Source organism: Aquimarina litoralis, assembly GCF_019295435.1.
GTDB classification, from domain to species: Bacteria; Bacteroidota; Bacteroidia; order Flavobacteriales; family Flavobacteriaceae; genus Aquimarina; species Aquimarina litoralis_A.
The window spans coordinates 1-57,671 of sequence record NZ_WEKL01000024.1 but is presented as its reverse complement, the minus strand read 5'-3'; the positions used below and the strand labels follow the sequence as shown (position 1 = coordinate 57,671).

General features: G+C 32.3%; 57 protein-coding genes and 1 tRNA gene (1 of these 58 running past the window's edge). 39 read left to right on the top strand and 19 right to left on the bottom strand.

The genetic code is table 11. From position 1 onward, the window contains the following. The 6 genes from GBO31_RS13940 to GBO31_RS13915 form a co-directional block, all read right to left on the bottom strand. A protein-coding gene (locus GBO31_RS13940) for a YebC/PmpR family DNA-binding transcriptional regulator (protein WP_219008969.1) crosses the window boundary here: on the bottom strand, positions 1 to 506 show its 5' portion. 220 nt of this gene lie to the left of the window's left edge; only the first 506 of its 726 coding nucleotides appear in the window; its start codon is at positions 504 to 506; the stop codon falls past the left edge of the window. Positions 507 to 586: 80 nt separating this feature from the next. After that, positions 587 to 871 carry a 4a-hydroxytetrahydrobiopterin dehydratase gene (locus GBO31_RS13935; protein ID WP_219008968.1) on the bottom strand — a complete coding sequence of 95 codons (285 nt, stop codon included), beginning with the start codon at positions 869 to 871 and terminating at the stop codon, positions 587 to 589. A 14-nt stretch (positions 872 to 885) separates the two neighbouring features. Beyond that, positions 886 to 3,048 (bottom strand): glycoside hydrolase family 9 protein, encoded by a 2,163-nt coding sequence (locus GBO31_RS13930; protein ID WP_219008967.1) that lies wholly within the window; start codon positions 3,046 to 3,048, stop codon positions 886 to 888. A 153-nt stretch (positions 3,049 to 3,201) separates the two neighbouring features. Continuing rightward, positions 3,202 to 4,194, bottom strand: coding sequence for a septum formation inhibitor Maf (locus GBO31_RS13925; protein ID WP_246615874.1), 993 nt, complete (start codon positions 4,192 to 4,194; stop codon positions 3,202 to 3,204). Positions 4,195 to 4,335: 141 nt separating this feature from the next. Then, positions 4,336 to 4,923: a Maf-like protein gene (locus GBO31_RS13920; RefSeq protein WP_219008966.1), complete on the bottom strand. Its 588-nt coding sequence runs from the start codon at positions 4,921 to 4,923 to the stop codon at positions 4,336 to 4,338. 8 nt (positions 4,924 to 4,931) lie between these two features. Continuing rightward, complete coding sequence (locus tag GBO31_RS13915) at positions 4,932 to 5,816, bottom strand: geranylgeranylglycerol-phosphate geranylgeranyltransferase (protein ID WP_219008965.1); 885 nt, start codon at positions 5,814 to 5,816, stop codon at positions 4,932 to 4,934. Positions 5,817 to 6,015: 199 nt separating this feature from the next. Between GBO31_RS13915 and GBO31_RS13910 the strand changes: the two genes are divergently transcribed. From GBO31_RS13910 to GBO31_RS13880, 7 genes are all read left to right on the top strand, one after another. Then, positions 6,016 to 7,203, top strand: a complete 1,188-nt coding sequence (locus GBO31_RS13910) for a S41 family peptidase (RefSeq protein ID WP_219008964.1) — start codon at positions 6,016 to 6,018, stop codon at positions 7,201 to 7,203. Then, on the top strand, positions 7,203 to 8,600 hold the full coding sequence (locus GBO31_RS13905; protein ID WP_219008963.1) for a sensor histidine kinase: 1,398 nt from the start codon (positions 7,203 to 7,205) through the stop codon (positions 8,598 to 8,600). Before GBO31_RS13910 ends, GBO31_RS13905 begins: the two co-directional genes overlap by 1 nt. Before the next feature lies 1 nt (position 8,601). Continuing rightward, on the top strand, positions 8,602 to 9,282 hold the full coding sequence (locus tag GBO31_RS13900; RefSeq protein ID WP_219008962.1) for a response regulator transcription factor: 681 nt from the start codon (positions 8,602 to 8,604) through the stop codon (positions 9,280 to 9,282). Between the two features lie 58 nt (positions 9,283 to 9,340). Continuing rightward, positions 9,341 to 10,552: a serine hydrolase domain-containing protein gene (locus GBO31_RS13895; RefSeq protein WP_219008961.1), complete on the top strand. Its 1,212-nt coding sequence runs from the start codon at positions 9,341 to 9,343 to the stop codon at positions 10,550 to 10,552. A gap of 85 nt (positions 10,553 to 10,637) precedes the next feature. Then, positions 10,638 to 11,087, top strand: coding sequence for a hypothetical protein (locus GBO31_RS13890; RefSeq protein ID WP_219008960.1), 450 nt, complete (start codon positions 10,638 to 10,640; stop codon positions 11,085 to 11,087). A gap of 59 nt (positions 11,088 to 11,146) precedes the next feature. Then, on the top strand, positions 11,147 to 11,566 hold the full coding sequence (locus GBO31_RS13885) for a hypothetical protein (protein ID WP_219008959.1): 420 nt from the start codon (positions 11,147 to 11,149) through the stop codon (positions 11,564 to 11,566). 74 nt (positions 11,567 to 11,640) lie between these two features. Beyond that, positions 11,641 to 13,332 (top strand): M1 family aminopeptidase, encoded by a 1,692-nt coding sequence (locus GBO31_RS13880; protein WP_219008958.1) that lies wholly within the window; start codon positions 11,641 to 11,643, stop codon positions 13,330 to 13,332. 254 nt (positions 13,333 to 13,586) lie between these two features. Here GBO31_RS13880 and GBO31_RS13875 read toward each other — a convergent pair whose 3' ends face one another. Both GBO31_RS13875 and rlmH read right to left on the bottom strand, forming a co-directional pair. Continuing rightward, positions 13,587 to 15,416, bottom strand: coding sequence for a hypothetical protein (locus tag GBO31_RS13875; protein ID WP_219008957.1), 1,830 nt, complete (start codon positions 15,414 to 15,416; stop codon positions 13,587 to 13,589). A gap of 332 nt (positions 15,417 to 15,748) precedes the next feature. Continuing rightward, complete coding sequence (rlmH, locus tag GBO31_RS13870) at positions 15,749 to 16,222, bottom strand: 23S rRNA (pseudouridine(1915)-N(3))-methyltransferase RlmH (RefSeq protein WP_219008956.1); 474 nt, start codon at positions 16,220 to 16,222, stop codon at positions 15,749 to 15,751. A gap of 84 nt (positions 16,223 to 16,306) precedes the next feature. On the opposite strand from rlmH, the gene nadC reads away from it, so the two are divergent. From nadC to priA, 7 genes are all read left to right on the top strand, one after another. Beyond that, on the top strand, positions 16,307 to 17,164 hold the full coding sequence (nadC, locus tag GBO31_RS13865) for a carboxylating nicotinate-nucleotide diphosphorylase (protein WP_219008955.1): 858 nt from the start codon (positions 16,307 to 16,309) through the stop codon (positions 17,162 to 17,164). Between the two features lie 3 nt (positions 17,165 to 17,167). Continuing rightward, a complete protein-coding gene (locus tag GBO31_RS13860) occupies positions 17,168 to 18,085 on the top strand; it encodes a YihY/virulence factor BrkB family protein (RefSeq protein ID WP_219008954.1) in 918 nt (305 codons plus the stop codon). A 36-nt stretch (positions 18,086 to 18,121) separates the two neighbouring features. Continuing rightward, positions 18,122 to 18,685: a chalcone isomerase family protein gene (locus GBO31_RS13855; protein WP_219008953.1), complete on the top strand. Its 564-nt coding sequence runs from the start codon at positions 18,122 to 18,124 to the stop codon at positions 18,683 to 18,685. 145 nt (positions 18,686 to 18,830) lie between these two features. Continuing rightward, positions 18,831 to 19,394 carry a chalcone isomerase family protein gene (locus GBO31_RS13850; protein ID WP_219008952.1) on the top strand — a complete coding sequence of 188 codons (564 nt, stop codon included), beginning with the start codon at positions 18,831 to 18,833 and terminating at the stop codon, positions 19,392 to 19,394. A gap of 104 nt (positions 19,395 to 19,498) precedes the next feature. Next, entirely contained in the window at positions 19,499 to 19,927 is a 429-nt protein-coding gene (locus GBO31_RS13845) for a DUF2147 domain-containing protein (protein ID WP_219008951.1), read from the top strand. 107 nt (positions 19,928 to 20,034) lie between these two features. Beyond that, positions 20,035 to 20,601, top strand: a complete 567-nt coding sequence (locus GBO31_RS13840) for a chalcone isomerase family protein (protein ID WP_219008950.1) — start codon at positions 20,035 to 20,037, stop codon at positions 20,599 to 20,601. Positions 20,602 to 20,706: 105 nt separating this feature from the next. Then, positions 20,707 to 23,160 (top strand): replication restart helicase PriA, encoded by a 2,454-nt coding sequence (priA, locus tag GBO31_RS13835; RefSeq protein ID WP_219008986.1) that lies wholly within the window; start codon positions 20,707 to 20,709, stop codon positions 23,158 to 23,160. A gap of 62 nt (positions 23,161 to 23,222) precedes the next feature. Here the strand turns inward: priA and GBO31_RS13830 are convergent, their stop codons facing one another. After that, the gene (locus tag GBO31_RS13830) at positions 23,223 to 23,936 is read right to left on the bottom strand and encodes a LytR/AlgR family response regulator transcription factor (RefSeq protein ID WP_219008949.1); all 714 of its coding nucleotides are present in this window, start codon (positions 23,934 to 23,936) and stop codon (positions 23,223 to 23,225) included. A gap of 161 nt (positions 23,937 to 24,097) precedes the next feature. Here GBO31_RS13830 and rpsF point away from each other — a divergent pair, with 161 nt between their 5' ends. The 5 genes from rpsF to GBO31_RS13805 all read left to right on the top strand — a co-directional run bounded on the left by rpsF (position 24,098) and on the right by GBO31_RS13805 (position 29,089). Further along, entirely contained in the window at positions 24,098 to 24,436 is a 339-nt protein-coding gene (rpsF, locus tag GBO31_RS13825) for a 30S ribosomal protein S6 (RefSeq protein WP_027391118.1), read from the top strand. Further along, complete coding sequence (gene rpsR, locus GBO31_RS13820) at positions 24,436 to 24,735, top strand: 30S ribosomal protein S18 (protein WP_170837001.1); 300 nt, start codon at positions 24,436 to 24,438, stop codon at positions 24,733 to 24,735. Before rpsF ends, rpsR begins: the two co-directional genes overlap by 1 nt. A gap of 16 nt (positions 24,736 to 24,751) precedes the next feature. Continuing rightward, positions 24,752 to 25,204 carry a 50S ribosomal protein L9 gene (rplI, locus tag GBO31_RS13815; RefSeq protein ID WP_219008948.1) on the top strand — a complete coding sequence of 151 codons (453 nt, stop codon included), beginning with the start codon at positions 24,752 to 24,754 and terminating at the stop codon, positions 25,202 to 25,204. 106 nt (positions 25,205 to 25,310) lie between these two features. After that, on the top strand, positions 25,311 to 28,514 hold the full coding sequence (locus tag GBO31_RS13810) for a TonB-dependent receptor (protein ID WP_219008947.1): 3,204 nt from the start codon (positions 25,311 to 25,313) through the stop codon (positions 28,512 to 28,514). A 95-nt stretch (positions 28,515 to 28,609) separates the two neighbouring features. Beyond that, positions 28,610 to 29,089 carry a DUF6495 family protein gene (locus GBO31_RS13805; protein WP_219008946.1) on the top strand — a complete coding sequence of 160 codons (480 nt, stop codon included), beginning with the start codon at positions 28,610 to 28,612 and terminating at the stop codon, positions 29,087 to 29,089. A gap of 547 nt (positions 29,090 to 29,636) precedes the next feature. On the opposite strand, the gene GBO31_RS13800 is transcribed toward GBO31_RS13805, so the two are convergent. Continuing rightward, positions 29,637 to 30,878: an ABC transporter permease gene (locus GBO31_RS13800; RefSeq protein ID WP_219008945.1), complete on the bottom strand. Its 1,242-nt coding sequence runs from the start codon at positions 30,876 to 30,878 to the stop codon at positions 29,637 to 29,639. Positions 30,879 to 31,095: 217 nt separating this feature from the next. Here GBO31_RS13800 and hisS point away from each other — a divergent pair, with 217 nt between their 5' ends. Continuing rightward, a complete protein-coding gene (hisS, locus tag GBO31_RS13795; RefSeq protein ID WP_219008944.1) occupies positions 31,096 to 32,466 on the top strand; it encodes a histidine--tRNA ligase in 1,371 nt (456 codons plus the stop codon). Positions 32,467 to 32,534: 68 nt separating this feature from the next. After that, positions 32,535 to 33,005: a hypothetical protein gene (locus GBO31_RS13790; RefSeq protein WP_219008943.1), complete on the top strand. Its 471-nt coding sequence runs from the start codon at positions 32,535 to 32,537 to the stop codon at positions 33,003 to 33,005. Between the two features lie 157 nt (positions 33,006 to 33,162). Here the strand turns inward: GBO31_RS13790 and GBO31_RS13785 are convergent, their stop codons facing one another. Together GBO31_RS13785 and GBO31_RS13780 are read right to left on the bottom strand one after the other, a co-directional pair. Next, the gene (locus tag GBO31_RS13785) at positions 33,163 to 33,414 is read right to left on the bottom strand and encodes a GIY-YIG nuclease family protein (RefSeq protein ID WP_219008942.1); all 252 of its coding nucleotides are present in this window, start codon (positions 33,412 to 33,414) and stop codon (positions 33,163 to 33,165) included. A gap of 43 nt (positions 33,415 to 33,457) precedes the next feature. Next, positions 33,458 to 33,531: transfer RNA gene (locus tag GBO31_RS13780), tRNA-Met, on the bottom strand. Positions 33,532 to 33,675: 144 nt separating this feature from the next. Here GBO31_RS13780 and GBO31_RS13775 point away from each other — a divergent pair. Together GBO31_RS13775 and GBO31_RS13770 are read left to right on the top strand one after the other, a co-directional pair. Beyond that, entirely contained in the window at positions 33,676 to 34,068 is a 393-nt protein-coding gene (locus tag GBO31_RS13775; RefSeq protein ID WP_219008941.1) for an START-like domain-containing protein, read from the top strand. A 65-nt stretch (positions 34,069 to 34,133) separates the two neighbouring features. After that, on the top strand, positions 34,134 to 34,982 hold the full coding sequence (locus tag GBO31_RS13770; protein ID WP_219008940.1) for an aminotransferase class IV: 849 nt from the start codon (positions 34,134 to 34,136) through the stop codon (positions 34,980 to 34,982). Here the strand turns inward: GBO31_RS13770 and GBO31_RS13765 are convergent, their stop codons facing one another. The 5 genes from GBO31_RS13765 to GBO31_RS13745 all read right to left on the bottom strand — a co-directional run bounded on the left by GBO31_RS13765 (position 34,983) and on the right by GBO31_RS13745 (position 39,545). Then, a complete protein-coding gene (locus GBO31_RS13765) occupies positions 34,983 to 35,543 on the bottom strand; it encodes a YqgE/AlgH family protein (protein WP_219008939.1) in 561 nt (186 codons plus the stop codon). Between the two features lie 130 nt (positions 35,544 to 35,673). Continuing rightward, entirely contained in the window at positions 35,674 to 35,946 is a 273-nt protein-coding gene (locus GBO31_RS13760) for an HU family DNA-binding protein (protein WP_027391128.1), read from the bottom strand. Positions 35,947 to 36,132: 186 nt separating this feature from the next. Continuing rightward, positions 36,133 to 37,080 (bottom strand): methionyl-tRNA formyltransferase, encoded by a 948-nt coding sequence (fmt, locus tag GBO31_RS13755; RefSeq protein ID WP_219008938.1) that lies wholly within the window; start codon positions 37,078 to 37,080, stop codon positions 36,133 to 36,135. 4 nt (positions 37,081 to 37,084) lie between these two features. Beyond that, positions 37,085 to 38,977, bottom strand: coding sequence for a RecQ family ATP-dependent DNA helicase (locus GBO31_RS13750; protein ID WP_219008937.1), 1,893 nt, complete (start codon positions 38,975 to 38,977; stop codon positions 37,085 to 37,087). Positions 38,978 to 38,987: 10 nt separating this feature from the next. Continuing rightward, the gene (locus tag GBO31_RS13745) at positions 38,988 to 39,545 is read right to left on the bottom strand and encodes an AAA family ATPase (RefSeq protein ID WP_219008936.1); all 558 of its coding nucleotides are present in this window, start codon (positions 39,543 to 39,545) and stop codon (positions 38,988 to 38,990) included. A gap of 181 nt (positions 39,546 to 39,726) precedes the next feature. On the opposite strand from GBO31_RS13745, the gene GBO31_RS13740 reads away from it, so the two are divergent. The 7 genes from GBO31_RS13740 to murA all read left to right on the top strand — a co-directional run bounded on the left by GBO31_RS13740 (position 39,727) and on the right by murA (position 46,546). Then, a complete protein-coding gene (locus GBO31_RS13740; RefSeq protein ID WP_219008935.1) occupies positions 39,727 to 40,188 on the top strand; it encodes a (2Fe-2S)-binding protein in 462 nt (153 codons plus the stop codon). 19 nt (positions 40,189 to 40,207) lie between these two features. Continuing rightward, on the top strand, positions 40,208 to 42,361 hold the full coding sequence (locus GBO31_RS13735) for a xanthine dehydrogenase family protein molybdopterin-binding subunit (RefSeq protein WP_219008934.1): 2,154 nt from the start codon (positions 40,208 to 40,210) through the stop codon (positions 42,359 to 42,361). 3 nt (positions 42,362 to 42,364) lie between these two features. Beyond that, positions 42,365 to 43,435, top strand: coding sequence for an XdhC family protein (locus GBO31_RS13730; RefSeq protein WP_219008933.1), 1,071 nt, complete (start codon positions 42,365 to 42,367; stop codon positions 43,433 to 43,435). Beyond that, positions 43,428 to 44,030, top strand: a complete 603-nt coding sequence (locus GBO31_RS13725) for a nucleotidyltransferase family protein (RefSeq protein WP_343211314.1) — start codon at positions 43,428 to 43,430, stop codon at positions 44,028 to 44,030. Before GBO31_RS13730 ends, GBO31_RS13725 begins: the two co-directional genes overlap by 8 nt. Positions 44,031 to 44,090: 60 nt before the next feature. Further along, the gene (locus tag GBO31_RS13720; protein ID WP_219008931.1) at positions 44,091 to 44,384 is read left to right on the top strand and encodes a DUF493 family protein; all 294 of its coding nucleotides are present in this window, start codon (positions 44,091 to 44,093) and stop codon (positions 44,382 to 44,384) included. A gap of 158 nt (positions 44,385 to 44,542) precedes the next feature. Beyond that, the gene (locus GBO31_RS13715; RefSeq protein ID WP_219008985.1) at positions 44,543 to 45,199 is read left to right on the top strand and encodes a DUF4290 domain-containing protein; all 657 of its coding nucleotides are present in this window, start codon (positions 44,543 to 44,545) and stop codon (positions 45,197 to 45,199) included. Between the two features lie 30 nt (positions 45,200 to 45,229). Then, positions 45,230 to 46,546, top strand: a complete 1,317-nt coding sequence (gene murA / locus GBO31_RS13710; RefSeq protein WP_219008930.1) for a UDP-N-acetylglucosamine 1-carboxyvinyltransferase — start codon at positions 45,230 to 45,232, stop codon at positions 46,544 to 46,546. 68 nt (positions 46,547 to 46,614) lie between these two features. Here the strand turns inward: murA and GBO31_RS13705 are convergent, their stop codons facing one another. Then, the gene (locus GBO31_RS13705) at positions 46,615 to 47,925 is read right to left on the bottom strand and encodes a DEAD/DEAH box helicase (protein WP_219008929.1); all 1,311 of its coding nucleotides are present in this window, start codon (positions 47,923 to 47,925) and stop codon (positions 46,615 to 46,617) included. A 273-nt stretch (positions 47,926 to 48,198) separates the two neighbouring features. Here GBO31_RS13705 and GBO31_RS13700 point away from each other — a divergent pair, with 273 nt between their 5' ends. Beyond that, positions 48,199 to 49,347 carry a response regulator gene (locus GBO31_RS13700; RefSeq protein ID WP_219008928.1) on the top strand — a complete coding sequence of 383 codons (1,149 nt, stop codon included), beginning with the start codon at positions 48,199 to 48,201 and terminating at the stop codon, positions 49,345 to 49,347. 23 nt (positions 49,348 to 49,370) lie between these two features. Here the strand turns inward: GBO31_RS13700 and GBO31_RS13695 are convergent, their stop codons facing one another. Further along, positions 49,371 to 49,691, bottom strand: a complete 321-nt coding sequence (locus tag GBO31_RS13695) for an Hpt domain-containing protein (protein WP_219008927.1) — start codon at positions 49,689 to 49,691, stop codon at positions 49,371 to 49,373. A 681-nt stretch (positions 49,692 to 50,372) separates the two neighbouring features. Between GBO31_RS13695 and GBO31_RS13690 the strand changes: the two genes are divergently transcribed. The 8 genes from GBO31_RS13690 to GBO31_RS13655 form a co-directional block, all read left to right on the top strand. Then, positions 50,373 to 50,945 carry a Crp/Fnr family transcriptional regulator gene (locus tag GBO31_RS13690; protein ID WP_219008926.1) on the top strand — a complete coding sequence of 191 codons (573 nt, stop codon included), beginning with the start codon at positions 50,373 to 50,375 and terminating at the stop codon, positions 50,943 to 50,945. Between the two features lie 137 nt (positions 50,946 to 51,082). Beyond that, positions 51,083 to 52,897, top strand: a complete 1,815-nt coding sequence (locus tag GBO31_RS13685; RefSeq protein WP_219008925.1) for an acyl-CoA dehydrogenase — start codon at positions 51,083 to 51,085, stop codon at positions 52,895 to 52,897. A gap of 44 nt (positions 52,898 to 52,941) precedes the next feature. Continuing rightward, complete coding sequence (locus GBO31_RS13680; RefSeq protein ID WP_219008924.1) at positions 52,942 to 53,718, top strand: SDR family NAD(P)-dependent oxidoreductase; 777 nt, start codon at positions 52,942 to 52,944, stop codon at positions 53,716 to 53,718. Between the two features lie 47 nt (positions 53,719 to 53,765). After that, the gene (locus GBO31_RS13675) at positions 53,766 to 54,983 is read left to right on the top strand and encodes an acyl-CoA dehydrogenase family protein (RefSeq protein ID WP_219008923.1); all 1,218 of its coding nucleotides are present in this window, start codon (positions 53,766 to 53,768) and stop codon (positions 54,981 to 54,983) included. Between the two features lie 69 nt (positions 54,984 to 55,052). Beyond that, complete coding sequence (locus GBO31_RS13670) at positions 55,053 to 56,105, top strand: phosphotransferase family protein (RefSeq protein ID WP_246615873.1); 1,053 nt, start codon at positions 55,053 to 55,055, stop codon at positions 56,103 to 56,105. Positions 56,106 to 56,116: 11 nt separating this feature from the next. After that, on the top strand, positions 56,117 to 56,752 hold the full coding sequence (locus GBO31_RS13665; RefSeq protein ID WP_219008921.1) for a transglutaminase-like domain-containing protein: 636 nt from the start codon (positions 56,117 to 56,119) through the stop codon (positions 56,750 to 56,752). Between the two features lie 11 nt (positions 56,753 to 56,763). Then, positions 56,764 to 57,156: a hypothetical protein gene (locus tag GBO31_RS13660; protein ID WP_219008920.1), complete on the top strand. Its 393-nt coding sequence runs from the start codon at positions 56,764 to 56,766 to the stop codon at positions 57,154 to 57,156. 25 nt (positions 57,157 to 57,181) lie between these two features. After that, a partial coding sequence (locus tag GBO31_RS13655) for an SDR family NAD(P)-dependent oxidoreductase (RefSeq protein WP_219008919.1) occupies positions 57,182 to 57,671 on the top strand: 490 nt, incomplete at its 3' end.

Genomic DNA, 57,671 nt, shown 5'->3' with positions numbered 1-57,671 from the left:
AGGATTCCATCTTCATCCTGAAACACTTCTTCGGCCCCAAAATCAATAAATTCAAGTTCTAATTCTTCTGGATCCAAGCCTTCTCCATTAATTCTAAAGTTACAAGTATGGTCAAACATAAATTCCACAGAACCTGATGTTCCTAAATTTCCATCACATTTGTTAAAATAAGATCTGATGTTAGCAACAGTTCTGTTATTGTTATCCGTAGCTGTTTCTACTAAAATAGCAATTCCATGTGGAGCATATCCTTCAAACAAAACTTCTTTATAATCGCCTTGACTTTTATCGGAAGCTCTTTTGATAGCACGTTCGATATTGTCTTTAGGCATGTTTACAGACTTAGCATTCTGTATAACCGCTCTTAAACGTGAGTTAGAATCGGGATCTGGTCCTCCTTCTTTCACAGCCATTACAATGTCTTTACCAATTCTTGTAAACGCCTTAGCCATTGCCGACCAACGTTTCATTTTACGTGCCTTTCTGAACTCAAAAGCTCTTCCCATAATCTAAATTTAAAATCTAAATACAAACATAAGTAGAAACCAAAAGTTTCACAAGTGCATCTGTACTTCTATAACATATTTTATTCTTCCTCAACAATTCCATCAATAGCCTTAGCTAACTGAAAGTCTTTTTCTGTAATACCGTCAGCATCATGAGTGGATAAGGAGATATTAACAACGTTATATACATTGGACCAATCTGGATGATGATTTAGAGCTTCAGCTTCGAATGCAATTCTAGACATTGCAGAAAAAGCATCTTTAAAATTTTCAAATTCAAAAGAAGTATGAAGCGCATTGTCTTCATATTCCCATCCATCCATGGTTTTAAGGCGATCTATAATTTCAGTTTCTGAAAGTTTCATTTGGTATAATTGTTTTATTGAATAATAAATTTTTGACTAAAACTTTTATTAGCGTTTTCGGCCTTCAATATATACATTCCTTGATTTAATTTGGACACATTAATACTATTTTTCATGCTAGTTTCAATTAATTTTTTTCCAATCATAGAAGATATAGTGACTGTGTAATCTGTAGTGTTTATATGCTCAGGAAGTCTAATTCTGATGGTGTTTTTAGCAGGATTAGGATATAGCACTAGTTGATTGGTGTCTATATTAGGAGTGTTAACAGATAATGAATTATCAGATTCTGAAACAAACTTTGATAATAACCTAATATATGCTATTTGATATCCACAACTATTTTCTGATATCGACCATGAATTTAAGGGCCAGTTATTATTAAAATCTAAATAAGATTTTTGATCAGGTTGTCCTAACGGAGGAGATACTGAAATAGAATTACATAGTGCATCGTTTGCTGCACTTCCGCAACTACTATTGCAGCATTGATCTTTGTCATAACTTGGATTAGGTCCTCCAGGAACAAAACCTGGTGCAGGTCCATATAATGAAACATTGGTTTCATCCCAATCTGTTCCATCTTGAAACCAGGTGTGATATATTTGATTAGCACAGCGATCACCACCATATGAATACATATTGGTTAAATAAACCATATTTAATGGGTTTACACCATGTAAATAATGGATATAGTTTTCTGCAGCTTTTTCTGCATCATCTTCTCTAGCATTATTGAGTTCGTACTGTTTGATACTATAAAAAGTCAGGCCCTTTTTTGCTTTTGTATTGTTACTTCCCCATGTATATGTATCTAAATGAGCCATATATGGATCTACCTTATTATCGAAAGACATAAAGTTGATAGCATTTGAATTCATAGAACTATTATAGGTGTCAACAATATTGTCTACTACATTTGTAGAAACTCCAGGAATTGTAGTGTAGTAGAGTAAAGTTTCTTGCTCTCTTGCTTCAAAAGGGAAGACAAAATTCCAAGCAATCATGTGGGTTTCTGTATAGTTATTTTCAAAAAATGTCTTGTAACTTTCTTGATTGGTAGTTTCATATAAGTGCGCAGCGGCTCTTAGTCTATACATAGCTCTTCCGTAATCATCTACTTCTTGTTGTCCTGCACCAATTCCTTGTGATCCGTTGGCAGCATCATTATTTCGCCAAACTACATTGGGATTTGCGGTGGCCCAATTCCACGCATTTATGGAAGCTTGTTCAAGAGTATTTGCATATGTAGTCATTCCTAATGATGCAAATATTTTAGCTCCATATGCAAATGTACTCGCAGAATTCCAAGTACTACTTGTATTTACTGCACCATAAAGACTTTGTCCTGTGGCTGAAGAAGGAGGACTTGCATGGCTCTCAGAAACAACTGAAATCATACTTCCATTACTGTTTTGTAGTTTTAGTAAATGGTCCATTCCCCATTTCGCCTCATCTACTATGTCAGGAATTCCGTTTCCAGATTCTGGTATGTTGTAGTTATCTTTCCAAACATCGGGATATTCTTCGTAAGCTAATAACATTTCATAAATGTAATTCGAAGTCCAATTAGTATACTTATTATAGTCACCAGCATCATACCAACCACCGCTTACATCTTTTTCTGTTGAAGCATCGTTCGGAGCATCATAGCTTCTACATTCAGTATCCTGAAGAGTTCCCATATGGCTGGCGCCATCTGTCCAATTGGGTTCTGCATAAGGAGTCTCTTTTGCAAATCCTACTCGTTGATAGTAGAAAGTTCTTACCGCTTGTTTTAAGATCTCATTATAGATATCTTCACGTATTTCAAATTCAAAAGAACGAAGGTTATTCGCTATATCTAAAACATAATATGTTCCCGAAGTGGTGTAGTTACTAAAATCAAACCACCAGATTTTATCTCCTGATGAGGTGTCTTCAGCACCAGCATTCCAAGCTATAGCGGTTCCTGTAAATACTTGTTGATCATTAGATGCATTTACTAATGCATAATTATTTCCTGGAGTAAAAGATTCACTAGCATCAAAACCTGTTTGAGGGTCTCTGATAACCGCGATTTTATCAGAACTGGGTCTGTAACCAAATTGGTCAATTACAATAAAGTCAGATAATGATTGCGCCCAAATTTCATTTATGCATATAAAACACCATATGCATACTAGTAGCTTTTTCATAATTAAGTAGATTTGTTAAGTTTAATTCTTTGGTTATAGCAATTTCTTAATAAAAGCTTAGTTTTCCTAATATGGCTTAACAAATATCACTTATTAAATTTTGTTTGGTGTTTTGATTTTCAGTGTTTTATGAGGTTAGGTATAGTGTGTGGGCTATTTTAAATCCAGAGAATCTCTAAGAACTTCATCTCTATTACTATTCTTTCCCCAATAAGCTGATTTAATACTTTTTAATTTGGTTGCTTTTGTAATTAATTCTTTAGCATTGGGACCGAATCCACTTGAAAAAGTTTCTGTCCAGCTTTCTATTTCGTAGGGAAATGAAGAAGAAAAGGTAAAGCTTATTTTTCGCTTCAATTCAGGATAATCTATTGTATAGGTACTAAGATCATTTTCTTTTTTTAATGCTGTTTTAGCAGTATATGCTTTAATTTCTTTATGCTTTAGGCGGCAATATTCTAGAGAAGGAATAATTTTCACATCTCCTTGAGGTAGATTTTCTGGATTGATTCTAATTTTTGTCCATAGTTCATTTTCTAGAATATCTTTATCTAACTTAAAGTTCTGATCTGCTTCTCCCTGAAAATAGGAATGAGAGATTATTTCATAATTTTCTCTATTATTAATTTGTGCATATACATGACCACACCATTCTTGCATAGAACTAGATACTTTGATCGCATGTTTAGTATCTGATACAGGATAGAAAGTACTTTGCATGATAGAATATGGATAAATACCAGTATTGAATTTTTTTGTAGCATTCAATTTTAGAACTGGTACATTGTCTTTGTTTTGATAGTCGGCTTTTACCTGCTCTTTAGGAAGGAAATCTTCAGTTACATATACTAGAACAGCTTTTCCTTCTCTGATTTCTCCATATCGAGCTTGTTCTAAAGTATAGGAGGTGATTTCTGCTTTTCCTGCATACCAGTATTTTTTAAAATCTTCAGATAATTCTTTAGTAATCATCATGTCAGATGCTACTTCGGTAGTAGTATTGTTTTCTACTGTATTGTTTTTTTCATCAGCTTTGATATTGCTACAGGCGATAATGATTAAAACTCCCAGTGCTCCAAATATTAATAAAGACTTTTTCATTTGTGCAATTTTATTGTTTTTTATTTGTCTAATGGAATTTGCCATCGAACAGTTTTATGTGAATTAACCAGTTATTATGGCTTATTTCATAGCGGTAATTTTGAATTTGTTGATTTATAAGGATATATTAAGAAATATATAAGAAGTCCTTAGGTGATTAATCAGCAAAACTAAATTACGACAAAGCTATGATTCGGCAAGTTCTATTAACGTTTCATAAACAAGTTGAACTGGTAGTCCCATAACATTGTAGTAGCTTCCTTCTATATGAATTATTCCAATATAACCTATCCATTCTTGTATACCATATGCGCCCGCTTTATCTAAAGGAGAAAAGGTTTCTACATAATAGTCAATCTCATCTTTAGATAACTCTTTAAAACTAACTTTTGTAGATTGGTTGATTACTTTAACTGTATTTACAGTTTTAAAACATACTGATGTAATTACTTCATGAGTTTTTCCCGATAAAGATGCAATCATTTTTTTAGCGTCATCCAAATTTTTGGGTTTACCCAAAGCTTTACCTTCATGCCAAACGATAGTATCACTGGTTACTAATATGTCATTTGACTTTAATTCTGTAAATTCTTTTGCTTTTAATTGGGCTAAATAGTCGGATATTTCAATACCTTTTAGATGATCAGGATATACTTCATTTACCTCTTTAATTTGTATTGTGAAATCAAGATCAAGATCTTTGAAAAACTGTTGTCTTCTAGGTGAACCAGATGCTAAAATAAGTCGATGATTCTTCAATACAGTTTTTAACATAGTATAACTTATTTCAGTATAAATTGATATAATAGCATAGATAATGAAGTAGCAAATAATACCAGTTTCAAGATGAGACTTAGAACCTTATAGTCTTTATTATTTTCTGCACTCCAACTTCTAAACATAAAGTATAATAAAGGCGCTACTAATACAACAAGAACCAGTACAACCGCAGTAGAATTACTAAATAAGTACGTATATACATAATAAATAATCAAACCAATAGGTATGATGGTAAGACCACTTATAAGTTTGGCTGTTCTATCTTTTCCTAAAGTAATGGGAATTGTCTGTAACCCATCATTATGATCTCTATCTACTGTCAAACAATCTTTAACAATTTCTCTAAGTGTGATCATAATAAATGCGAATATGGCGTAATCCACAATGATCAAGAAAATAACTTTTTGAGAAGCCTTATTTTGCTCCGTTATCGCAGGGAGTAAATCAAAGATAGCCACAGAAATTAAACCTAAAGCCATCATGATTCCCATAATCATATTTTTAAGAACAATAATTTCTTTCAAGTAAGTGGTATAAATATAAAATACACCAGAAACTACAATAAATAAAGCTGCCAATTTTGGCCAACCGATGATATTAGATAGGTAAAAACCAATTCCAACTGCAATTACATTGAAAATTATAAAAAGACGATTTGCGGTTTTTTCTGATATGGAAATTGTTGTATCCTCTTTGTTTTCAATATACAGCATAACATTTAGCGCTGCTACTAATGAAGTTGTAGCGATGATTAATAATGTAATTCCAAATCCGTTTAATGTAATATCGATATCAAAAGGTTCAAAAAGCCCATATTTAATACATAATTGCGCTAGTGCTATAAGAAGAAGATTATCAAATTTAATCAGCTTTAGATAAGATTGCATAAGGGATCCTTTGGTTTTGTCGCAAATGTAAGAATTAATCTTTTTTATAAGCGTATTAACCTAAACTCTTAAGAGCTATGTTTTATAGGGTTTTATCTATTTATTAACGTTAACGGTGGGTTAACGGTCGCCAATTCTTCGATTTCTTTAGTGTTGTTCTATACTTTTGATACCATCAACAATCAAAAAACGAATAGTAATGCTAAGAATCATCATCATTTTAGGAATCGTATCAAGCTCCTTCGCTCAGACGAAGTATCAAAAAGATTTTGATTACTATTGGAAAACAGTAGATCAATATTTTGCATACTTCGATGTTCAAAAAACTAATTGGGATAATGTGAGAAGGATTTATCAACCTTCTGTAGATACTATACAAAATGATGATGATTTTATTCGGTTACTAGAAAAGACTAATAATGAGTTGTATAATGGTCATATTAGTTTGAATAGAAATTTACCGTCTTCGAGCAGAATGATTCCTTCAGGGACTGATATTTGGGTTTCATATGAGAATAATAAATTTATAGTGACTGGTTTAAGAGATGGTTTTTCGGCACAAAATTCAGGCATAAAATTAGGGATGCAAGTAACTGGTTATAATGGAAGTAGTATTTCAGAAGGTATTAAAAAGTTCTTGCCTAAAAGTGTTTCAGTATATACTAAGGAAATGTATGAATATGCAGCTAATGTATTGTTAGCGGGTACACATGATACAAGTAGAAGTATTAATGTTAATAGCTCATTAACATTCGATTTGAAAGAAGAAACTAAGTTGAATCCCAAACAATTGGTGACTTCAAAAGTAATTGGCAACAACATTGGATATATAAGAATTAATAATTCGTTGGGAAATAATAGTACCATCGAAGCTTTTGATAATGCATTCAAACTGGTAGAAAATACAAATGGTATTATACTAGACCTTAGAGATACACCAGGAGGTGGAAATACAACGGTTGCAAGAGCGATTATGGGAAGGTTTATTACTCAAGAAGCAGCCTATCAAAGACATAGTTTTCCATACGAAGAGAAGTTATATGGTGTTAAAAGAAAAACCATAGAATTAGTTTCTCCAAGAGGGAACATCTATAGCAAGCCGCTTGTTGTTCTTTGCGGAAGATGGACAGGTAGTATGGGAGAAGGAATGACTATTGGATTTGATGGATTAAATAGAACAGAAACCGTGGGAACAGAGATGGCGGATTTATTAGGTGCTGTCTATAATTATACATTAGCAGAAACAAAAATTGGTTTTCAAATTCCTGTAGAAAAACTGTTTCATATTAATGGAACACCAAGAGAAGATTTTAAACCAAAACATTATATCTTAGATACCAAAGATCAATTGCAAAAAGCAGTTGAAATTATAAACGCATCTTTATAATGAAGAATAAAATAAACATATTAATTACAACTTCGATAATTGCTTTAGTAGCTTTAAGTGCCATTCAAGGATATTTAATTTACAATACCTACCAACTTAAAAAGGACGTTTTTATAAAAGAAACAAAAAAGGCTATTAGCAATATCGATAATACCAAAGAGATGGACTCTCTTGCAGAGCAGTGGTATACTTATTTAAGTGAAGACTTGGTAGAATACAAGAAAAATAAAATTCAGAAAAAAGAAGCACTTAATAAGTTTGGACCTAAAACAGATTCACTAAATRATCTTTTTAGAGCGTATTATGCAAAAGAGATTGCTAGTCGTAACCTTCAATATGATATTCAGTATAAGAAAGAAATCAAAAGTATTGTGATTTATGAAGAAGAAAAATTGGACACTATTTTTTCGGCGGGAGAAGGAGAGAATCCATACACTTTTGGAGAAAAATTTTCGAAAGAGGATGAAGTACTTATGAGTAATGCAAGGTGGTTTACAGACTTCGAATACGAAGATGATGCAAATGATGGAGGTATCAAAGTATCTTTGGATTTAGAGGTTCGTACCAAAGACTATATCAATATCATAGGTTGGAAACGCATCGTATTTGGTCAGATGGCTTCTTTATTCGTGTTTTCTGTCTTATTAATACTTTTTGTCATTATACTCTTATTTTACTCTATAAGAAATCTAATAAACCAAAAGAAGTTGGCAGAAATTAAGACTGATTTTATCAATAACATAACACACGAGTTAAAAACTCCAATGGCAACTTTAGGAATAGCCTCAAAAACACTAAGAAAAGCAGAAATACAAGCTTCTCCAGAGGCTTTCTCTAATACCTTGGATATTTTAGATAGACAAAACAATAGATTACAAAAATTAGTAGATCAGGTAGTTACAAATAGCCTTGGCTCTGAAGAAATCATACTTAAAAAAGAAGAGGTGTTAGATGATCTATATTTTAAAAATGTATTAAAAGATTTTGAGCTATCCGTGCAAGATAAAGATGTTACCATTACTTCTAAAATTGAATTTAGAGAGGTACATCTACATATTGACAAGTTCATGTTTACCACAGCATTATTAAATATTTTGGATAATGCAGTAAAATATGGAAAAGAAAAAGTAGAAATTGTTTTTAGAACATACCTCAAAGATGATATGTACGAAATATCTATTCATGATAATGGAATTGGTATTTCTCCTAAAGAACAACGAAGAATTTTTGAAAAATTTTATAGGATTACTGAAGGAGATGTACACGATGTGAAAGGATTAGGTTTGGGATTGTTTTTTACGAATCAAATTGTAAGAGCACATCAAGGAAATATAAGTTTAGAAAGCAAATTAGATTTAGGAACAACATTTACCATAAACATACCAATACATTTATAAGATGAAGCATATATTATTAGCAGAAGATGACTTTGATTTCGGAAGTATTTTAAAACAATACTTAGAGCTTCATGGATATAAAGTGAAATGGGCAAAAGATGGAAAAGAAGCTTTAGAAATATTTACTCAAGAGCAATTTGATATTTGTGTTTTTGATGTAATGATGCCTAAAATGGATGGTTTTACATTGGCTGAAAAAGTTATTGAAATACAACCTGAAACACCTTTTGTTTTTTTAACAGCCAAAAAAATGAAAGAAGACAAAATACGTGGGTTAAAGCTTGGAGCAGATGATTATATCGTAAAACCCTTTGAAGCAGATATCCTAGTGTTACGACTTCAAAATATATTAAAAAGATCACAGCGAATAGAAATAATAAGAGAAGAGGTATTCCCAATTGGAAATTACCAGTTTGATGCAACCAATCATTGCTTAAAATTAAACGATGAAAAGCAGAAACTGACCGAAAAAGAAACGATTTTAATTCAATATCTCTATGATCATAAAAATACTATGATCAAACGAGAAAATTTACTGAAGGATGTTTGGGGAAATGATGATTTCTTTTCGGGAAGAAGTATGGATGTATTCATCAGTAGATTAAGAAAGTATTTTAAAAAAGACGAAAAAATAAAAATAGAAAGTGTAAGGGGAGTAGGACTTACATTTCAAATAGAATAAATAGATTTCATCAATCATCAATCATCAATCATCAATCATCAATCAAAAAACGAAAATCATGAAAATATTACAAGTATTACTATTTTGTTGCATATCAATTTGCGCACATGCTCAAGTCAAAAATAATCAATTAGACGAAAAATTGAATGCCATCTATAAAACTAGTAAAATAACTGGTTTTGGGGTTTCTATATTTACATCAGACCAAATATTATATCAAAAAGGATTTGGTTATGCAGATAAAGAAACTAAAAAAGTGTATTCAGAGAATACCGTTCAAAATATCGGTTCGGTTTCTAAAACTTTTATAGGTATTGCTTTAATGAAAGCTATCGAAGAAGGAAAGCTGACAGTTGACACCCCTATTAATAAGATATTACCTTTGGATATACATCATCCTCGATACCCTCAAACTCCAATTTTGGTAAAACATTTGGCTACACATACCTCTTCAATTCTAGATGCTGATGCTTATGAAAAAAGTTATGTGTTGGAAGAAAAAGTTGCTCTAAGCCAAGAAAATTACACAAAAAAAGAGTTGAAAGAACTGAAAGCTTTAAAATCAAATCAAACATACAGTTTGGAAGCATTTCTTAAAAATTATTTAACTCTCGATGGGGAATGGTATGAAAAGAAAAACTTTTCTAAACATCAACCAGGAAAAAGATTTGAATATTCAAATGTAGGGTCGGCACTATTGGCTTATGTAATAGAAATAGCGACAGGAGTTTCATTTCCAGAATACACACAACAACATATTTTAGATCCGCTAAGTATGAAAGACTCTGGATGGTCTTATGAATCAGTCGATCCAAGTAAATATGCATCCGTATATACAGAAGCAGGGAATAAGATTCCAAGATACCATTTATGCACCTATCCCGATGGAGGGTTTAGAAGTAGTATTAAGGATTTATCGAAATATTTACAAGGTTTAATGAAAGGCTACTATGGAGAAGATGCAATTCTTAATACTTCATCTTTTCAGCAAATGATGTCTCCTCAATTAACAAAAGACCAGCTCAATACCAAAAAGGAAACAAAAGATAATTACGGGTTCTTTTGGGAAGTTACCACAGCAGGAAAGATGGGACATAATGGATCAGATCCTGGAATTCTTACGCTTATGTATTTTAATAAAAAAGACAAAATAGGAGCGATATTCTTTATGAATACTGGTTTGGAAGAAGATCAGGATATTCTAAAATCAGTAAGAAGCATTTGGAAAGAAGTAAAACAGTATAAATCCGAGTATTCCAAAAGCTTGTAAGTTTCTATAAGCATGAATATATAAATCAATCATTAACATAGTTGAGATTTCGTATTGGCGATTTCTCTTCATAAAAACGAACAATATGAAAACAATAGCTTTATGTATTGCAAGTCTTGTATTCGGCTTGCTTACAACACACGCACAAACCACCGAAAGTACATCTAAATCATCCTCAGAATTTTCTATAACCTATGATTCTGATGCAGAAAACAAAAAGTTCTACAGATCATTTGTTGTTTTGGATATGGATGATAACTACCGAATTAAGGTAAAGTTTATGAAGCACATGAAGTCAAAAGTGAAATCATATTTAGTTGATCAATTTGGAGAGCAAAATATGACGGTAAAGGATAATACTTATTATTGGGTTAAAGGAAATGAAGATGAAGAAGTATATGAGGTAAAACTAAAGGGTAATAAATTGAGAATCAATGTAGACAAAGAATTAGCTTCTGATAAACTGATGAAAAGATTTATCCTAATTGGCAAAGAATTGAAAGAAATTACATCACAATCAAATAATAATTCATAGTTAAAAATCAATCAACAATCGACCGTTTCATACGGATCATTAATCAAAAAACAAGTATTATGAAAACAATCATTTTTATGTTATGCATTGCATTGTCTACACCAGTAGTAAATGCGCAAACAAGTTCAAACACCAAAGTAACCGTAAATTATTCTAGTGATGATACGAGTGAAAAAGGCTATAAAATTAATATTTCTGTTTCCAATACAGATGATACTTATACGCTAAAAGCAAGTTTTCCATCTCATAAAACGGAAAGCGTTAAAAAGTTTCTTAAGCGACATTTGGATACCAAAATGTCTAAAAGTTATGGTACCTATACCTGGAACTATAATGTGAAAGGAGAAGAAGGATATAAAGTAAAACTTAGAAAGGGTAAGTTGTCTGTTTTTCTAGATAAAGATGCCATATCTATTGATTTGGTTGAGGATTTAATAGATGCTTTTGGAGATTTAAGAGATCTCATAAAAGACGAATAATAAGAAGTTAAAATTAAATTGTAACAGGAACAGATAGTAAATAGTCATTTAAGTAATCAATCAATATATCAATCATGAAAAAAACACTTTTTTTACTATTTGTTTCTGTTATTTTATATGCTTGTTCTAACAGACAAAAAGATATTGTATCCTATACAATTTCACCATTTCAAGTAGATAGTATTCCATCGATTAAAGTTCTTATGGAGTTTGAAGCCGATAAGGGGCGAACTACCAAACTAAGGTTTCAAGATGAAGCTTGGGGAGAAAAAGATTTACATAACAGTATTCATCATATGAATTTGGTAAATATAAAAGGAACAGTGACTAAAAATAGAGATAGTAACTGGATAGAGATCAATCATACTAAGGGTATCGATAAAATTCAATTTGAATATGTGCTTAAACAAGATGTAGAAGGTGATCTGGCTGCTCAAAATAGATATCGTCCAATGATTAACAATAATTACTTTCATATTTTTTCTCATAATATGTTTATGCTTCCAGATCATATTGTTTTAGAAAAAGATTCCAAGTTCGATGTTGTAATGAATTGGAATGATTTTCCAGAAGACTATATGATTCATAATAGCTTCGGAAGTAATGAAAAGCACCAAGATATTATTGATGTTAACGAAGAAGAGTTTCATTCTGCAATATTTGTTGGAGGAGATTTTAGAACGCATATAAATACTATAAATAATAATGAATTGATATTTGCAACAAGAGGTGATTGGATTCCTTTTGATGAGGTAGCAGTATCTGATTTATTACATAAAACAGTAAAGGCACAACGGAATTTTTGGAAAGATCATTCTCAAAAATATTTTACGGTAACAATGATTCCATTTCCACTTAATCAAGGAAGTAGTTTTGGCGGTACTGGATTAACAAATTCATTTGCAACTTCGGTTTCTAATAATAATCAGACATCTATTAAACAATTAAGTTATTTATTTAATCATGAGTTGATGCATAATTGGATAGGGCATAAAATCAAGAATGAAAACGAAGAAGAAGAGTATTGGTTTAGCGAGGGTTTCACAGACTATTACACACAAAAAAATATTGCTAAAAACAAAATTCTTGAAGCAGATGAAGGAGATTTTATTAATGAAATGAATATCACCATTAAGAATCTATATGCTTCTCCGGTTGCTACAGTCCCAAATAGTGAAATTACTTATGATAACTTTTGGTCTGATCGTAATTACGAAAAACTCCCATATTATAGAGGTTCGGTATTAGCTTTTCTTTTAGATCTAAAAATAAAAAAAGAGTCAAATAATCAATATAGTTTGGACGATGTTATGAGAGATCTTTTGGAGCAATCTAAAAATAAAGAGGTGAAATTAAATTCCAAAATTTTTATTCATACTGTAAATAAATATTTACCTCAGACTATTGATGTTTTTTTTCATGACCATATCGAAAAGGGAAAGTTATTTGACTTAATATCTATTTTTAATGATTTTGGATTGATATATACTCCCAAAGCAAAAGTGTTTGAGCAAGGATTTTCTTATGATCAGAAAACCAATATCGTTACAAATGTTATTGAAAATTCTGCTGCTTACAAAGCAGGTTTGCGGACTAATGATATTTTAAAATCCTGGAGTATTTATTATGGTAATATTGAAAAGGAAGTAGCGCTTAAAGTTGATAGAAACGGTAGTGAATCTCAAATTTCATTTTTACCAGTAAAGGAAATAGAGCTTCCACAATTATTGGTTAATCCTCAAAATATTGAAGTTATAAATTTATGATTATCGATGATGATAAGGCTCATTTCTTAGTATAGTAAATCTTCAATACAATTGCGCTCCAACAGACAATCGTATCATTGATACGTAAAATCAATTGATATTTTGAGTGTTGTTCTAGGTTTTTATAGATGTATATATTCCTTTCAAGAACTAAAAGAAGTGGTAAAGGAATAAATAAAACAACATTTATAAAGAAAACCCCTTTCATGTTTTGATGAAAGGGATTTCTATGGTGTAGCAAAAACTAAAACTTATTATTGAGTTTTGGTAATAGTATATTCAGTTATTTCTTGAATCATGGCTCCAGGATTAGTAGTTTGATTATTTGGTTGCACAAACCTAAACGTTACCTTAAAACCTATGGGTAAACATTTAGTGGTTCCCTTTGTAGGGATTCTATTAAGTTTTCTTAATAAAGAGTTTTTTGTAATTGTTTTTTCTAATGAAGTTTTGAGACGGTTGGTACCAATAGTTATTTTTCCTTTGTTTTTAATGTTTTTGACAGTAGCGTACAAAGAAGCAAATTGATTTATAGCTTTTTCTGCGGCTGTGGTCACACCAGCTGCTCCATAATTCTTAAATTCGATCATCTCTTCACAGTTTGCTATGGCATCAGGTGTACTGCCAGTTTTTGGACCATTGTTTTTATCATTTAAGATAATAACTTCTTCATAGTCATTATTGATCCCATCATTAGTAACCATACTTTCAAAAGCATCGTTTATATTGTTTTGTGTTCCTAACGGATCTGGATAGGTACCAGGAGGTTTAAGACCGTTACTCGCTGTATATGAGTACCACATTACAAATTTTTCATTGTTAGCACCATAAAACCGAACGGATAAACGATTAAAAGAAACTACTCTGGCTTGTACTTCTTCCATTTTTTCTTTTGCTGCTTTTAATCGATCTTCCATTGTTTTTCCTGCAGCATTTGTTTGACTGTATATACCGGCTTTTTGGCTAGTAGTTAGCGGTGTTAAACTATTACCGCTATAGGCTCTAATGTTTCCTGCTGTATTACGAGTTATACATTGATGATAGCTGTCTTCAATATTTGCAGCATTTTCTGGATGAGTAGCCTTAAGAGCAATACTATAGTAGCAATCTAGTTTACGTAAAAAACTATTGTCAATATTCCCTGCTTGCTCATCTAACTTTTGTCCTAGTGTAGGTAGTATTTCGTATACTTTTTTAAGAGTTTCAAGTAAAATAACTGTTGGAGCGCCTTCCGCCACAGTTGAAGCATACTCTTCAATGCTTGTTAATTTGATAGCATCAACTTTTGATCGAACAGCAGTATGTAGATCTGGTATAGCTCCTAAACGTTCATGATCTGTAATAGCTGTTGTATGTATAAGATGGTCAATATTATTTGTTTTATTAATGAATTGAGCATGATGCCATTTCTGATGTTCTTTTTCGTTGAAAGTTGATGACGGAATAAAGTCGTAAACTCCACTTACAAACATCTGTTCAAGTGTCACAGAATGATGATTGTAAAAATTAATTGAATTCCATATAGGTATACTAGCTTGAGGAGAATCACTAAAAGGTGATTTTGATCTAACCTGGCCTGCATAAGTACGTGTTGCAGGAATAGTATGTTTGCCATTTAAGATAAAACTAGTGGTAGATTCGGGGAAATTTATGTTTGGCTCTACCACATGGATCTTATAGGTTCTAGCTGGTAAAGTGGTCATTTGAGGGTCCAAAGCAGAGTTATATAGGTCATTATTAGTTGCATGTAGTACTGTTGTCTGTACTAGTTGAGATAAATGATTAGCATCCTCACGGTATAATCTAGTGTCTTTTTTTATTGCCCATGATTTTGCAGTAAAATCTAATCTTATATAATCAGTTGCGGAAGAACTAGTAAATAAATAAACTTTTTGTGATCGTCCTGTAAAATCTGAATTTTCAAAAAATTCTGCCACCAGTTCTTTATTATTAGAATTATTTTTAGCAAGATTATGATTTGTAATTTCTTCATTAATTGCTTCAATCATCTGATCATCATCAGTAGAACAACCAATCGTTAAAAAAAGTAGTAAAAGCGTTAAAAATTTGAAATGCCTCATCATTAAAAAAATTATGTGTTGATATTTGTTTTTAATTGTTTTAGCCGCGGCTAATTATTGATGAGGCAAATGTATAAGTGTTTGATTAAAAGCTTTTTATTTACGCGTTTGCAAAAAGTGTATTGCGTATTTATATTAGGTGGACAAGAGGTGTATAACAGGTTATAAAGGTGTGCAAAAGGTGTATAGTGCTATTTTTTTGTCAAATTACAACTGGATTTGCTGATTTTTGGGATAAGAAATTTGGAAAGATAAAACTTTAAGATTCTTATATTATTTCCGAGCTTATTATATGAGAACTGGGAAGAGCGCTTTGTTATTCTATTTAATAAATTTCACCGATGATGATAAGGTTCATTTCTTAGTATAGTAAAACCTCTGTATAATTGTTCAATAAAAAATAAGCGAATCATCTGATGAGAAAATGTCATTTTGGATAACGAAAGTTTGCCATTCGCTCTGTTGTAAACCTCCGGACTAAAACCATAAGGACCTCCAATAACAAAGATTAATTGTTTAATACCACTATTCATATGTTTCTGTAGAAGTTCTGAAAAACCTACAGAATCATATTGTTTACCATTTTCATCCAATAATACCAGAACATCAGAAGCAATTGTTTTACTCAAAATTAGCTTTCCTTCTTTATCTTTTTGTTGGGCTTCACTAAGATTTTTAGAATTTTTTATATCAGGTATAATCTCAAAAGAGAACTTGATGTAAAAACCTAATCTTTTGATATATTCTGATATAAGATCCTGTAATTGTTTATGATCGGTTTTGCCTACTGCAATTAATTTAATAGTCATAGCTATAGATTCTTAATGGACTTTGTAGTTCCAACTTCATTCTTCCAACTTCTTTTCCTACTTTAGCAAAAATAACCATTCAATATGATTACAAAGACTCAATTCGACAACGAAATTGAATTAATAATAGCCAACGCTATACGTGAAGATGTAGGAGATGGAGATCATAGTTCTTTAGCATGTATCCCAAATACTGCAACTGGAAAAGCTAAACTTTTGGTCAAAGATGAAGGGATATTAGCAGGAGTAGATTTTGCAAAAAAAGTGTTCAACTATGTTGATCCCAATATGCAAATAGAGGTCATAATAGAAGATGGTACAAAAGTAAAGTATGGTGATATCGCTTTTTATGTTTCTGGAAGTTCACAATCTATTCTGAAAGCAGAAAGGTTAGTGCTTAATGCAATGCAAAGAATGAGCGCTATAGCAACAAAAACGAATCATTTTGTACAATTGTTAGAAGGAACAGGAACTAAAATTTTAGATACCAGAAAAACAACTCCAGGAATCCGAGCATTAGAAAAATGGGCAGTAAAAATTGGTGGTGGAGAAAATCATCGGTTCGCATTGTATGATATGATTATGCTAAAAGATAATCATATCGATTTTGCGGGAGGAATAACCAAAGCTATCGAAAAAACTAAAAAATATTTAGCAGATACTAATAGGGATTTGAAGATTATAGTAGAAGCTCGTGATTTAGATGAGATTAAAGAAATTCTTAAAACACCAGGTGTGTATAGAATATTGATCGATAATTTTAATTATGAGGATACCAGAAAAGCTGTAGAACTTATAGGAGATACATGTCTAACAGAATCTAGTGGAGGTATTAATGAAAATACAGTTCGTAAGTATGCGGAGTGTGGTGTAAATTATATTAGCAGTGGTGCATTAACGCATTCGGTATATAATTTAGACTTAAGTCTGAAAGCCGTATAATATATGTCGAAATCAGTTGAAGATAAACTCTATAAAATTCCGATTATAAATCTTTTAGTTAAAATCGGAAAAAAAGTTATTCTTCCTGGTTTTGAAGGACTTTCATTGTATGATCTGATAGAAATATATACAATAGGTATCGTAAAAGGAACATTTTCTGCTAGAGCCAGTTCTATTTCATGGAGCTTTTTCTTATCACTTTTCCCTTTTTTACTTTTCTTACTTAATTTAATACCTATTATACAAATAGATGGTTTTCAGGAAAACTTTTTTGAATTTATAACTTCTGCATTACCAAATCAGTCAAAAATTTTCTTTGAGGAGATCTATAAAGATATCTCAGATAATCCAAGGACAGGATTATTATCTACTGTTTTTGTTCTTTCTTTATTTTTAATGACCAATGGTATCAATGCTGTTTTTTCTGGGTTTGAATATTCATATCACGTTACTTTAAATCGAAATTTTGTAAAACAGTATATTATAGCTTTAGGGGTTTCTTTAATTGTGGCATCATTGTTGTTAATCACGGTAATAGTAACATTATATTTTAGTTACTTGTTAGAAAACTTAAAAGAAATAGGAGTAATGGACAACACTGTTTTTTGGTTACAATTTGGAAAATATGGATTATTTGTATTAATGATCTTTCTTATTGTTGCTACCTTGTTTTATTTCGGTACTACAGAGGGAAAAATGAATAGATTCTTTTCTCCAGGTGCATTTATGACGACAATATTAATCATAGTTACCACCTATTTGTTTGGAATATATATAGATAACTTTTCTAACTATAATAAATTGTATGGTTCTATTGGAGCGATGTTAATCCTTATGGTTTATATCTGGCTGAATGCAAATTTACTATTGTTAGGTTTCGAATTAAACGCCTCTCTTATCAAATTGAAGAAGAATTTTTAATATTTTAGCATCATACAAACATATAATTTAACAAAAATGAAAAAACTAAGCTTATTATTTATTCTTTTAGCAATCGTTGGAACAACTCAAGCTCAGGTAAAAGTAGGAGATGCTACATTACCTAATAAAGTAACCTTTAGTGGTGAAGATTTATCCATTAATGGTGCAGGTTTAAGAGAGAAGTTCTTTTTTGATATATATGCTGGAGGATTATATCTTAAGAAAAAAAGCGATAGTGGGAATGCAATAGCTGCTGCTGATGAAACTATGGCGATTAAACTGCATATTTTATCAGGAATGATGTCTAGAAGCAAAATGGCAGGAGCTTTAAGAGATGGATTTAAAAAATCTACAAACGGAAATACAACTTCTTTAGATAAAAGAATTAATACCTTCATCGGTTTTATCAAAGATGAAATAGAAGAAGGACAAATCTATGATATTGTATATGAAAAAGGTAAAGGAAGTGTGATCTATAAAGATGGAGTAGAAAAAGGATATGTAGAAGGTTTAGATTTCAAAGAAGCACTTTTTAAGATATGGATTGGAGATAATCCTGCAGATAAAGGATTAAAAAATGAAATGTTAGGTGCTTTTTAGGATAAAATGCTTATTTTAGCGGTGAAATACACAAATTTAACGTTTTTTTTTGGATATTGCTATGCGCGCATAACATATTTTATTACTTTTGAAACTCGAATGGAAAAATTGATATTAATATACCCCAAATAAAACTTTGACAAAGATGAAGAATATTACTTTATTAATTGTAGCGTTGATTTCTCTAAATACTGCTACAGCACAGATTAGAGTAGGTAAGGCTGTTTTACCTTATGAAGAGAATTTTGGCGATACGGATCTTAAGTTAAATGGTGCGGGGATGCGTGAAATGTTGTGGATAGACCTTTATGCAGGAGGATTATATTTACAGAAAAAAAGTAAAGACCCAAGAGCAATCTTAGATGCTGATGAAACTATGGCAATTAAATTAAATATTGTTTCAGGTTTCGTAACACAAAAGAAGATGATTAAAGCAGTTAGAGATGGTTTTAACAAAGCTACTTTTGGAAACACAAAATCGTTAGATGAAAGAATCAATAAGTTTATTAAATTTTTTAATGAACCAATTGTGAAAAACGATATTTTCGATATTGTATATATAAAGGACAAAGGAGTTACTTGTTTTAAAAACAGTAAAGAACTTGGTGTTATTGAAGGACGTGACTTTAAATATGCATTATTTAAAATATGGTTAGGTGATGAACCCGCTAGTGAAGGAATCAAAAATGGAATGTTAGGAATACAATAACTCCATTAGTGATCATAAAATAAGAAAAGCTACCTGAGCTCAGGTAGCTTTTTTGTTACCATACTATTTTTTTATATTGAAGTCTAAAAAATAAATTAATTAGAATGAAATTATCTCAAATCATTATTGCATCTTTTATCTTATTAACTGGAATTGTAAATGCTCAAGATGGAATCATTGGAAAATGGAAAACCATAGATGATAACACTGGAGAAGCTAGATCCATTGTTGAAATTTATAAAAAAGGAAATCAGATTTATGGTAAAATAGACCGTATTCTAAAAGAAGCAGATAGAGGGCAATTGTGTACAGAATGCGAAGGTGAGGACTATAATAAACCTATAGAAGGTATGGTGATTATCAAAGGCCTTGAAAAAGATGGAGATGAATATGAAGATGGAACAATTTTAGATCCTGAAAATGGTAAAGTATATAAGTGTAAAATTTGGCTAGAAGAAGATGATCCTAATACGCTGAATGTGAGAGGCTATATTGCTTTTCTATTCCGAACACAACAATGGATCAAAGCATAGCTTTTTTCTTAAGGAATTTTGATTTAAAGAAAAATTTAACATTTTTCATTGTTAGTTTTTAAAAAAATACGGAACTAAGACCTTGTAATTTTATAAAAAACTAAATCATGAAAAAAATAATTACCCTATCTATTTTATTAGTTGTTGCTACGGTAGCTACTGCTCAAATACGCGTTGGAGACGCTGTTGTTCCTTATAAAGTAACTTTTGAAGGAGAAGAACTTACACTTAACGGAGCTGGTGTTAGAAAAGTTCTAGGTGTAGAAACTTATTCTGGTGGATTATATACAGTAAATAAATATACAGATGATAGAAAAGTCTTAGATGCWGATGAAAGTATGTCTATTAGATTAGTAATTAATTCTAAGAAAGTAACAAACAAAAGAATGATCAAAGTATTTAAAAAAGGTTTTGATGATGCAATGTTTGGAAATACACAGAGTTTAGATGAAAGAATCGATCAGTTTTTAGAATTGTTCGCAAGTTCTACACAAATTAATGACTTCTTTGACTTAGTGTATATCAAAGGAAAAGGAGTGAGAACTTATAAAAATGGTGAAGAAATTGGATATATCGAAGGAAGAGATTTTAAATATGCATTATTTAAGATTTGGTTAGGAGATGAGCCAGCTTGTAAACTTATCAAAGGAGGAATGCTAGGACAAAACGGATAAACATATTATATACCCCAAAATAAACAAAATCCAGATCAATTGATCTGGATTTTGTTGTTTGTAATATTTGGTAAAGATGTATTTTTGTATGAAGCAAAAGTGTCAATGTCATATTTTATAGATGTAATTCTTCCTATTCCTCTTGATAAAGAGTTTACCTATAGTGTGAATCAGAATGAAGCTCATTTCCTAAAACCTGGAATGAGAGTAGCTGTACAATTTGGTAAAAGTAAGGTATATGCAGCTCTAGTCACAAAAATTCATCAAACAGCACCTGAGATATATGACGCTAAAGATATAGAGCATATTCTTGATGAAGTCCCAATCGTTACTTCTCATCAATTAAAGCTTTGGTCATGGATCTCTGAATATTATATGTGTTCAAAAGGAGAGGTGATGAGGGCTGCTTTACCAAGTGCTTTTTTGTTGGAAAGTGAAACTATTATTCATAGAAATGATAAGGAGGAAATTGACGAAAATCTATTAAAGGATGACGAATTTCTGTTGTATGAAGCTTTACAGCATCAAAGTTTACTACGCATTCAAGAAGTTATGGATATCATTGGTAAAAAAAATGTGTTACCTCTTATAAAAAGACTGATTGAGAAAAAAGTCATAACAGTTCAGGAAGAAATATATGAACAATATAAGCCCAAACTTGTGCGCTATGTTAAATTACAAGTTTCATATACAAGTGAGGAAGGATTACAAGCATTATTAGATTCCTTATCCAGAGCTCCAAAACAAAGAGATGTGCTCATGCATTTGTTTATGTTGCAAGCGCAAAGTACTAAGGCAATTAAGGTAAAAGATTTGATTAAAGCTTCTAATAGTACTTCAGGAGTTGTAAAAACATTAATAGATAAAGACATTTTAGAAGAATATCATTTGCAAACGGATAGAGTGCAATATGAATCGAATGCAGTAGCAAGTAGTAAAAATTTAAATACTTATCAAGAACAAGCTTTATTAGCTATCAAAGAAAGCTTGTTAGAAAAAGATGTTTGTTTGTTTCATGGAGTCACTTCCTCCGGAAAAACCGAAGTATATGTAAAATTAATTGAAGAACAAATAAAAGAAGGAAAGCAAGTTTTATACTTGTTACCTGAAATTGCCCTAACCACTCAATTAATAAGTAGATTACAGGAATATTTTGGTAAAAAACTAACAGTCTATCACTCCAAATATTCGGTAAATGAAAGAGTAGAAGCATGGAATAATGTAAAAGAATCTAAAGAAAAGGCGCAAATCGTCATAGGAGCTAGATCTTCCGTTTTTCTTCCTTTTACGAACTTGGGATTAATTATCATTGATGAAGAACATGAAAGTTCTTTTAAGCAGTACGACCCCGCACCACGATATCACGCCAGAGATACTGCAATAGTATTATCTAAAATGTTTAAGGGAAAAGTAGTTCTTGGATCTGCTACACCAGCATTAGAATCGTATTTCAATGCAAATCAAAAAAAGTACGGACTCGTAGCTTTGACTAGAAGATACGGCAATGTATTGATGCCAGATATTAATTTGGTTGATCTGAAAACCAAATATAAGCGCAAGGAGATGAAAGGGCATTTTAGTGATACATTGCTAAAGGCAATAGAAGAAGCGCTAAAAGAAGGAGAGCAAATTATTTTATTCCAAAATAGAAGAGGATATTCGCCAGTAGTAGAATGTAACACCTGTGGGCATTCTCCTCAATGCCCGAATTGCGATGTAAGTTTAACATATCACAATTATAGAAATCAACTACGATGTCATTATTGTGGATATCACATAGCCATGTTGCAAAAATGTCAAGCTTGTGGTAGTCATGAGTTAACAACCAAAGGTTTTGGAACTGAGCAAATTGAAAACGAATTGAGAGAGTTGTTTCCAGAACATAATATCGGTAGAATGGATCAAGATACTACCAGAGGAAAACATGGTTATGAAAAAATAATTACAAAGTTCGAAGAAGGAGAGATTGATATTTTGGTAGGTACGCAAATGCTCAGTAAAGGTTTGGATTTTAGAAACGTAACTTTGGTTGGTATTATGAATGCTGATAATCTTCTTAATTTTCCAGACTTTAGAGCGCATGAGAGAAGTTTTCAATTGATGCAGCAAGTAGCGGGAAGAGCTGGTAGAACCAGTAAAAGAGGTAAAGTGTTAATTCAAACATATAATCCGTTTCATCAAATTCTACAGCAGGTATCTGTTAACGATTATGATGGGATGTATAAAGATCAAATAGAAGAACGTTATCAATATAAATATCCGCCATTTTATAGAATCATAAAAATAACAGGACGTCATAAAGATTATAATAGGGTTAACGAAGCTACAGATTGGTTGGCAAAATCCCTTAGGATGAGTTTTAAGGAAAATATTTTAGGACCAGAGTTTCCTCCAATTTCAAGAATAAGAAACCAATACAATAAGAATATATTAATTAAAATACCTAACGGACAGTCATTAAAAAAGACCAAAGAGATTATTAGGAAAATACAAAACTCATTTAAAAGTATTAAAGAGTTTTCTGGAGTAAGGATCATTATCAATGTAGATAATTATTGATAGAAAATAAAAAATCCCATTACTAGTGTTGCAATGGGATTTGTACTTTATTATAATTTGTTTTATCCACTTAAAGCCTCTATCAAAGAATGTTTTTTATGTCTACTTAGAGGTATCTTTTCATCAGCTATCTCTATGTTACGACTATTATAACGTTCTACCTTATCAAGATTTACGATATAAGATTTGTGTATTCTTAGGAAACGATCGCTAGGTAATTCTGCTTCAAAGGATTTCATGGTAGCCAATACTACTATTGGATCACCATCCTCCATAATTAGTTTTACATAATCACCTAAAGCTTCAACATATTTAAGCTGACTTAAAAATATTTTACGCTTCTTTAGATTACTTTTTACAAAGATATAATCATCATCCTCTACAGCAGATTGTTCTGAATTTAAACGAGACATGCTAAGCGCTTTTTCAACTGCTGCATTAAATCGATCTTTTTTTAGGGGCTTTCTTAAATAATCGATAGCGTCGTAGTCAAAGGCTTTAAAAGCATATTTTGTTTTTCCAGTAACAAATATGATATGAGGTTTGTTTTCTAGATCATCTAAAAGATCAAAACCGGTAAGTATTGGCATTTCAATATCTAGAAACAATAGGTCAACCGGAGTATCTAATAATCCGTTTTTTGTCTCAATAGCGTTATTCCATTCAGCCACTAATTCTAGTGATGAATGTTCATCTATTAATTTCACAATAGCGAGTCTTTGTAGACGAGAATCGTCTACTACTGCGCATTTTAATTGAGATTGTTCCACTTGCATAGGTTAATATTCTATACAATATTAATGAATATATATTATTTCCACAAACATTTTACGCTTTTTATCGATAAAAGATGTGTTTCGTCGAAGTGTATTTTAGTTTGAAAATCAAAAAAATAATGTTACTTTTGCAGCCAATTTTAATTAAAAATAGATTTTTTATGAATCATTATGAAACTGTTTTCATCTTGAATCCCGTTTTATCTGAAGAGCAGATAAAGGAAACAGTTAAGAAATACGAAGACATTCTTGTTTCTAACGGTGCCAAGATGATATCTAAAGAAGACTGGGGTCTTAAGAAGTTAGCGTATGCAATCCAGCACAAGAAAAGTGGTTTTTATCACTTATTTGAGTACACTGTACCTGGAGAAGCAATCAACACTGTAGAGGTTGAATTCAGAAGAGACGAAAGAGTAATGCGTTATTTAACTGTAAGATTAGATAAGCATGCGATCGCTTGGGCTGAGAAAAGAAGAAATAGAAACAAACAAAAAGCTTAATTATGTCATCGATAGAACAACAAGCTAAAGGAAAAAAAGATGGAGAGATCAGATATCTTACTCCATTAAACATAGATACTTCTAAGGCAAAGAAATATTGTCGTTTCAAAAAATCAGGAATTAAATATATCGATTATAAAGATCCTGATTTCTTAATGGCTTTTGTAAATGAACAAGGAAAATTATTACCTCGTCGTCTTACAGGTACATCTTTAAAATATCAGCGTAAAGTGAGTGTTGCTGTTAAGAGAGCAAGACATTTAGCATTAATGCCATACGTTGGAGATTTATTAAAATAAAATTCGTCATAACATTATGGAACTTATATTAAAGAAAGACGTTGAGAATCTAGGATTTGCAGACGATGTAGTAGAGGTGAAAAACGGTTATGGACGTAACTTTTTAATTCCTGGAGGATATGCAGTATTAGCAACTCCATCTGCTAAAAAAGTATTAAATGAAACGTTAAAGCAACGTGCGTTTAAAGAAAAGAAGGAGATTGAAGATGCTGAAAAATTAGCTAAGAAAATCGCTGGATTTGAAATTAAAATCGCTGCAAAAGTTGGAACAGGTGATAAATTATTTGGTTCTGTTTCTAGTGCTGATGTATCTGATGCGTTAGCTAAAGAAGGAGTAGAATTGGAAAAGAAATTTATTACCGTACCTGGTGGAACGATTAAGCGTTTAGGTCAGTATGAAGCTTCAGTTAGACTTCATAGAGCTGTGATTACTCCAGTTGCTTTTGAAGTAGTAGCGCAAGCAAAATAAATACCACAAATTCGGTTGATAAACCGGTTTATAAGAATATGAAAACCGCTCATTTTGAGCGGTTTTTTTGTTTATTTTCATTGTATTCACACAAAAACAGCAATCAATGAAAAAAACTCTAATCACCCTAGTTTTTGCATTATTTGCAATAACAGCGCATGCTCAGGTAACCACTTCTAATATTTCTGGATTGGTCTATGATAATGCTAATCAATTGTTACCAGGAGCAAATATTACAGCAATTCACTCTCCAACAGGAACAACATATGGAGGAACAACCAATTTCGATGGAAGGTTTGATCTTATTAATTTACGAGTAGGAGGTCCGTATCGCGTCACTATTAGTTATGTTGGTTTCAAGAAAAAAGTGTTTGATGATGTATACCTTCAATTAGGACAGGCCTATAACATTGATGTTATCATGGTTGAAGATGCAAATCAATTAGAAGAGGTCGTTATTACCACAAATAAAAATGCAACATTTAGTAGTGAACGAACGGGAGCCGAAACTAGTATTGGTAATAGAGAGCTAAAATCTTTACCAACTATTACCAGATCTGCAGCTGATTTTTATCGTTTAGAACCAACAGCTTCTAGTAATGGTTCTTTTGGAGGAAGAAATGATCAGTTTAATAATTTTAGTTTAGACGGATCTATTTTTAATAATCCATTTGGACTAGATGCAGCCACTCCTGGTGGTCAGACCAATGCACAACCTATTTCACTGGATGCTATTGATCAGATACAAGTATCTACCGCACCTTATGATGTTACGCAGGCTGGATTTACAGGTGCATCCGTAAATGCAGTAACCAAAAGCGGTACTAATGAATGGAAAGGTACTGTTTATGGTTTTTATCGTAATCAAGATTTAACAGGAGATAAAGTAGGAGATGATGATATTATTGTACCAGATTTAACTCAAGCACAATACGGAGTAAGTATTGGTGGTCCTATTGTAAAAAATAAATTATTCATTTTTGGGAATTTTGAAGTTGATGATCGTGAAGATTTAGGATCTAATTTTTTGGCAGCTAGACCTGGATTAACAGGTGCAAATGTTTCTAGAGTATCTGCAGAGGATCTGGATTATGTTTCTGAGCAACTCAGTTTGCTGGGGTATGAAACAGGTCCTTATGAAGGATATACGCATAATACAGAGTCTACAAAGGGAATCTTAAAATTAGATTGGAATATTAGTAATAATCATCGGTTGGCGGTAATCTATAACTTTCTGGATGCTTCTAGAGATTTACCAGCAAATCCTGAGGCAATCGGTAGAAGAGGTCCTGACTTAACTACCTTACAGTTTAGAAATGCAGGGTATACGATTAATAATAAAATTAATTCGTTTTTAGTGGAGTTGAACTCTAATTTTGGAGGAAATATATCCAATAAGTTTCAAGCAGGGTATACCTTGTTCGATGATAGTAGAGATCCGTTTTCAGCTCCTGCACCTCCTATCAATATTGCACAAGATGGTGTGCGATATATTGTAGCAGGACACGAGCCTTTTTCTATTAATAATAGATTGGAGCAAAAGGTGTATCAGGTAACTAATAATTTAAACATTGTGACTGGTAAGCATACAATTACCTTAGGAGGAAGCTTTGAAAGATTTGAGTTTGATAATTCTTTCAACCTTGGTGTGTATACTTATTTTAACGCCAATGGAGGCGTAGGGACCTTTGCACCAGATTTTGATAGTGTTCGTATAACTCCTGGTTCTACTAATAGTTTTGAACAGGCAATAAATAATGGACTTATTGCAGAAGCGTTGGCAAATGCTCAAAGCGTATTCGATACCAATAATGCCACAAACAATTGGGCGTTAGCTGAAACCAATGTAGGGCAATTGGCATTTTATGCACAAGATAAATGGCGAATGAGTGATAAGTTTACATTAACTTATGGGATAAGAGTAGATCAGCCATTGTTCTTTGATACCAGAGATAAAATTGCTGAAAATATTGAAAGGGCAGCTGGTGGAGAATTTCCTGATGGTAATTATCAACCAGGAATTACATATTTTGATGAAAACGGAAGTCCAACAAACCTAAATAGTCTGGATTTACCTTCTAAAGAATTATTAATTTCTCCTAGATTAGGTTTTAATTATGATATAAAAGGAGATAAGACCATACAAATTAGAGGAGGAACAGGAATTTTTACAGGCCGCCTTCCGTTTGTTTGGATTGGAAATCAAGTAGCTAATCCGAACTTTTTCTTTTACACAACTTCCTCTCCAGACTTTCAATTCCCTCAGGTTTTCAGAAATAGTTTAGGGATAGATTATAAGTTTAAAAATGGATTGATCGCTTCTACAGATATCATATATACTGAAGATATCAATGCGCAAATGGTACGGAATTTTGGTTTAGCAACACCTTCTGGAACATTAAACGGAGCTGATAGTCGACCAATCTATTTACCATCCGATAGAGCAGTTAATGAATTTGGTGGTGTAACGAATGCGTATGTATTTACGAATACCAATGTAGGGCATTCATTTAATTGGTCTTTTAAATTGCAAAAGAGTTTTAAGAATGGACTGTTTGCTAGTGTGGCATATAATTTCTTAGAGGCAGAAGATGCTAGTTCTCTAGATGCTGAAATTTCTAGTGATGCTTATGATAGAAATCCTGCTTTAGGAAATGTGAATCAAGCTATAAGTACCGCATCCAGATATGGAGATCGACACCGAATTGTTGGGCAGATCAATAAATCTTTCCACTATGGTAAAAACAAACAATGGAGAACTTCTTTAGGAGCTTTTTATGAATATGCACAAGGAGGAAGGTTCTCTTATACTTATTCTGGTGATATTAATAATGACGGGTCTGTTTTAAATGACCTAATTTATATTCCTACCCAAGCAGAGTTAAGTACTTATAATTTTAGTGGTACTCCAACTGAACAAGAAGATCAAAGAGCTGCTTTAGAAGCCTATATCCAACAAGATGAATATCTGAGAGAAAGAAGAGGTAACTATGCAGAGAAATATGCAATTTTAAGTCCTTGGCGTGGAAGATGGGATGTGAAGCTTTTACAAGATTATAATTTTCAAATAGGCAATAAAACGAATACAATACAATTAAGTGTGGACATTCTTAATTTTGGTAATTTGCTAAATTCGGATTGGGGTGTGATCGAAATACCGGTGAATGATCAGCCAATTGGAGTTACAGTGGATGCGACAAATACGCCTACTTATTCTTTTGATACTTCACAAACGAGAACATTTGCAAATGATTTTAGTCTGGATTCTAGATGGCAAGCACAAGTTGGTTTGAGGTATATCTTTAACTAAAATATCTATATAAAAAGTAATATAAAAATCCGTTCTTAATTATTAGGAACGGATTTTTAATTATCACTATTTTTGCAGCCAATTTTATAGAAGATATGAAGTATAAAAGACTCACTAAGGAACAATTAGAAGAATTACATCAGGAGTTTATTAACTTTTTGGCGACACAATCGATTACTGCCGAAGAGTGGAGTGATATTAAAACCAATAAACCTGAAGTTGCAGAGGAGGAGCTGGATGTTTTTAGTGATTTAGTTTGGGAAGGTGTGCTTACAAAGGCTCAGTTTTTAGAACATTTTTCTAAAGACCAAATACATCTTTTTCATCTCGGAGAAAACGAAATGCATTTAATCGCTGTAAAAGTAAATGTTGCTGATATTGATATTACGACAAAAGAAGGGTACAACTGGTTACGCAATAATTTGTTAGATGATCAGGTGGCTTTTTATAATGCTAATAAAGCTTATAGTAATGATCCAAATCTAGATAAGTTTAAGTTGATTCTACAAGGGGCAAATATTACCAAAGGAGAGTTATTCCAATATTTCGATAAGTTGATTGGTGATAAGGAATAAAACTTATTTTTTGGTTTTATTTAATAATAGTTTTAGTCCTTTGTTCGATAGGATGTGTCCATTAAAAGAGTATGATCCTTTAGTAAAGGAATATGTTACTTGACACATAGGATTATATTTTTTACCGAATAAAAGGTTAGGGATATTGCTCGGTTTATGGGTGTATCTTATTTTTCTACCCTTTATTTCTTTTAAAGGGATTTTTTTAATAATTATTCCAAATGCGTTTTTGAATACAAGAGTATGTTTTATGATTCTTACCGTACATACAATTGGAAAATTTAAAACAAGAAGAATAATTAAAATGGATACATCTAAAAGATTAGCATCTAAAAAAACAATTTTTTTGAGTAGTAGAAATTTTAGGAATAATAAAAATGTAGTGCTAAATACATTTAATATTATAGACCGCATTAATAAAAAGAAAACATCTCTTTCAAAAGTCATTTCTGAACTACTCGATTAATTTTCAATAGATATTGTATGTTTAAAATGCGGTTAGTTGAAAGAATACTATTTTTTAAACTTCTCTTCTGAATTCTGACTCCTATTCGTATCTCAAAGATTCTATTGGATCTTGTTTTGCAGCCTTGACAGCAGGATATGATCCAGAAACTACCGCAGTTAAGAAAGAAGTAACTACTGCCGCAAAAATGGCTAACCATGGTGTGCTAAATTCAAAGCCTGAAACAGCTACGATAATGGCTCCAATTGTTATTCYTAGAATAATACCTACGACACCACCTATTTGACCAATAATAACAGTTTCCATAAAAAATTGCACAGAAATGGTATTCTTTTTGGCTCCAAGGGCTTTGCGAACCCCAATTTCTCTAGTTCGCTCGGTTACAGATACTAGCATAATGTTCATAAGCGCAATAGAAGATCCAAAAATAGTAATGATACTTATGATCCATGCTGCCCAGTATAAGTAACCTGTAATGCTAGAAATTCGATTAATAAGATCATCACTACGTTCTAAACCAAAGTTGTTTTCTTCAATAGGGTTTAATCCTCTAATTTTTCTAAAAGTGATAATAGCTTCATCTTGTGCGCCTTCTAAGAACTGTTTATCATCTACCTTCACACTGATATTGTAATTAATATTAGGCAACGTATATATAGAACGAGCTACTTGTAAAGGGATTAATACTTTCAGATCTTGATTGTTTCTAAAAGTAGCACCTTTACTTTCTAAAACACCAATTACTTTGAATTTAACGCCTCGGATGCTAATGGTTTTATTAACGGGATCTGTGTCTTTAAAAATATTCTTCTTAAAATCAGGGCCAATCAAACAAACATTATTATTATTCTCTATATCAAAAAAAGTAAAATTCCTTCCAAACTCAACTTCTGTCCCTGTATTTTCTAAGTAATTCTCATTAACTCCTACTACAGAAGCTTCAGGGTCTGTTTTTTCATTTTCAAACTTTACTTCTGCATTTCGAGTTCCTGTAAATGAAACAGAAGTTTTAGAAAACGGATATTGAAACTTTTCTTTAAACTGTCGAACGTTTCTATAATTAATAATAGGATTAATTTTTTCTCTTTCTCCGCTACCACCTCTTCTGGTAGCAAATTCATATCGCTGAATATTAAAGGTATTAGATCCCATAGAGGCGAAATCTCCAGTTATGGTGTTTTCTAAAGCTCCTAAAAAGGTAAGAATACCTACCAATGCTGTAATACCAATAGCAATGATTAATACAGTAAGAATGGTACGTAATAATTGTCCTTTGATAGAGTCTAATGCAATACGAATATTCTCTCGAAAAAGTGAAAACATAATTAGCGAATTAGTGTCGTTTCCTGTATAAGACTACAAAACGTCCTTAAAGTTACTCAAAAAAGTAAATTTTATTTAAATAAGTAAAACTCTTTGTGATTTTTGGTATAATATTTTAAGCTTTTTTAGATCTTTACATCCTTTAGAATAATTTAAAATTAGTAGTAAGAGCAATACAGAAAAATATACGCTTTTACGAAAAAGTGAATACGCATTTATGGCACAAAAACCTTCCATACCAAAAGGCACAAGGGACTTTTCTCCAATAGAAGTGGCTAAGAGAAGTTATATCATGAACACTATTAAAGAACAATTTCAATTGTTTGGATTTCATCCTATAGAAACTCCAAGTTTTGAGAATAGTGATACCTTGATGGGTAAATACGGAGAAGAAGGGGATCGTTTGATTTTTAAGATATTAAATAGTGGAGATTATTTAAGCAAAGTTGATGATACACTATATGCTACAAAAGATAGTGGTAAGATGACCTCTAAAATTAGTGAAAAAGCACTTCGTTATGATTTAACAGTCCCATTTGCTAGGTATGTAGTTCAGCATCAAAATGAAATTGATTTTCCTTTTAAAAGGTATCAAATACAGCCGGTATGGAGAGCAGATCGTCCACAAAAAGGAAGATTTAGAGAGTTTTATCAGTGTGATGCTGATGTGGTAGGCAGTAGATCTTTATGGCAAGAAGTAGATTTTGTTCAATTATATGATAAAGTTTTTTCAAAACTAGGACTGAAAGGGGTAACTATAAAGATGAACAATCGTAAAATTCTTTCAGGAATTGCAGAAGTGATTGGAGCTAGTGACAAATTGATCGATTTTACTGTAGCCTTGGATAAATTAGATAAGATAGGAGAGGAAGGTGTAAAAAAAGAAATGCTATCCAAAGGTATTCAGGAAGCAGCTATAGAAAAAGTGCAGCCTCTTTTTAATTTTACAGGAACAACTGTCGAAAAACTAGAGAAATTAAGAGCGCTATTGGCTACTTCTGAAGAAGGACTGAAAGGAGTAGAAGAATTGGAGTTTATCATAAATGCAATCGATGAAATTCCATTAGAAACAACACTTTTGGATTTAGATGTTACTTTAGCGAGAGGACTAAATTATTATACAGGTGCTATTTTTGAAGTATCCGCACCAGAAGGGGTAAAAATGGGCTCTATTGGTGGAGGTGGTCGTTATGATGATCTTACAGGTATTTTTGGACTGAAAGATGTTAGTGGAGTTGGTATTTCTTTCGGATTAGATAGAATTTATTTGGTATTAGAAGAACTGAACTTATTCCCAGATACGGTTGCGCCATCTACTAAAGCATTATTTATTAACTTTGGGAAAGAAGAAGGATTGTATAGTTTTAGAACTATTAGCCAATTGAGAAAAGAAGGAGTTATAGCAGAGCTTTATCCTGATAGTGCTAAAATGAATAAACAGATGAAGTATGCAAATAAAAGACAAATTCCTTTTGTTATTTTGGCAGGAACTTCTGAAATAGAAAATAATAAGTACACGGTAAAAAATATGACTACCGGAACTCAAGAAACTATGAATTTTGAAGAATTAAAGTTAACTTTAAAGTAAAATTTAGTTTCAATAAATAAATAAATAATATTAAAGCAAATACTATTAACTACCCTAAAATTATAACTATGAAAAATATCTTATTGAGTTCACTTTTATGTCTCTTATTGTCTTTTGCAGTTTCATGTAAAAAGGATCCAAAATCCGATAAAGTTGAAGCTATAGAGGAGGTTGTAGACTCAACAGATGTTGTAGAGGTTGTAGAAGAAAAAAAGCCTGAGGTTAAAAAGAAAAAGAAACCAAAGAAAAAGAAACCTAAAAAGGATGAGATAAAAGTGCCTGCTGGGGCACCAACATTTGATAGTAAAGAGGCTAGAAAGTATATTAGAGATTACGAAGCGTATGTGTCTAAATATAAAAAAGCAGTAGAATCCAAAGCAGATATGGATGCTTTTTTGAAACTTAGTGAATCGAGTAGTAATCTAACAAAGCAATATAGAAAATTGATTTCTACCTTATCTGCAGATGAAATCGAAAAGATGAGCAAGTATATGCAGGAGAAAACAAAACAAATAGATGCATTGAGTAGACAGATGTAATTCTCTTGCAACAGAATAGAAAAAACCATCTTGGAAATTTATTTTCAAGATGGTTTTTTGTTGTAATAAAAAAAGCCCTTATTTCTAAGGGCTTTACGAATTAATGTAGCGAGAGGGGGGCACGATCCCCGTCCGCCTAAGGCGGATATGAATCCATTTATTTTATCAATTTGTCTTTGACCCATTCTCTCCCTTTTCCAGATTTCAAAAATTTTTCCCTACTCAAAGCATCTTTCTTTGTTTCATGAAATTCAAGATATACTACTTTCCAAGGTCTATATTTAAAAGTGTATCCTTTTTTAGCTAAGTAATTATGAGATTTAAATCTTCCGATTAGATCAGCAGTATAACCGGTATAGGTCTTATTGTGTTTTTCGGAGTATAATATGTAAACAACAAATTCTTTCATATATAAAAAAAGCCCTTATTTCTAAGGGCTTTACGAATTAATGTAGCGAGAGGGGGGCACGATCCCCCGACCTCTGGGTTATGAATCCAACGCTCTAACCAGCTGAGCTACCTCGCCAAATAGATGCTACATCATTTTAATTCGGGTGCAAATATAAAAACAAAAAGCATTGTAGCAAACAATAAAGTGGAATTAATTTTATTTCAAATATTTTTAAAGTAAATAATTAATCTATATATTGGCTTACTAACAATTTGCAATATGTCTGAAAAAATAAAATACGAGCTTGAATTTGTAATACAATCCTCTCCACAACTACTATATCAATATATATCGACTCCTTCTGGGCTTTCTGAGTGGTTTTCTGATAATGTAAATTCACGTGGTGAAATGTTTACATTCATCTGGGATGATAGTGAAGAGGAGGCAAAGCTTTTAAGTAAAAAAAGTGGAGAAAGAATTAAATTTAGGTGGATGGCAGATGATGAAGATGGTAATGATTATTTTTTCGAAATGCGAATTCAAGTAGATGAAATTACTAAAGATGTTTCATTGATGGTTACAGATTTTTCTGATGATGATGAAATTGAAGAAAATAAAATGTTATGGGATAATATGATTAGTAATTTAAAACATGTACTAGGTTCTGCTTAAATCCTATATTTTTATAATGTATATTTGCCCCGCCCAATGATAATTGGTAATAAGGGGCTTTTTTTATGATCAATATTAATGGAAATTTACTAGAGGATAATGAGGCAACATTATCTATCGCGAATAGAGGTTATACGTACGGAGATGCTATATTTGAAACAATCCGTGTAAACGCTGGAACTATTCTTTTTTGGGAAGATCATTATTTTCGCTTAATGGCTTCTATGAGAATTCTAAGAATGCAAATTCCTATGAATTTTACTCCAGAATTTTTGCAGGAAGAAATTCTAAACCTGATCGAAAAAAGCGGTCTTATGAATTCTTCAGTACGGATAAAGATTATTGTAAACAGAAAAGAAGGTGGTTTATATACTCCAGTTACGAATGATGTGGATTATGCTATTTCTGTAAAGCAATTAACATCTAAATTTTACACATTACCGGATTCTTTTTATGAAGTTACTTTGTTTAAAGATCACTATGTGCCTTCAGATTTATTATCAACGTTAAAATCCAATAATAAATTAGTAAATATTCTTGGAGGTATTTTTGCTAAGGAAAATGGTTATGATAATTGTTTATTGATCAACACAAGCAAAATGGTTATTGAGGCCTTGAATGGTAATTTATTTTTAGTAAAAGGAAATAAAATCAAAACGCCTCCTGTTGCTGATGGGTGTTTGAAAGGAATTTTAAGAACACAGTTACTTAGGATTATTGAAAAACTGCCTGATTATGAATTAGAGGAAGCTTCAATTTCTCCATTTGAGCTACAAAAAGCGGACGAATTGTTTATTACCAATGTAATTCAAGGGATACAACCTATACATAAGTTTAGGAAAAAGGAGTATACCTCAGATATAACAAGAAGATTGTTAGGTGTATTAAATGCTCAAATAAGAATAGGAGGTTAGTTAATTAAAACTAGGATCCTCAGGAGCATTTGACCAAAGTAAGTACTCTCCACCTAATTCTATCATTTTTTCTTTCCAAAAGGTGTTATAGGATTTACCAATGATATTTTTTTCATAGGTGTTTTTAACAATAACCCAAGAATTGGCTTCTAATTCTTGTAGCAGTTGTTTTGCATCCCATCCGGAATATCCAAGAAAAAAACGAATTTCGTTAGATGTAATTTTATTCTGAATAATTAATTCTGATACTACTGAGAAATCTCCACCCCAATAAATTCCTGAAGATATTTCTACGCTATTCGGTATTAATTCTGGAATTTTATGAATGAAATACAAATTATCTTGTTCAACAGGTCCTCCGTTGTAAATTTGGAATTCTGCTTCAACTTCGGGGACTAGATCAGAAAGGACATAATCCAATGGTTTATTCATTATAAAACCTATAGAGCCGTTATTACCATGATCCGCTAACAATACAACAGAACGATTAAAAGAAACATCTCCAATGATGGATGGCTCTGCAATCAGAAGATGTCCTTTTGCGGGTTGTAATGAAATCATAGATGGTGTAGTTTATACTAAAACTAAATAATTATTTCTAATAATCAAAGAGTATGCTTGATTTTTAGCCATAATACAAAAAAAAGCCCCTTGAAAAAGGAGCTTTCTATAATATCAAAAACTAAATAAATTAGTTAACTGAACTAGATAAATCTGCACCAGCTTTGAACTTTACTACGTTTTTAGCAGCGATCTTGATGGTTTTCCCTGTTTGAGGGTTTCTACCTTCTCTTGCAGCTCTTTTAGAAACTGACCAAGAACCGAATCCAACTAAAGAAACACGGTCACCTTTTTTAAGAGATCCTTCAACATTTCCTAAAAAAGATTCTAAAGCTTTCTTTGCTGCTGCTTTTGTAATTCCAGCATCAGCTGCCATTGCATCGATTAATTCTGTTTTGTTCATAATTCTGTTTTTAAATTAATTGTTGGTTAAACCAAATTTTTGTTAAACGCTCTACAAATTTATACGGATTTATGATTCATGCAAGGATTAGCCCAGTAAATACGGGGTTTTGTTGATAACTCAGGGTGATTGTTAATAAACAAGTAGGAATTCTTGGATTTTTCTTACTCTAGTAATAGCAAGGGCTCAGCCCATTTTGGCATCTTTATAAAATGTATATCCATTAAGTAGTGCTTTTGCCTCCATAGCTTTTTTCCCCGGAAGTTGAATCTTCTTTAAAATGATATACCCTTTTTCCACCGCTACCTTTATTTTAGAATCTTCGACAAACACTTTTCCAATATCAAAACTATGTTCTATCAATTCTATTTCAGCTTCATATATTTTTACAGACACTTCTTCACCTTTATTATATAATAATGACCAAGAAGAAGGATAAGGGCTTAGACCTCTAATAAGATTGTAGATGTTTTCAATTTTATCTTTCCAATTAATTTTAGTATTTTCTCGATGTAGTTTATATGCTGTTTTCGGAGTGTCCTCCTTTGGTTGTTCTGTTGTGGTTACTGTTTCGTCTTCTATTACCTTTATAGTGTCAATAACTAGAGATGCGCCTGCTATCATTAATCGGTCATGAAGAACTCCAGCGGTATCTTCGTTTGTTATTTCAATCTCCTTTTGTAAAATAATATGACCAGTATCTATTTTTTCATCAATAAAAAAAGTAGTAATACCTGTTTTCTGTTCTCCATTAATAATAGCCCAATTAATCGGAGCTGCTCCTCGGTAATCTGGCAATAAGGAAGCATGTAGATTGAAAGTTCCGTATTTTGGCATTCCCCATACTACTTTTGGTAACATTCTAAATGCAACCACAATATTTAGATTAATGTTAAGAGCTTCTAATTCTTTAATAAAATCTTCATTTTTCAAATTTGTAGGTTGTAGTATATGTAAACCTTTAGATAATGCATATTCTTTTACTGCTGAGGCTCTGAGTTTTCTTCCTCTTCCTGCAGGCCTATCAGGAGCAGTAATTACTCCAACAACATTGTAATTATTTTCTATAATTGCTTTAAGGGTTTCTACCGCGAAATCCGGAGTCCCCATAAATAAAATTCGTAAGTCTCTCATGTATTTATACTAGTTGATAGTTGTTGTATGAATCAATTTTGATAATATTATGCTGATTTAATTCTCGCAGTATTTTCAATCCAGTCTCTTCTGAACAAGGTAATTGATCTAATAATTCTCTAGATGATAACTCCTTATTTTTCAAAAGATGAAGTATTTTATCTTTTATTTCCTTAGGGTTGACTTTAACTTTCTTTCTGGAAATACAGATATCGCAAACTCCACAATCTGTAGAATCTTTCTCTCCGAAATAAGCTAATAACTGCTTACTTCTACATACCTTTTTATTTTGGACAAAGTCAATCATGGCATTTACCTTATTAACTTTAGAAAGTCGTAACTCGGAAATAAAAGGTTTTATGCGGTTTATAGTATGGTCATCTTCTCTTGGCACTAGAAAAGTGATATTTGCATCTGTAAGCTTATGATTAAAAATTAATAATTCAGCTTCTTCTAATTTTTTAAGTGTTTCTACAACTTGATTTTCTGAAGTATTTACTTTAGAAGCTATTAATGATAAGTTTACTTTCACTTCTTCATCAAAGATGCCTCCATATGTACGTAATATAGCTTTAGTGATAAGTTCTAAATGAGGATGCTGTTCTAGGTAAGCTAAAAGGTGGTTTCCTGTTGTAGTTATATGTATGGTACTTTTCTTAGCATATTTTTGCGAAAAGTTTAGCACACTACAACGATCTAAAAATTGTAAAGCATTGTAAGCAATTAATGGATTGAAGCCATATGTTTTACAGAATATATTAAAATTAAAACCATGAGAAGATTGCTCGCCTTCACCATAGGAAATTCTAAAATAATTGCAAAGCTTCCTGTATACCAACTTTACAAAGTCAATATCAGGTAATGTATTTACAAATTGATTTTGTACATGGGTAATATCATTGTTACTTTTTAAAAGAAAAGCATACGAACTACTCCCATCTCTTCCTGCTCTTCCTGCTTCTTGGAAATAACTTTCTATACTTTCTGGTATTGAATAATGTATAATTGTTTTTACATTGGATTTGTCTATTCCCATTCCGAAAGCATTCGTAGCCACCATTATTCTAGTATCTTCTTGCATCCATTTTTGAAACCGTATCGTTTTCTCTTTTGCATCGACACCTCCATGATAATAGGTCGCTTTAAACCCACATGCATTTAGAAAATCACTTATTTCTATGGCTGTTTTTCGATTTCTTACATAAATTATAGAGCTACCTTTATATTTTTCAAGAATCTGAATTAGCTTATTATTTTTATCCGCAGTTTCATATACAATATATCCTAAATTACTTCTGAAGAAAGACTGCTTAAAAACTTTGGGTTGGAATAAATCTAGCTCTTTGATAATGTCGTCAACTACTTCAGGAGTAGCAGAAGCCGTAAGAGCGATTATAGGAACTGCAGGTTTTAGTTCTCTTAATATCCTGATTTTTTTATAAGAAGGTCGAAAATCATTACCCCACTGCGAAATACAATGTGCCTCATCAACCGCGATTAGGTTAATATTCATTTTTTTTAAACGTTCTTTAACTAATTCCTGTTGTAAACGTTCAGGAGAAAGATATAAGAACTTATAATTACCATAAATACAATTATCCAAAAGTGTGTCTAACTCAGAATATCTGATTCCACTGGTTAGTGCTATAGCTTTAATGCCTGTCTGCTGTAAATGCTGTACTTGATCTTGCATCAATGCAATAAGTGGAGAAATAACAATACAAATACCAGGTTTTAATAAGGATGGTATTTGAAAACAAATAGACTTTCCTCCACCTGTGGGTAGTAATGCAAAAGCATCATTGTTATCCATAATAGTATTGATTATTTCTTCCTGAAGAGGTCTGAAAGAATCATAATTCCAATTTTCTTTTAATAGTTGGATAGGGGAAAGCATCAATACGATTTTATATTACGTGTTGTAATATAAAGGTACTGCGTTCTTTTACATTTCCAAAAGGAACTTCAATACAATTATATCCAAATCTAGAATATGTGGCTAATAAATGCTGATAAACTTGTTGTGATTCATCAAAACTTTCATACCGCTCGTCATCAGAAATGTAAATATCTTTCCAAGGAGGTAATAAGAAAATCTTATCATACCTGTAGGTTTTACATGCTTCTGTAAAGGTCTCGTCATAAGTTTGGTCAAAAAGATCCATATAAGCCAATACATCAGGAATACCTCTGTCGTAGAATGAAAACTTTTTATCATCGGCAGAAGGATCTTGATACTGATCTATTCGACCTTTTAAAAGCTGTAAGTTGAAATTATGAGGATCCGCAACCGATACTATTGGATTAGAAGTTATTTCCATAGCATCATCGCCTTGTTTAGCCTCTTGAGTAATACTTCTAATGAATTCAGGAAAACAAAAGAAGCCGTCTTCATTAAGTTGATTTATAATTGATGTTTTTCCTGTAGAAGGGCCTCCTGTAATGACTATCTTATTCTTTGCCAACGAAATATTTTTGAGCAAATTTCGGAATTATTATAAGATTTTGAAAATTGTTTGATAAGGATACTATAAAGCTCTGTTAAAGTTGATTTTTACCGGACGTATTTTTACTACCTTAAAAAAGCAAATATCGATATTTAGCTTATTTAGACTAATTAAACACTAAATTCAAAAACTTAAACTCATGCCTGTTTATAATTTAAAAGTAAATGGTAAATCCCTTTCGGTAGAGGCTGATAAGGAAACACCATTATTATGGATTTTACGAGATCATTTTGATTTGGTAGGAACTAAATTTGGTTGTGGTATAGGACAATGCGGTGCTTGTACTATCCATGCCGATGGAGTAGCTACCCGAAGTTGTTTGTTGCAAGTTTCTGTAGCTACAGAAATGGAAATAATAACTATTGAAGGATTATCTGAGGATATTTCACACCCTGTACAACAAGCTTGGAAAGAGATAGATGTTCCTCAGTGTGGCTATTGCCAAGCCGGTCAAATTATGACTGCCTCTGCATTTTTGAAACAAAATCCTAATCCAAATAGAGAAGAGATTAGAGATGCTATGAGTGGAAACCTGTGTAGATGCGCTTCTTATAATAGAATAGAGAAAGCGGTAGAACAAGCAGCGAGTAAAATAAGTTAACCAATTTAAATCCAATAAAATGAAACGTAGTACAACACCTTCTTTTAGTAGAAGGTCATTTATTAGAACATCTGCATTAGCTAGTGGAGGAATGTTAATTGGTTTTAACCTTTTTCAAGCTTGTAAACCCGAAGCGGCACCACCGGTAGATATTGCAGATTTGAATTTTAACGATTTTAATGCATTTATTAAGATTGCTGATAATGGCATGGTAACTATTTTTTCTCCAAATCCTGAAATTGGACAAGGAGTAAAAACTTCTATGCCAATGCTTATAGCCGAAGAACTAGATGTTGCCTGGGAAAATGTAGTAGTAGCACAAGGAGCTCTTGATACCAAAAACTTTACAAGGCAAGTTGCTGGAGGTAGTCAATCTTTACGACATGGTTGGGAACCCTTAAGGAAAACTGGGGCTACTGCCAGACAAATGTTGGTAAACGCCGCTGCTGCAAAATGGGGAGTGGATCCTGCGACATGTTCTACGGAGAATGGAGTGATCTCTAATAGTAATGGTGATACATTAGGATATGGAGAAGTGGTAAAAGAAGCAGCATCTCTGGAAATTCCTGAGGATGTAACCCTGAAAAAACCAAAAGATTTTAAAATCATAGGAAAGGATATTCCGAATGTGGATATTGATAAAATTGTAACAGGCAAGCCTCTATATGGAATGGATTACAAGGAAGAAGGAATGTTATATGTTTCCGTTGTTAGACCTCCTGCTTTTGGAAAAAAATTAGAAGATTTTGATGCTACAGATGCCAAAGGAGTGAAAGGTGTTTTTGATGTCTTTAAATTTGGGGATAAAATAGCGGTTTTGGCTGAAAATACTTGGTCAGCGATGAAAGCTAAAAAAATGGTAAAGGCAAAATGGCAGGACGACTCCAAGTTAGAAAATACTGAAGATTATAATAAGGCTTTAACAGCGCTATTGGATGGTAAGGATTTCAATACGATGAGAGCGGATGGTGATGTAAAAAAAGCTTTTGCAGAAGCAGATAAAGTTTTAGAAAGAACTTATGAATCTCCTTTTCTTCCACATAATTGCATGGAACCTATGAATTTCTTTGCGGATGTAACGGCTGAAAAAGTAAGACTTGTTGGCCCAATTCAAACACCAGCAGGAACGGCAAGAAGAATTGCAGAACTCTTAAATAGAAAACCAGAAGAAGTTACCGTAGATATGACTAGAATGGGTGGTGGTTTTGGAAGAAGACTATATGGAGATTTTGCAATAGAAGCGGCTGAGATTTCTAACATCGCAAAAAAGCCTGTAAAAGTTGTTTATTCTAGAGAAGATGATATGTCAGCTGGAATTTATAGGCCAGCTATCAAATATAGAATTAGTGCAGCCATCAAAGATGGAAAATTAACTGGATATCATTTAAAAGAAGCTGCAGTGAATTCCAATATGTATGGACTGATTCCTAATTTCTTTCCTGCAGGTGCAGTAGAGAATTATCAAGTCGATGTGGCAAAATATGATAGCAATATTACTATTGGAGCATGGAGAGCTCCATATACCAATTTCCTTGCCTTTGCAGAGCAAAGCTTTTTTGATGAATTAGCAGAAGTAATGGAAGTAGATAATATCCAATTACGTTTAGATCTATTACAAAACGTAAAAGGTCATAATGATGAAAGAATTCAATATTCGCCGGAGCGTCTGGAACAAGTAATTAAAACAGCAGTAGAAAAGTCAGAATGGGGTAAAAAACCAGAAGGTGTTTTTCAAGGATTCAGTTCTTATTATTGTCATAATACCCATGTTGCGGAAGTGGCTGATGTAGTTTTAGAAAATGATCAACCTGTTGTCAAAAAAATAACTTGCGTAGTAGATTGTGGAATTGTTGTAAACCCATTAGGAGCTAAAAACCAAATAGAAGGAGGAGTTATTGATGGAATAGGACACGCTATGTATGGTGATTTTTCTTTTAAAGATGGTGTTCCTCAGGATACTAACTTTAATACGTATCGTTTAATTAGAATGAATGAAACACCTATTGTGGAGACTCATTTTATTGAAAGTGATATTGCACCAACTGGTTTAGGAGAACCTACATTACCTCCAGCAGGAGCTGCTATTGCTAATGCGATACGAGCAGCAAAAGGAGTTAGAATGACCAAACAACCTTTTGTAAAAAATATGAAGGAAAAAGCATTGCTTGGATAGTATATGACACATGAGTTTAAAGAAATAATTGCTTCATATAAAGAAGCAAGTAAAATAGGGATACGAGCTGTCATGGCAACGGTAGTTGATGTTGATGGCTCGTCTTACCGTCGTCCAGGTGTTGGGATGTTAATTCTAGAAAACAGAAAAATGACAGGAGCAGTAAGTGGGGGATGTGTAGAAAAAGAAGTGCTGAGACAATCGCAATCTGTTTTTACTTCTGGAATCCCTAAAATCATGACCTATAATGGGAGGTATCGTTTGGGATGCGAAGGCGTCTTGTTTATTTTGATAGAACCTTTTTCGATCAATGAAACAACAATCCATACCATAGAAAAGTATTTGGAATCTAGAACATCTTTTGAGATGAATTCTTACTACTCCAAAGAGGAGAGTGTAAAGTTTTCAATGGGTTCTATGATATCTTTTGATAGAAATAATGTTTTTAAATTTTCAGATACTTTTGATCAGTTGCCAGAAAGTATAGATAATGGAATGCTTTGTTTTACTAGAGAAATGAAACCCTGCTTCAGATTAATCATTATTGGATCAGAACATGATGCCATAGAGTTAAGTAAAATAGCATATCAAACTGGTTGGGAAGTTGAAATCGTTAATTCTCCAAAGAATCCTAAAACTACTCATGACTTTCCTGGTTCTAATAAAGTGATAAATCAATCTCCAGAAGAATTAATAGTCGATAAAGTAGATATGCAAACTGCATTTGTTTTAATGACGCATAATTTTGCTAAGGATTTATTATATCTACAAGCAATCAAAGACACTAGTCCAACTTATATAGGTTTGTTAGGTCCCTCAAGGAGAAGAGAAAAACTATTGTCTGCTTTTATAGAATACTTTCCAGAAGTTTCAGATGAATTTATGGATTGTATTCATGGTCCAGCTGGACTAAATTTAGGTGCAGAAACTCCACAAGAAATTGCAATTTCAATTATTGCAGAAATATTGTCTGTTGTTCGTAACCAAAAACCGATTCCGTTACAGGAAAAAGTTGGAGGTATTCACAGTAATTCTTCTGATAAGATTGCATATAATTCAATAAAAGATAAGTAAAGATATTGCACATATTATATTAGCTGCAGGGTCATCGAGCAGAATGGGATCTCCTAAACAACTATTAGTTTGGGGAAAAGATTCTTTAATTGTATCCGAAATAAAAAAATCACTACAATTAGCTCATGTACAAACATATGTTGTCCTAGGAGCACATTTTGAATTAATCAAAAAAGAAATACATCATCTGTCAATTGAGATTTTATTTAATGAAAATTGGAAGCTAGGAATGGGAGCTTCCATAAGTACCGGAATTCATCATATTTTAAAAAGTGAACAAAACTATAAAGCTGTATTAATTTCATTGATTGATCAACCATTTATAGATTTGAATCATCTGAATAGTTTATACTCTAAATTTGATGAAAATGAAAACTATATTGTAGCAACTGAAATGAAAAAAAAAGTTGGGGTTCCAGCTATATTTCCAAGAAAATACTTTGGTGAATTATCCCAACTTAAAGAGGATTTTGGAGCTAGATTTATGATCAAAAAATATAGAGATTCTATTATTGCTGTAGATGGACAAAATAAGACAGATGATATTGATACCATGGAACAGTATGAGTTGTTATTTAATAGAATAAAAGAGTAGTAAATCACTAATAAATATATGAATTAGAAGGTGTATCTTTGCTCAAAAATTTTTTAATAGATGAGCAACCCTTCAAATCCTGAAGAATTTTATAAAAAACTTAAAGCGCAATTAGCGGATACTGCCTTATGGCCAACGACGTATTTATATAAGTTTATTGTACCTACTGAAACAGAAAAAGTAAGTCAAATAGAAGAGATCTTTGATAATCTCGGAGCGGTGATTACTACAAAACAATCCAAAAACGGTAAATACACGAGTGTTTCTGTAAACGTTCGTATGAAAAACCCAGATCAAGTGATTGCCAAGTATAAAGAAGTTGCCGCCAAAGTAGAAGGTGTAATTTCTTTATAAAACGAATATTTTTAAGGACAATTTAAGCATACTAATTTTATTTTAGTATTTTGCAAACAATTAGTGAGCAGTGTAAAAGTCAGGATATATTACTTGCCATTCCTCTTCAGAGAAGCTCAAAAAGCACTACCACACATTTTATAGACTTTAATAATCATATGAGTATAAATAATTTAGAATACAATACAGAGCGTGATAAGTTGATTATCCCAGAATATGGTCGTCATTTGCAAAAAATGATAGATCAGGCTGTGGAAATTGAAGATAGAGAAGAAAGAAATAAAGTTGCCAAGGCAATTATTGCGGTAATGGGAAACCTTCAACCTCACTTAAGAGATGTTCCTGATTTTCAGCATAAATTATGGGATCAACTATTTATCATGAGTGATTTTAAATTAGATGTAGAAGCACCTTATCCTATACTAACTAAAGAAAAATTAGAAGAGCGACCTGAGCCTTTAGAGTATCCTCAGAATTTCCCAAAATATCGTTATTATGGTAATAATATCAAAAGAATGATTGATGTTGCTATTAATTGGGAAGAAGGAGATTTAAAGACAGCACTTACGTATACGATTGCCAATCATATGAAAAAATGTTATCTTAATTGGAATAAAGATACCGTAGATGATCAGGCAATTTTTAATCACCTTTTAGAATTAAGTGATGGCAAGATAGATCTAAGAAATAGTACTGAAGATCTAAGTAATGCCACAGATTTACTAAGAGGAAAAAAGAAAAACTACCGTTCTGGAGGTTCTGGTAAAAAGAATTATAGAGGCGGAAGTAATAATCGAGGTAAAAAACGTTATTAACCAATACCAACTTCATACCAATCAACTTTTATGAGTACTTTTAAGATAGAAGGTGGGCATAAGCTCAAAGGTGAAATTACACCTCAAGGAGCAAAAAATGAAGCCCTACAGATTCTTTGTGCTGTATTATTAACACCAGAAAAAGTCACTATTTCTAATATTCCTGATATTAGAGATGTGAATAAATTAATTGAAATTCTTAGGAATTTAGGAGTAAAAATTCAAAAACTTGGTAAAGGTAAATATACTTTTAAGAGTGATGAATTGAATTTAGAGTATCTCGAAAGCGAACAATTTAAAAAGGAAGGTAGTGGTCTAAGAGGTTCCATAATGATTGTTGGTCCTCTTTTGGGACGTTTTGGAAAAGGATATATCCCTAGACCTGGAGGAGATAAAATTGGCCGTCGTAGATTAGACACACACTTCGAAGGTTTTATTAATCTTGGGGCAGAATTTAGATATAATAAAGAAGAACGTTTTTATGGTGTAGAAGCTCCAGAAGGACTTACGGGAACTTACATGCTATTAGATGAGGCTTCTGTTACGGGAACTGCTAATATTGTAATGGCTGCAGCGCTGGCGAAAGGTAAAACTACTATCTATAATGCAGCTTGTGAACCCTACTTGCAACAATTATGCAAGATGATTAATTCGATGGGTGGTAAGATAGAAGGTCTAGGTTCTAACTTGCTTACAATTGAAGGAGTTGAAGCTTTACGAGGTTGTGAGCATAGAGTATTGCCAGATATGATCGAAATAGGTTCTTGGATTGGACTTGCCGCGATGACCAAAAGTGAGATCACAATTAAGAATGTAAGCTGGGAGAATCTGGGTGTAATTCCTAATACGTTTAGAAAGCTTGGAATTACTTTAGAAAAAATTGATGATGATATCTATATACCTGCACATACAGATGGTTACCAAATAGAGAGTTATATTGATGGATCTTTTATGACTATTGCAGATGCTCCTTGGCCAGGTTTTACACCAGATTTACTGAGTATTGTTTTGGTAGTTGCCACACAAGCAAGAGGTGAAGTAATGGTACATCAAAAAATGTTTGAAAGTCGCCTGTTTTTTGTAGATAAATTAATCGATATGGGAGCCAAAATTATTCTTTGTGATCCTCATCGTGCCACAATTATAGGTCATGACTTTAAATCTACATTAAAAGCTACTACAATGGTATCCCCTGATATTAGAGCAGGAATTTCATTGCTAATAGCAGCTTTAAGTGCGAAAGGAACATCTACTATTCATAATATTGAACAAATAGATAGAGGGTACGAAGATATTGATGATCGATTAAGAGCTATCGGAGCGAAAATCATCAGAATGGATTCTTAAAAAGAATATAAAAGTATATTTCTATATAAATAAAACGAGGAACTAGCTAGTTCCTCGTTTGCATTTTATTATATGATGGATACTCTTACTTTTTTCTTTTTGAGTCGAGTATTGTTAACCTGTTCTATTACTTTTTTTGCTTTAGATGCTTTTACAGCCACAAAAGCACAATCTGGTTTGATCTCAATAATTCCGAGTTCCTCTTTATGCAGTTTTCCTTGTTTGAAGAAAAGCCCTGCGATATCACCTTTAGAAATTTTATCTCTTCGTCCGCCAGAAATAAATAATGTTTTCCAATCTGATCTTTTTGGAATAGGAGCATCACTTAATTCTTCGGTTTCTATTTCATCAATAAAATCTGGAAGATCTTCTTCTTTCCATTGTATGATATAAGCTGTTCCATCAGCATTCATTCTGGCAGTTCTTCCATTTCTATGAGTGAATTCTTCGCTCTTAATGGGTAAATGATAATGGATAATATATTTGATCTCAGGAATATCAATTCCTCTTGCAGCTAGATCAGTTGCAATAATTATTTGATGTGTGCCATTACGAAACTTAATTAAAGATCGTTCTCTATCCTTTTGTTCCATGCCTCCATAAAAGCAACCATGATCTATCTTGTTTTCCTTTAAAAACTTGCTAACTCTTTGTATAGAGTCTTTAAAATTACAGAATATGATTCCTGGTTGATTTCCAATATGATGAATAGTTTGTACTAATGTTGGTAATTTGTCTTTAGTATCAGATACCACCTTTTTGATGGTTAGTTTAGAAGTTACTTGATCTAAATAATCAATTTGTACTGGATTTTGTAACCCTACAAAATCAGGTATTTGAATTTCCTGAGTTGCCGATGTAAGTATTCTTTTTTGAATTTTTGGTAATGCATGAATGATTTCTGTCATTTCTTTTTCAAAACCAACTTCTAAGGACTTATCAAATTCGTCTAAAACAATTGTTGTCAAATGATCTGTAGAAAAATTATCTCTTCTTAATCTATCTGCAACTCTACCAGGAGTTCCAATAAGAATAGCAGGACGATGTTTTAAATCTAATCTGTCTTGAGAACCCGATCTTCCTCCATAGACAGCATTGATCTTGTACCCAGTTCCCATATCTCTTGCTACCTTTTCTATTTGCATAGCTAATTCTCTAGAAGGTACTATTATTAGCGCTTGAATTTCTGTACAATCAAAAATGAGGTTATTAAGAATAGGCAATAAAAATGCAATTGTTTTTCCTGTTCCAGTAGGGGATAGTAGAATTACATTATCACTTGAAGAAATAGCTAACCCTGCTTCTTCTTGCATTGGATTAAGGTTTTCTATTCCAAGTTTCCTTAAAAAAGATTGCTGGTTTTGGGTGATGTATGACATGGGACAAAGGTACATTTAAATGTCATATTACATACCTTTTTGTTGAGCTTATCTGAGTAGGTAATTCTAAATATAAAATTTATGTGCTTGTCTTAATTTATAATAATACATGGTTGAAGTTAGTTGGAATAATTATAAATTTAGGAGAAAATTCCCTAAATTTAAAATAGATTTTTACGTTCCCCACACAATTAACTAGTAAGATATTTATAACTCATATCATAAATAAGGGCTTATTTAAGGTTTTCTGTAAATTTTAAAATAGAATTTAGAATGAAAAAAATTTTAGCGATTGATGATCAGCAATTAATACTATTATCTTTAGAAAAACATCTTACAGATCTTGATTATAAAGTTGAATGTGCCGATAGCGGTCAAAAAGGTTTAGAGTTATTTGAATCTTTTAACCCAGATCTTATTATTGTAGATATAAATATGGATGGCATGTCCGGTTTAGAGGTAATAGAAAAGATTAAAAAAGAAAAAAAGTCAGATGTTAAGGTTTTAGTACTTTCTGGAAATAATGACGAAGATATAATTATAGGTGGTTTTGATTTGGGAATTGATGATTATATGAAAAAGCCATTATCCTTAAATGAAGTTTCTGTAAGAATAGGAAGGATTTTAGGTGTCAAAAAAGATAGAACTCCAAGTAGTAGTTCAAAAGGTAAAATTTTACAGAGAAATTGTGTAGGTGTTGTTATTCCTTGCTATAATGAAGAAAAAAGATTGTTGAGTAAAGAATTCATTGATTTTACAAACAGTAATTTGGGGTATCACTTATGCTTTGTGAATGATGGAAGTACTGACAATACACTCGATGTATTGTTGGAATTGAGCAAAGGTAGAGAAGATAATATAAGTGTTTATAACTGTGAAAAAAATGGAGGTAAAGGAGAAGCCGTGAGGCAAGGTGTCTTGCATATGTCAAAGGATAAACAATTGGATTACATTGGGTATTTAGATGCAGATTTATCAACTGATTTTAAGGATTTTGATGATTTGGTGAAAACTATAGCTTCGTCAGAATTTAAAATAGTGAGTGGCTCTAGGATGAGTAGGATGGGAGCTGATATAACTAAAGAATCCGCTCGTAAAATAATAAGCAAAACGATTAACTTAATTATACGAAACATACTAGGGATGTCTTTCAATGATACTCAGTGCGGCGCCAAAATTATGGACAAAGAAGTATTTAATGAGTTATTTAAGCAAAAGTTTATTACTCGTTGGTTATTTGATGTAGAGATCTTTATCAGGATGCGAAAGTTCTACGGAAAGAAAAAGGCAATTTCATACATCTGCGAACAACCTTTGAAAAGATGGATACATGCTGATGGATCTAAATTGTCAATGAAGGATTCAGTAAAAATCATTGGGCAATTAGGACAAATTGCATACCACTACCGTTTAAAAAGTTAATGCCTAGTATTTTAGAAGTTTAACTATAAAGTCTCTTTTAAGTAGGTAGTGATATTAGTTAAAATATCTTCGAACTCTTCTTTTAGCTTTTCTGAAGAATCCTTAAGATTATCTTCATATTTCTCTGCTATATCATACCCTTTTTCTAGTCCTAATATACTGATCTTGTGTTTGAGTTTGTGAACATCCTCTGCTGCTTTTTTGTAATTACCAGTTGTTATACTTAAAAAGTATTTTTCTTTTTCTTTCGGAAACTCTTTTCTAATCACTTTAAAGATTTTCTCTTCAAAGACTTTATCTCCATTAGATAGTTTTGTAATAAAAGATAAGTTCGGTTGTTCCATAAATTATAAGTTGTTGTTTTCTATTTAGCTATAAGGCAATTTATTACGACAATGGTTTATAATATATGGGGAATTTTACTCCTAATTTAAAAACAAAATTTATAAAATACTATAAGTTTTGTAAAAATATTCCCTTCGATTTATTCTTCTAATAAGGCATCTTTTTTAAGCTTGTCTAACCAGTATATTACTAATTTTTTTAAAATCTATAATTACTATGAGTTTTTATTGATAAAATTACATTTTTGGAGTTATTAACATAGTTATTAACAATTTTTGTAAGAAAAAACTCTATTTTTTGTTTTTTGTGCACTTTTAATAAAGATATATCGTTAAAATATATCTTTTCAAAATGTTATCAACAAAAAATAAACAAATAATTTTGAAAATTGTTAATAACTTATTATATTTACGTATGTTAAATCTTTAAATCACACAATTATGAATCATCTTTATTCTTCTATTGAGCTTATATTAAAAAGTGCTGTTGATTTTTTAAAAGACCTTCCCGGAGCATCTAGTTATGCTATCCGTAAATGATAAATTGTTTAGTGTAGTTTATAAATAGTCAAAAAAAGGTTGTTCCTAGTGAGCAACCTTTTTTTATTTGGTGTTTATTGAAATATGAATATTTGCTCAGCATCTAAATATTTTGTTCTTTCGTTGATATAGTTATAAGTATTGAAAGATCTAGAACAAAAAATACGTTCCTTTACTCCCGTAAGTGATGCCGATATGGAATTTGGTCTTCGGTTTTATAGGAAGGAAACTTTTAATAAGGGTGACTTTCTGGTAAAACCAGGACAATATATTCATGACTTTTATTTTATGAGGCAAGGTTGTGTAACTTATTACACCATAGAAGAGGGAGTTGCAAGAGTAATGGAGTTCTACACAGAAAACACTTTTTTTACAGATTTATATCCCTATATCGAAGAGATTCCTTCAGAGTCATATTTAGAGTTTACGGAAGATTCTGTGATATATACAATATCGAAAGCTGATGCTTTAAAAGTATTTGATCACTCACATGCCTTAGAGCGTTTTGGGAGATTGTCAATGCAAAAAGCTTATATTAATAATTTTCGACAAATTAATCGGATAAAGAATCTGTCGAATCAAGAACGTTATCTTCAATTATTAGAAAAAAGACCTTCTCTTTTTCAAAGAGTTCCTCAATATATGATTGCCTCTTATTTAGGTTTAACACCAGTAGGGCTTTCAAAAATTAGGAAACGATTGAGTAAGAAATAAATAGCACTAAATATTTTTTATCAAAAACCAAATAAAATATTAAAATTCGTATTTATTAAACTTGTTTAATAAGAATCTACTAAATATTCACGAAATTTATTGGGTTGTCAATAATCAATTTCTTAAAACTTCGCGCAATGGCTAACCAATATGTAGATATCGAAACATTAAAGTACCTCTTGTATGATGTTCATCAACTTGAAGAAGTACTCATTCAAGATCGTTTTGCTGATCATGATAAAGATTCTTTGAATTTATTTTTAGACTCAGTAAAAGAATTTTCAGATAGAGAGCTATTTCCCTATGTGAAAGAAATGGATGAAAATCCAGCTTATTATAAAGATGGAAAAGTAGTCGTTCATAAACAGGTGGAGGTAATGATGAAAAAGGGCGGAGAAATGGGATTGATTTCGGGTACTTTTGACTACRAAGCAGGAGGATTGCAACTACCAATGATGATGTATACAGCATCTGCTTTTATTCAAGATGCGGCCAATAATCACTTACCGGGATATGTAGGGTTAACACTAGGAGCAGCAGAATTGATTATTCACTTTGCCAATAAAGAATTGAATGATATCTATGTTCCAAATATGCTATCTGGTAATTGGGGTGGAACTATGTGTTTAACAGAGCCTCAAGCAGGTAGTTCTTTATCAGATGTAGTAACAAAAGCGATTCCTCAAGAGGATGGATCCTATAAAATTTTGGGACAAAAGATATTCATTTCGGGTGGAGATCATCAATATGCAGAAAATTTTGTGCATTTGGTTCTTGCAAGAATAGAAGGTGCGCCTGCCGGAACAAAAGGTATTTCCTTATTCATAGTACCAAAAAAGAGACCAGATGGAAATGGAGGATTGATTGATAACGACGTTACAACGGTTGCAGATTTTCAAAAAATGGGACAACGTGGTTATTGTACAACACATTTAGGTTTCGGAGATGCGGATAACTGTAAAGGTTGGCTCGTTGGAAAACCTCATCAGGGATTAAAATATATGTTTTTGATGATGAATGGTGCTCGGWTTGCTGTGGGAAGAGGTGCTGCAGCCATTGCTACCGCTGCATATCAAGCTTCATTACAATATGCAAAAGAGCGTCCACAAGGAAGAAAGTTAGCAAATACAGGAAAAAAGGATTTAGAGCAAGCCCAAACACTCATTATTAATCATCCAGATGTTCGTAGAATGCTTTTCATGCAAAAAGTAATCTCTGAAGGCTCTTTAAGTTTGGTGCTATTAGCATCAAAATATTATGATCTTAAAGAAACCTTATCAGATCCTTTAGAAAAAGAAAAATATAACCTTTTATTAGAGTTAATTATTCCTATGGTAAAAACATATCCTTCAGAGATGGGAGCGCAAGCAGTTTCTAATGGTTTACAGGTTTTAGGAGGATATGGATTTTGTTCAGACTTTATACTACAGCAGTATCACAGAGATATTAGAATCTTTCCAATTTATGAAGGTACAACAGGAATACAATCTCAAGATTTATTAGGAAGAAAACTCCTGATGGAAAACGGAAAAGCATTAGAATTACTTAATAATGAAATCATGCATACGATCCGGCAAGCTTCAAAATTTGATGATCTAAAAGGATATGCAAATTCATTAGGAGAAAAGTTACTACTAACTCAGAAAGTAATTGGATTTTTAGTAGGCTTTGCTAAAAAAGGAGATTATCAACGTTTCTTGTCTGATGCAACTCCATTTATGGAATTCTTTAGCAATATTCTAATGGCTTGGATATGGTTAGATATAGCAACCAATGCTAAAAATGCCATCGTAACGGGAAAAAGTACTTATTCTGAAGAGTTTTACGAAAGCAAGATTCATGCAATGAAATTCTATTACAAATATGAATTACCTAAAACAAGTGGACTTGCAGAAACCTTGACGGATGAGGAGGTATTAACTATTCTTGGAGAGAAAGAAGTTTTCAATTAATTCAAATCACATATTTATCAATAATTAATTTCATTAAATAACTAATGAAGGGTATAAAACAATCATTTAATTTAAACGGGAAAGTAGCAATAATCACTGGTTCTAGTAAGGGAATAGGAAAATCAATTGCACAGGGATTAGCAGAACATGGAGCGAAAGTTGTGATCAGTAGCAGAAGTCAAGAAGMAGTAGATGATGTGGTTGCAGAATTCAAGGATAACAATTTGGATGCAATAGGAATTGCCTGCCATATCGGTAAGTCGGATCAACGAACTGATTTAATCGAAAAAACAATTGAACAGTGCGGAGGAGTAGATATTTTGGTAAATAACGTAGCAATAAATCCTGTATATGGACCTATTGAAGATGCTGAAGAAAGTGTTTTCGATAAGATTATGGATATTAATGTAAAAGCACCTTGGATTTTATCTAATCTTGCTCTGTCTTCAATGAAAGAAAGAGGAGGAGGGAGTATTGTAAATATAGCTTCAGTAGAAGCTTTACATCCAGGAGCAGGATTAGGTTTATATAGTACTAGTAAAGCAGCTTTACTCATGTTAACCAAGAATCAGGCAAAAGAATGGGGACAATATGGAATTCGTGCTAATGTAATCTGTCCAGGATTGATTAAAACTAAATTTAGTGCTGCACTTTGGCAAAATGAAAAGTTGCTTGACAAAATTGAAAAGACCTTGCCAAGTGCCCGAATGGGAATGCCGGATGAAATGGCTGGTATTGTTTGTTTACTGGCTTCAGAGGCTGGAGCCTACATGACTGGTGGTGTATATACTGCAGATGGTGGTTATATGATTGCAGGCTAATTTTAATTAACTCTTTTAGAATACAATCTATCATAAATTGAAATTATATGAATTTTGATTATTCAGAACATATATTAAGTCTTCAAAAGAAGCTTACTAACTTTTTTGAAGAACATATCTTACCCGTAGAGAATGAAGTGAATGAATTTCTGTATCATCCCAATAACCTTTGGAAACCTTGGCCTGGTATGGAAGCGCTGAAGGAAAAAGCCAAAGAAGCTGGTTTATGGAATTTGTTTTTACCCAAAGGATATGGAGATTTAAGTCCTGGTTTATCCAATTTAGAATATGCGCCGCTTGCCGAAATTATGGGACGTATTTTGTGGTCTTCAGAAATTTTTAATTGTAGCGCTCCAGATACTGGAAATATGGAGGTTTTAGCAAAATATGGATCAGCTTCGCAACAGCAAGAATGGTTAGAACCACTATTAAATGGAGATATCCGCTCTGCATTTTTAATGACTGAGCCTCAGGTAGCTTCATCAGATGCTACAAATATTGAAACATCTATTATAAGTGATGGAAATGATTATGTGATTAATGGAAGAAAATGGTGGTCTTCTGGAGGGATGAATCCAAATTGCAAGATAGCTATTGTAATGGGAAAAACAGATCCAAAAGCACCTAGGCATCAACAACAGAGTATGATCTTAGTTCCAATAAATACACCAGGATTAAAAATCATAAGACCACTTTCTGTTTTTGGTTTTTATGATTCTCCAGAGGGTCATGCGGAGATTGTATTAGAAAATGTTCGTGTTCCTAAAGAAAATCTGATTTTAGGAGAAGGAAGAGGTTTCGAGATCGCTCAAGGAAGGTTGGGGCCAGGACGTATCCATCATTGTATGCGCCTCATCGGTATGGCGCAGCGTTCATTAGAATTAATGTCCAAAAGAGCAGCTGAACGTATTGCTTTTGGAAAAACTTTTAAGGATTATAGTAGTATCCGACAAGAAATTGCACAGTCTCAATGTGATATTGAACAAGCAAGATTACTAACACTTTCTGCAGCTGATAAAATGGATAAGTTTGGGAATAAATTATCCAAAGATCTAATTGCAATGATAAAAATAGTAGCCCCTAAAATGGCGTTGAAAGTAATTGATAGGGCAATGCAAGTACATGGTGGAAAAGGAGTTGGACCCGATACACCTTTAGCACATTTTTTTGTTGCAGCAAGAATGCTTCGGTTAGCTGATGGGCCTGATGAAGTACATATGTATCAATTAGGAAAAAGTATTATAAAAAAGTATTCAGAAGAATAGTCAATTTAATGAAAGCATTTTAAACCAGTTGGTAAAGATGAGTTTTGGTGCGATTAAAAGAGTATGATAATGCAAAATGTTCGAAAAGGAGAAGAACTTAATGAAAATACACTAAAACCATTTCTACTTGATAAAGGTTTAATAGAAGATGTAAAAAGTCCATGGAAAGTAACTCAATATACGCATGGGTATTCTAACCTTACATATTTACTAGAAATTGAAAATAAAGAATATGTCTTGCGTCGTCCTCCCTTTGGAGCAATAAAAAGAGGACACGACATGAAACGAGAATTTAAAGTGCAATCTGGAATTTATAAAGCATTTCCCAAAGTTCCTAAAATGTATACCTATACTGATGATGGAGATATAATAGGATGTCAATTTTATATCATGGAAAAGGTAGATGGAATTATTCTAAACGTTAAAGAAGCAAAACAAAGAAAAGTTGCTCCTGCTAATTTTAAAATTATTGCTGATTCTTGGTTAAACACTTTTGTTGACCTTCATCAGATAGATTATAAACAAATAGGATTAGAAGATCTAGGGAAACCTGAAGGTTATGTAAAGCGTCAAGTGGCTAATTGGAGTAAACAGTATGTAGCAGCAATAACCCAAGAAGTTCCTTCGGCTCATAAAGTGATGGAATGGATGGAGTTGAATCAGCCAAAAGAGTATGCATTTAGTTTAGTACACAATGATTTTAAATATGATAATATTGTTTTTAAAGACCAAACTTGGAAAGAGGTAAATGCAGTTTTGGATTGGGAAATGGCAACCTTAGGAGATCCCTTGATGGATCTGGGAACCTCTTTAGCATATTGGACGATGAATAGTGACCACGAATTTGTACAAAAAGGAATTCCGTCACCAACTATATTGGAAGGAAATCCTTCTAGAAGTGAGATCGTACAGAGGTATGCAGAAAAAAGTGGAAGAGCCATAGATCATTTGACTTTTTACTATGCTTTTGGACTTTTCAAAATTGCGGTGATTGCTCAGCAAATTTATTTCCGATATAACAAAGGGTTAACCACCGATCCCAGGTTTGCACAATTAGATCAGGCTTCAGCTTTACTATGTAATTTAGCTTGGAAGGCAATTCAAATAAAAAAGATTGATTAAATACTGAAAGAATGGATTATTTAAGAGCTACATATTATTATGATTATCAATCAGAAGATATTCAAAATTTGATAAAAGAATTTAATAATGATGATTTATCTACAAAAGAAAAGGCAGTAGAGTTATATCTAAAAGTAAGAGATGAATGGCGTTATGATCCGTATCACATACGCTTGAAAAAAGAAGCTTATAAAGCTAGTGAGCTTGTAAAAAGAAGTAGTGGGCATTGTTTGGATAAATCGATCATATTAATAGCAGGATTAAGAGGTCTTGGAATTCCGGCAAGAATTCATCTTGCAAAAGTTAAAAATCACATAGGTGTAGAACGATTAATAGAAAAGTTTGGAACTAATGAATTAACTCCTCATGGAATGATTAATGTTTTTCTTAATGGAAAATGGCTAAAGGCTTCTCCAGCGTTTAATAAGGCTTTATGTGAAAAATGTAATGTAGCTCCATTAGAGTTTAATGGAGAAGAAGACTCTATGTTTCAAGAGTATGATAATCAAGGGGGTATTTTTATGGAATACATTGAAGATTATGGGCATTTTGAAGATTTGCCACATGATTTTATTTTGAACAATATAAAAGAGCATTACTCAGAAATATATAAGAAGTATGAAGGATACTCAGAAATAAGATTATAAATATCAACTTTATGAAAACCTATACAACCTTTACGGGAATAACCGAAAAACAATGGAACGATTTTTTGAAATTACCTCTCGAAGGATCTTTTCAAATGATTAATTTATTGAAATTTAAAGATAAAATTGAAGAAGAAGGGATAACTGGAGAAGAAGGCTATGCTCAATATATGAAGGCAGCACTCCCTTTTTTTAAGGTTACAAATGCAGAAGTACTTTATAGTGGAAAGCCTATTTACGGATTGATTGGACCCAAAGATAGAATAGAATGGGATAAAATATTGATTGTACAATACGAAAGTAAAGAAGAGTTTATAGGTATGATTAGTCATAAAGCATATCCTGCGGAAATGAGAAGCCGAGCTTTGTTAGATTCTCGTCTTATATTATGTACTGATCAGTAAGAAATAGAATAACCATTTATATAATATGCAAGTAAAAAATAAAATAGTTGTTGTCACAGGAGCTGGTTCTGGAATAGGAGCAGCTACCGCAAAACATTTTGCAAAATATGAAGCTACCGTTGTAGTATCTGATATAAAAGAAGGAAAAGCAAAGCGTATAGCAGATCAAATTATTGAAGAAGGAGGTAAAGCAGTTGTTATTCCAGCAAATGTTGCAAACTATGAAGAAGTAGCATCGCTAATCTCTAATACAGTAGATCAATTTGGAAGATTGGATGTAATGGTAAATAATGCAGGAATTGGTCCAAGAAACATGTCTAAAACTGCAGAATACACTTTACAGGATTGGGATAGTGTAATTGCAGTAAATCAAACGGGAGTTTTTTATTGTATGAAATTAGCATTACAGCAAATGATGAAACAAGGACACGGAAACATTGTAAATATTGCTTCATTAGCAGGTCTTAAAGCATCTTTAAATAACCTTTCTTATAGTGCTAGTAAGTTTGCAGTGG

Excerpts from the sequence above, each read along its gene's own strand:
- GBO31_RS13935 (WP_219008968.1), bottom strand. The coding sequence starts at position 871 with ATGAAACTTTCAGAAACTGAAATTATAGATCGCCTTAAAACCATGGAT.
- GBO31_RS13930 (WP_219008967.1), bottom strand. The coding sequence starts at position 3,048 with ATGAAAAAGCTACTAGTATGCATATGGTGTTTTATATGCATAAATGAA.
- GBO31_RS13925 (WP_246615874.1), bottom strand. The coding sequence starts at position 4,194 with ATGGCAAATTCCATTAGACAAATAAAAAACAATAAAATTGCACAAATG.
- GBO31_RS13920 (WP_219008966.1), bottom strand. The coding sequence starts at position 4,923 with ATGTTAAAAACTGTATTGAAGAATCATCGACTTATTTTAGCATCTGGT.
- GBO31_RS13915 (WP_219008965.1), bottom strand. The coding sequence starts at position 5,816 with ATGCAATCTTATCTAAAGCTGATTAAATTTGATAATCTTCTTCTTATA.
- GBO31_RS13910 (WP_219008964.1), top strand. The coding sequence starts at position 6,016 with ATGCTAAGAATCATCATCATTTTAGGAATCGTATCAAGCTCCTTCGCT.
- GBO31_RS13900 (WP_219008962.1), top strand. The coding sequence starts at position 8,602 with ATGAAGCATATATTATTAGCAGAAGATGACTTTGATTTCGGAAGTATT.
- GBO31_RS13895 (WP_219008961.1), top strand. The coding sequence starts at position 9,341 with ATGAAAATATTACAAGTATTACTATTTTGTTGCATATCAATTTGCGCA.
- GBO31_RS13890 (WP_219008960.1), top strand. The coding sequence starts at position 10,638 with ATGAAAACAATAGCTTTATGTATTGCAAGTCTTGTATTCGGCTTGCTT.
- GBO31_RS13885 (WP_219008959.1), top strand. The coding sequence starts at position 11,147 with ATGAAAACAATCATTTTTATGTTATGCATTGCATTGTCTACACCAGTA.
- GBO31_RS13880 (WP_219008958.1), top strand. The coding sequence starts at position 11,641 with ATGAAAAAAACACTTTTTTTACTATTTGTTTCTGTTATTTTATATGCT.
- GBO31_RS13875 (WP_219008957.1), bottom strand. The coding sequence starts at position 15,416 with ATGATGAGGCATTTCAAATTTTTAACGCTTTTACTACTTTTTTTAACG.
- rlmH (WP_219008956.1), bottom strand. The coding sequence starts at position 16,222 with ATGACTATTAAATTAATTGCAGTAGGCAAAACCGATCATAAACAATTA.
- nadC (WP_219008955.1), top strand. The coding sequence starts at position 16,307 with ATGATTACAAAGACTCAATTCGACAACGAAATTGAATTAATAATAGCC.
- GBO31_RS13860 (WP_219008954.1), top strand. The coding sequence starts at position 17,168 with ATGTCGAAATCAGTTGAAGATAAACTCTATAAAATTCCGATTATAAAT.
- GBO31_RS13855 (WP_219008953.1), top strand. The coding sequence starts at position 18,122 with ATGAAAAAACTAAGCTTATTATTTATTCTTTTAGCAATCGTTGGAACA.
- GBO31_RS13850 (WP_219008952.1), top strand. The coding sequence starts at position 18,831 with ATGAAGAATATTACTTTATTAATTGTAGCGTTGATTTCTCTAAATACT.
- GBO31_RS13845 (WP_219008951.1), top strand. The coding sequence starts at position 19,499 with ATGAAATTATCTCAAATCATTATTGCATCTTTTATCTTATTAACTGGA.
- priA (WP_219008986.1), top strand. The coding sequence starts at position 20,707 with ATGTCATATTTTATAGATGTAATTCTTCCTATTCCTCTTGATAAAGAG.
- GBO31_RS13830 (WP_219008949.1), bottom strand. The coding sequence starts at position 23,936 with ATGCAAGTGGAACAATCTCAATTAAAATGCGCAGTAGTAGACGATTCT.
- rpsF (WP_027391118.1), top strand. The coding sequence starts at position 24,098 with ATGAATCATTATGAAACTGTTTTCATCTTGAATCCCGTTTTATCTGAA.
- rplI (WP_219008948.1), top strand. The coding sequence starts at position 24,752 with ATGGAACTTATATTAAAGAAAGACGTTGAGAATCTAGGATTTGCAGAC.
- GBO31_RS13810 (WP_219008947.1), top strand. The coding sequence starts at position 25,311 with ATGAAAAAAACTCTAATCACCCTAGTTTTTGCATTATTTGCAATAACA.
- GBO31_RS13805 (WP_219008946.1), top strand. The coding sequence starts at position 28,610 with ATGAAGTATAAAAGACTCACTAAGGAACAATTAGAAGAATTACATCAG.
- hisS (WP_219008944.1), top strand. The coding sequence starts at position 31,096 with ATGGCACAAAAACCTTCCATACCAAAAGGCACAAGGGACTTTTCTCCA.
- GBO31_RS13790 (WP_219008943.1), top strand. The coding sequence starts at position 32,535 with ATGAAAAATATCTTATTGAGTTCACTTTTATGTCTCTTATTGTCTTTT.
- GBO31_RS13785 (WP_219008942.1), bottom strand. The coding sequence starts at position 33,414 with ATGAAAGAATTTGTTGTTTACATATTATACTCCGAAAAACACAATAAG.
- GBO31_RS13775 (WP_219008941.1), top strand. The coding sequence starts at position 33,676 with ATGTCTGAAAAAATAAAATACGAGCTTGAATTTGTAATACAATCCTCT.
- GBO31_RS13770 (WP_219008940.1), top strand. The coding sequence starts at position 34,134 with ATGATCAATATTAATGGAAATTTACTAGAGGATAATGAGGCAACATTA.
- GBO31_RS13765 (WP_219008939.1), bottom strand. The coding sequence starts at position 35,543 with ATGATTTCATTACAACCCGCAAAAGGACATCTTCTGATTGCAGAGCCA.
- GBO31_RS13760 (WP_027391128.1), bottom strand. The coding sequence starts at position 35,946 with ATGAACAAAACAGAATTAATCGATGCAATGGCAGCTGATGCTGGAATT.
- fmt (WP_219008938.1), bottom strand. The coding sequence starts at position 37,080 with ATGAGAGACTTACGAATTTTATTTATGGGGACTCCGGATTTCGCGGTA.
- GBO31_RS13750 (WP_219008937.1), bottom strand. The coding sequence starts at position 38,977 with ATGCTTTCCCCTATCCAACTATTAAAAGAAAATTGGAATTATGATTCT.
- GBO31_RS13740 (WP_219008935.1), top strand. The coding sequence starts at position 39,727 with ATGCCTGTTTATAATTTAAAAGTAAATGGTAAATCCCTTTCGGTAGAG.
- GBO31_RS13735 (WP_219008934.1), top strand. The coding sequence starts at position 40,208 with ATGAAACGTAGTACAACACCTTCTTTTAGTAGAAGGTCATTTATTAGA.
- GBO31_RS13730 (WP_219008933.1), top strand. The coding sequence starts at position 42,365 with ATGACACATGAGTTTAAAGAAATAATTGCTTCATATAAAGAAGCAAGT.
- GBO31_RS13720 (WP_219008931.1), top strand. The coding sequence starts at position 44,091 with ATGAGCAACCCTTCAAATCCTGAAGAATTTTATAAAAAACTTAAAGCG.
- GBO31_RS13715 (WP_219008985.1), top strand. The coding sequence starts at position 44,543 with ATGAGTATAAATAATTTAGAATACAATACAGAGCGTGATAAGTTGATT.
- murA (WP_219008930.1), top strand. The coding sequence starts at position 45,230 with ATGAGTACTTTTAAGATAGAAGGTGGGCATAAGCTCAAAGGTGAAATT.
- GBO31_RS13705 (WP_219008929.1), bottom strand. The coding sequence starts at position 47,925 with ATGTCATACATCACCCAAAACCAGCAATCTTTTTTAAGGAAACTTGGA.
- GBO31_RS13700 (WP_219008928.1), top strand. The coding sequence starts at position 48,199 with ATGAAAAAAATTTTAGCGATTGATGATCAGCAATTAATACTATTATCT.
- GBO31_RS13695 (WP_219008927.1), bottom strand. The coding sequence starts at position 49,691 with ATGGAACAACCGAACTTATCTTTTATTACAAAACTATCTAATGGAGAT.
- GBO31_RS13675 (WP_219008923.1), top strand. The coding sequence starts at position 53,766 with ATGAATTTTGATTATTCAGAACATATATTAAGTCTTCAAAAGAAGCTT.
- GBO31_RS13670 (WP_246615873.1), top strand. The coding sequence starts at position 55,053 with ATGCAAAATGTTCGAAAAGGAGAAGAACTTAATGAAAATACACTAAAA.
- GBO31_RS13665 (WP_219008921.1), top strand. The coding sequence starts at position 56,117 with ATGGATTATTTAAGAGCTACATATTATTATGATTATCAATCAGAAGAT.
- GBO31_RS13660 (WP_219008920.1), top strand. The coding sequence starts at position 56,764 with ATGAAAACCTATACAACCTTTACGGGAATAACCGAAAAACAATGGAAC.